At 67.5% G+C, this 56100-nt stretch carries 53 protein-coding genes (2 of these 53 cut by a window edge); 24 read left to right on the forward strand and 29 right to left on the reverse strand.

From position 1 onward, the window contains the following. The 4 genes from ACM0PY_RS09200 to ACM0PY_RS09215 form a co-directional block, all read right to left on the reverse strand. A protein-coding gene (locus ACM0PY_RS09200; protein ID WP_065186317.1) for a DNA alkylation repair protein crosses the window boundary here: on the reverse strand, positions 1–162 show its 5' portion. It extends 579 nt beyond the left edge of the window; only the first 162 of its 741 coding nucleotides appear in the window; it begins with the start codon at positions 160–162; its stop codon lies off the left edge, out of view. Further along, the gene (locus ACM0PY_RS09205; RefSeq protein WP_065178810.1) at positions 159–659 is read right to left on the reverse strand and encodes a MarR family winged helix-turn-helix transcriptional regulator; all 501 of its coding nucleotides are present in this window, start codon (positions 657–659) and stop codon (positions 159–161) included. Before ACM0PY_RS09205 ends, ACM0PY_RS09200 begins: the two co-directional genes overlap by 4 nt. A gap of 71 nt (positions 660–730) precedes the next feature. After that, positions 731–2029 (reverse strand): sensor histidine kinase, encoded by a 1299-nt coding sequence (locus ACM0PY_RS09210; RefSeq protein WP_111200437.1) that lies wholly within the window; start codon positions 2027–2029, stop codon positions 731–733. Between the two features lie 32 nt (positions 2030–2061). Further along, the gene (locus ACM0PY_RS09215; RefSeq protein ID WP_061478145.1) at positions 2062–2769 is read right to left on the reverse strand and encodes a response regulator; all 708 of its coding nucleotides are present in this window, start codon (positions 2767–2769) and stop codon (positions 2062–2064) included. Between the two features lie 121 nt (positions 2770–2890). On the opposite strand from ACM0PY_RS09215, the gene ACM0PY_RS09220 reads away from it, so the two are divergent. Continuing rightward, positions 2891–3799, forward strand: coding sequence for an aspartyl protease family protein (locus ACM0PY_RS09220; RefSeq protein ID WP_414609380.1), 909 nt, complete (start codon positions 2891–2893; stop codon positions 3797–3799). Between the two features lie 68 nt (positions 3800–3867). Further along, positions 3868–5028 (forward strand): serine hydrolase domain-containing protein, encoded by a 1161-nt coding sequence (locus tag ACM0PY_RS09225; protein ID WP_111200439.1) that lies wholly within the window; start codon positions 3868–3870, stop codon positions 5026–5028. Positions 5029–5098: 70 nt separating this feature from the next. On the opposite strand, the gene ACM0PY_RS09230 is transcribed toward ACM0PY_RS09225, so the two are convergent. The 3 genes from ACM0PY_RS09230 to ACM0PY_RS09240 all read right to left on the reverse strand — a co-directional run bounded on the left by ACM0PY_RS09230 (position 5099) and on the right by ACM0PY_RS09240 (position 7866). Continuing rightward, positions 5099–5710, reverse strand: coding sequence for a DUF6445 family protein (locus tag ACM0PY_RS09230; protein ID WP_180885456.1), 612 nt, complete (start codon positions 5708–5710; stop codon positions 5099–5101). A gap of 137 nt (positions 5711–5847) precedes the next feature. Further along, positions 5848–7497, reverse strand: coding sequence for a chaperonin GroEL (gene groL / locus ACM0PY_RS09235; protein WP_005411226.1), 1650 nt, complete (start codon positions 7495–7497; stop codon positions 5848–5850). Between the two features lie 81 nt (positions 7498–7578). Beyond that, positions 7579–7866: a co-chaperone GroES gene (locus tag ACM0PY_RS09240; protein WP_005411227.1), complete on the reverse strand. Its 288-nt coding sequence runs from the start codon at positions 7864–7866 to the stop codon at positions 7579–7581. A 312-nt stretch (positions 7867–8178) separates the two neighbouring features. Between ACM0PY_RS09240 and ACM0PY_RS09245 the strand changes: the two genes are divergently transcribed. The 4 genes from ACM0PY_RS09245 (at position 8179) to ACM0PY_RS09260 (ending at position 13317) form a co-directional block, all read left to right on the forward strand. Continuing rightward, on the forward strand, positions 8179–9969 hold the full coding sequence (locus tag ACM0PY_RS09245; RefSeq protein WP_235646746.1) for an endonuclease: 1791 nt from the start codon (positions 8179–8181) through the stop codon (positions 9967–9969). Between the two features lie 68 nt (positions 9970–10037). After that, entirely contained in the window at positions 10038–10376 is a 339-nt protein-coding gene (gene cutA, locus ACM0PY_RS09250) for a divalent-cation tolerance protein CutA (RefSeq protein ID WP_180885460.1), read from the forward strand. Beyond that, the gene (locus ACM0PY_RS09255; protein ID WP_180885462.1) at positions 10373–12754 is read left to right on the forward strand and encodes a protein-disulfide reductase DsbD family protein; all 2382 of its coding nucleotides are present in this window, start codon (positions 10373–10375) and stop codon (positions 12752–12754) included. Before cutA ends, ACM0PY_RS09255 begins: the two co-directional genes overlap by 4 nt. Then, the gene (locus ACM0PY_RS09260; protein ID WP_111200442.1) at positions 12751–13317 is read left to right on the forward strand and encodes a TlpA family protein disulfide reductase; all 567 of its coding nucleotides are present in this window, start codon (positions 12751–12753) and stop codon (positions 13315–13317) included. The genes ACM0PY_RS09255 and ACM0PY_RS09260 overlap by 4 nt, the downstream gene beginning before the upstream one ends. Before the next feature lie 99 nt (positions 13318–13416). Here the strand turns inward: ACM0PY_RS09260 and ACM0PY_RS09265 are convergent, their stop codons facing one another. Continuing rightward, positions 13417–14337, reverse strand: a complete 921-nt coding sequence (locus ACM0PY_RS09265) for a bifunctional helix-turn-helix transcriptional regulator/GNAT family N-acetyltransferase (protein WP_134972272.1) — start codon at positions 14335–14337, stop codon at positions 13417–13419. Positions 14338–14616: 279 nt separating this feature from the next. Between ACM0PY_RS09265 and ACM0PY_RS09270 the strand changes: the two genes are divergently transcribed. Together ACM0PY_RS09270 and ACM0PY_RS09275 are read left to right on the forward strand one after the other, a co-directional pair. After that, the gene (locus tag ACM0PY_RS09270) at positions 14617–17175 is read left to right on the forward strand and encodes a TonB-dependent receptor plug domain-containing protein (RefSeq protein WP_258013359.1); all 2559 of its coding nucleotides are present in this window, start codon (positions 14617–14619) and stop codon (positions 17173–17175) included. Positions 17176–17380: 205 nt separating this feature from the next. Continuing rightward, the gene (locus tag ACM0PY_RS09275; RefSeq protein WP_180885466.1) at positions 17381–19903 is read left to right on the forward strand and encodes a PepSY domain-containing protein; all 2523 of its coding nucleotides are present in this window, start codon (positions 17381–17383) and stop codon (positions 19901–19903) included. Positions 19904–19947: 44 nt separating this feature from the next. Here the strand turns inward: ACM0PY_RS09275 and ACM0PY_RS09280 are convergent, their stop codons facing one another. Then, positions 19948–22536 (reverse strand): methyl-accepting chemotaxis protein, encoded by a 2589-nt coding sequence (locus ACM0PY_RS09280; RefSeq protein WP_414609378.1) that lies wholly within the window; start codon positions 22534–22536, stop codon positions 19948–19950. Positions 22537–22738: 202 nt separating this feature from the next. Here ACM0PY_RS09280 and ACM0PY_RS09285 point away from each other — a divergent pair, with 202 nt between their 5' ends. Together ACM0PY_RS09285 and ACM0PY_RS09290 are read left to right on the forward strand one after the other, a co-directional pair. After that, positions 22739–23578: an arylamine N-acetyltransferase family protein gene (locus tag ACM0PY_RS09285; protein ID WP_134972730.1), complete on the forward strand. Its 840-nt coding sequence runs from the start codon at positions 22739–22741 to the stop codon at positions 23576–23578. 210 nt (positions 23579–23788) lie between these two features. Continuing rightward, positions 23789–24505 (forward strand): ABC transporter substrate-binding protein, encoded by a 717-nt coding sequence (locus ACM0PY_RS09290; protein WP_061478210.1) that lies wholly within the window; start codon positions 23789–23791, stop codon positions 24503–24505. On the opposite strand, the gene ACM0PY_RS09295 is transcribed toward ACM0PY_RS09290, so the two are convergent. Beyond that, positions 24489–25400, reverse strand: a complete 912-nt coding sequence (locus ACM0PY_RS09295; protein ID WP_032954576.1) for a LysR substrate-binding domain-containing protein — start codon at positions 25398–25400, stop codon at positions 24489–24491. The two genes, ACM0PY_RS09290 and ACM0PY_RS09295, sit on opposite strands and share 17 nt — an antisense overlap. Before the next feature lie 98 nt (positions 25401–25498). Between ACM0PY_RS09295 and ACM0PY_RS09300 the strand changes: the two genes are divergently transcribed. Next, a complete protein-coding gene (locus ACM0PY_RS09300; RefSeq protein ID WP_176698770.1) occupies positions 25499–25642 on the forward strand; it encodes a hypothetical protein in 144 nt (47 codons plus the stop codon). Between the two features lie 7 nt (positions 25643–25649). Here the strand turns inward: ACM0PY_RS09300 and ACM0PY_RS09305 are convergent, their stop codons facing one another. Continuing rightward, the gene (locus tag ACM0PY_RS09305) at positions 25650–26216 is read right to left on the reverse strand and encodes a GIY-YIG nuclease family protein (protein WP_072167283.1); all 567 of its coding nucleotides are present in this window, start codon (positions 26214–26216) and stop codon (positions 25650–25652) included. 133 nt (positions 26217–26349) lie between these two features. On the opposite strand from ACM0PY_RS09305, the gene ACM0PY_RS09310 reads away from it, so the two are divergent. Continuing rightward, positions 26350–27132, forward strand: a complete 783-nt coding sequence (locus ACM0PY_RS09310) for a serine hydrolase (protein WP_180885470.1) — start codon at positions 26350–26352, stop codon at positions 27130–27132. 13 nt (positions 27133–27145) lie between these two features. On the opposite strand, the gene ACM0PY_RS09315 is transcribed toward ACM0PY_RS09310, so the two are convergent. Both ACM0PY_RS09315 and ACM0PY_RS09320 read right to left on the reverse strand, forming a co-directional pair. After that, positions 27146–27739, reverse strand: coding sequence for a TetR/AcrR family transcriptional regulator (locus ACM0PY_RS09315; protein WP_065178823.1), 594 nt, complete (start codon positions 27737–27739; stop codon positions 27146–27148). 16 nt (positions 27740–27755) lie between these two features. Then, entirely contained in the window at positions 27756–28352 is a 597-nt protein-coding gene (locus ACM0PY_RS09320; RefSeq protein ID WP_072167285.1) for an NAD(P)H-dependent oxidoreductase, read from the reverse strand. Between the two features lie 125 nt (positions 28353–28477). Between ACM0PY_RS09320 and ACM0PY_RS09325 the strand changes: the two genes are divergently transcribed. Then, positions 28478–29011 carry a hypothetical protein gene (locus ACM0PY_RS09325; protein ID WP_134972854.1) on the forward strand — a complete coding sequence of 178 codons (534 nt, stop codon included), beginning with the start codon at positions 28478–28480 and terminating at the stop codon, positions 29009–29011. Between the two features lie 33 nt (positions 29012–29044). Here ACM0PY_RS09325 and ACM0PY_RS09330 read toward each other — a convergent pair whose 3' ends face one another. Beyond that, positions 29045–29872, reverse strand: a complete 828-nt coding sequence (locus ACM0PY_RS09330; protein ID WP_005419692.1) for an isocitrate lyase/PEP mutase family protein — start codon at positions 29870–29872, stop codon at positions 29045–29047. A 165-nt stretch (positions 29873–30037) separates the two neighbouring features. On the opposite strand from ACM0PY_RS09330, the gene ACM0PY_RS09335 reads away from it, so the two are divergent. The 4 genes from ACM0PY_RS09335 (at position 30038) to accC (ending at position 33418) form a co-directional block, all read left to right on the forward strand. After that, positions 30038–30766 carry a DOPA 4,5-dioxygenase family protein gene (locus tag ACM0PY_RS09335; protein ID WP_180895489.1) on the forward strand — a complete coding sequence of 243 codons (729 nt, stop codon included), beginning with the start codon at positions 30038–30040 and terminating at the stop codon, positions 30764–30766. A gap of 291 nt (positions 30767–31057) precedes the next feature. Further along, the gene (aroQ, locus tag ACM0PY_RS09340) at positions 31058–31501 is read left to right on the forward strand and encodes a type II 3-dehydroquinate dehydratase (protein WP_065186305.1); all 444 of its coding nucleotides are present in this window, start codon (positions 31058–31060) and stop codon (positions 31499–31501) included. Between the two features lie 59 nt (positions 31502–31560). Continuing rightward, complete coding sequence (accB, locus tag ACM0PY_RS09345; RefSeq protein WP_005419696.1) at positions 31561–32040, forward strand: acetyl-CoA carboxylase biotin carboxyl carrier protein; 480 nt, start codon at positions 31561–31563, stop codon at positions 32038–32040. A 10-nt stretch (positions 32041–32050) separates the two neighbouring features. Further along, positions 32051–33418, forward strand: a complete 1368-nt coding sequence (gene accC, locus ACM0PY_RS09350) for an acetyl-CoA carboxylase biotin carboxylase subunit (RefSeq protein ID WP_065178826.1) — start codon at positions 32051–32053, stop codon at positions 33416–33418. Positions 33419–33551: 133 nt separating this feature from the next. On the opposite strand, the gene ACM0PY_RS09355 is transcribed toward accC, so the two are convergent. Further along, on the reverse strand, positions 33552–33926 hold the full coding sequence (locus tag ACM0PY_RS09355) for a hypothetical protein (RefSeq protein ID WP_005419699.1): 375 nt from the start codon (positions 33924–33926) through the stop codon (positions 33552–33554). Next, entirely contained in the window at positions 33923–34888 is a 966-nt protein-coding gene (locus ACM0PY_RS09360; RefSeq protein ID WP_065178827.1) for a hypothetical protein, read from the reverse strand. Before ACM0PY_RS09360 ends, ACM0PY_RS09355 begins: the two co-directional genes overlap by 4 nt. A gap of 164 nt (positions 34889–35052) precedes the next feature. Between ACM0PY_RS09360 and prmA the strand changes: the two genes are divergently transcribed. From prmA to fis, 3 genes are all read left to right on the forward strand, one after another. Beyond that, positions 35053–35973 (forward strand): 50S ribosomal protein L11 methyltransferase, encoded by a 921-nt coding sequence (gene prmA, locus ACM0PY_RS09365; RefSeq protein ID WP_072167303.1) that lies wholly within the window; start codon positions 35053–35055, stop codon positions 35971–35973. A 42-nt stretch (positions 35974–36015) separates the two neighbouring features. Further along, a complete protein-coding gene (locus ACM0PY_RS09370) occupies positions 36016–36783 on the forward strand; it encodes a DUF3426 domain-containing protein (RefSeq protein WP_180885473.1) in 768 nt (255 codons plus the stop codon). Positions 36784–36898: 115 nt separating this feature from the next. Further along, complete coding sequence (gene fis, locus ACM0PY_RS09375) at positions 36899–37174, forward strand: DNA-binding transcriptional regulator Fis (protein ID WP_005419706.1); 276 nt, start codon at positions 36899–36901, stop codon at positions 37172–37174. 126 nt (positions 37175–37300) lie between these two features. Here the strand turns inward: fis and ACM0PY_RS09380 are convergent, their stop codons facing one another. Genes ACM0PY_RS09380 through ACM0PY_RS09405 form a run of 6 tightly spaced genes read right to left on the reverse strand, consistent with a single transcriptional unit; the run spans position 37301 to position 43101 of the window. Next, positions 37301–38296, reverse strand: a complete 996-nt coding sequence (locus ACM0PY_RS09380) for a phosphatidate cytidylyltransferase (RefSeq protein ID WP_061478167.1) — start codon at positions 38294–38296, stop codon at positions 37301–37303. After that, positions 38293–38922, reverse strand: a complete 630-nt coding sequence (locus ACM0PY_RS09385; RefSeq protein WP_005419712.1) for a lysophospholipid acyltransferase family protein — start codon at positions 38920–38922, stop codon at positions 38293–38295. The genes ACM0PY_RS09380 and ACM0PY_RS09385 overlap by 4 nt, the downstream gene beginning before the upstream one ends. Before the next feature lie 13 nt (positions 38923–38935). Next, positions 38936–39373 carry a hypothetical protein gene (locus ACM0PY_RS09390; RefSeq protein ID WP_164230129.1) on the reverse strand — a complete coding sequence of 146 codons (438 nt, stop codon included), beginning with the start codon at positions 39371–39373 and terminating at the stop codon, positions 38936–38938. Then, positions 39370–40698 (reverse strand): phosphatase PAP2/dual specificity phosphatase family protein, encoded by a 1329-nt coding sequence (locus tag ACM0PY_RS09395; RefSeq protein ID WP_180885477.1) that lies wholly within the window; start codon positions 40696–40698, stop codon positions 39370–39372. Before ACM0PY_RS09395 ends, ACM0PY_RS09390 begins: the two co-directional genes overlap by 4 nt. Continuing rightward, on the reverse strand, positions 40698–42449 hold the full coding sequence (locus tag ACM0PY_RS09400) for a bifunctional alpha/beta hydrolase/class I SAM-dependent methyltransferase (RefSeq protein ID WP_072167295.1): 1752 nt from the start codon (positions 42447–42449) through the stop codon (positions 40698–40700). Before ACM0PY_RS09400 ends, ACM0PY_RS09395 begins: the two co-directional genes overlap by 1 nt. A 34-nt stretch (positions 42450–42483) precedes the next feature. Continuing rightward, positions 42484–43101 (reverse strand): CDP-alcohol phosphatidyltransferase family protein, encoded by a 618-nt coding sequence (locus tag ACM0PY_RS09405; protein ID WP_180885479.1) that lies wholly within the window; start codon positions 43099–43101, stop codon positions 42484–42486. Positions 43102–43309: 208 nt separating this feature from the next. On the opposite strand from ACM0PY_RS09405, the gene purH reads away from it, so the two are divergent. After that, positions 43310–44893 carry a bifunctional phosphoribosylaminoimidazolecarboxamide formyltransferase/IMP cyclohydrolase gene (purH, locus tag ACM0PY_RS09410; protein WP_134972282.1) on the forward strand — a complete coding sequence of 528 codons (1584 nt, stop codon included), beginning with the start codon at positions 43310–43312 and terminating at the stop codon, positions 44891–44893. A 61-nt stretch (positions 44894–44954) separates the two neighbouring features. Beyond that, positions 44955–46238, forward strand: coding sequence for a phosphoribosylamine--glycine ligase (gene purD, locus ACM0PY_RS09415; protein WP_088497435.1), 1284 nt, complete (start codon positions 44955–44957; stop codon positions 46236–46238). Between the two features lie 134 nt (positions 46239–46372). Here the strand turns inward: purD and rpoH are convergent, their stop codons facing one another. From rpoH to rhlB, 6 genes are all read right to left on the reverse strand, one after another. Next, positions 46373–47248 carry an RNA polymerase sigma factor RpoH gene (gene rpoH / locus ACM0PY_RS09420; protein WP_005411269.1) on the reverse strand — a complete coding sequence of 292 codons (876 nt, stop codon included), beginning with the start codon at positions 47246–47248 and terminating at the stop codon, positions 46373–46375. Between the two features lie 278 nt (positions 47249–47526). Then, on the reverse strand, positions 47527–48240 hold the full coding sequence (ung, locus tag ACM0PY_RS09425; RefSeq protein WP_088497438.1) for a uracil-DNA glycosylase: 714 nt from the start codon (positions 48238–48240) through the stop codon (positions 47527–47529). Further along, positions 48237–49079 (reverse strand): response regulator, encoded by an 843-nt coding sequence (locus ACM0PY_RS09430; RefSeq protein ID WP_134972284.1) that lies wholly within the window; start codon positions 49077–49079, stop codon positions 48237–48239. Before ACM0PY_RS09430 ends, ung begins: the two co-directional genes overlap by 4 nt. A 7-nt stretch (positions 49080–49086) precedes the next feature. Then, positions 49087–50034, reverse strand: a complete 948-nt coding sequence (ftsX, locus tag ACM0PY_RS09435) for a permease-like cell division protein FtsX (protein ID WP_005419726.1) — start codon at positions 50032–50034, stop codon at positions 49087–49089. Between the two features lie 3 nt (positions 50035–50037). Beyond that, positions 50038–50724, reverse strand: coding sequence for a cell division ATP-binding protein FtsE (ftsE, locus tag ACM0PY_RS09440; protein ID WP_005419728.1), 687 nt, complete (start codon positions 50722–50724; stop codon positions 50038–50040). Between the two features lie 115 nt (positions 50725–50839). Then, the gene (gene rhlB / locus ACM0PY_RS09445; protein WP_072167299.1) at positions 50840–52564 is read right to left on the reverse strand and encodes an ATP-dependent RNA helicase RhlB; all 1725 of its coding nucleotides are present in this window, start codon (positions 52562–52564) and stop codon (positions 50840–50842) included. A gap of 509 nt (positions 52565–53073) precedes the next feature. Between rhlB and trxA the strand changes: the two genes are divergently transcribed. Together trxA and rho are read left to right on the forward strand one after the other, a co-directional pair. Beyond that, the gene (gene trxA / locus ACM0PY_RS09450) at positions 53074–53403 is read left to right on the forward strand and encodes a thioredoxin (protein ID WP_005411275.1); all 330 of its coding nucleotides are present in this window, start codon (positions 53074–53076) and stop codon (positions 53401–53403) included. Positions 53404–53631: 228 nt separating this feature from the next. Then, positions 53632–55380: a transcription termination factor Rho gene (gene rho, locus ACM0PY_RS09455; protein ID WP_180868798.1), complete on the forward strand. Its 1749-nt coding sequence runs from the start codon at positions 53632–53634 to the stop codon at positions 55378–55380. A gap of 87 nt (positions 55381–55467) precedes the next feature. On the opposite strand, the gene ACM0PY_RS09460 is transcribed toward rho, so the two are convergent. Beyond that, a protein-coding gene (locus ACM0PY_RS09460) for a hypothetical protein (RefSeq protein WP_414609379.1) crosses the window boundary here: on the reverse strand, positions 55468–56100 show its 3' portion. The gene runs 435 nt beyond the window's last position; 633 of the gene's 1068 nt are visible here — the last part of the coding sequence; its start codon lies beyond the right edge, outside the window — the gene reads right to left on this strand; the stop codon is at positions 55468–55470.

The following is a 56100-nucleotide window of genomic DNA, read 5'->3' on the forward strand; positions in this document are numbered from 1 at the left end:
GGAGGCGTCGCGCATACATTGCAGCGCTTCCGGCTCGAGCACAGGTGCCACCCCCTGCAACAGCGCGGCGAAATCCACTGCCAGGCATTCGGCCAGATGCGTGGCAGCGGCACCACCGCTGTTGAGTGCACGCAGCCGTTCCGCGGGAATGGGCGTGCTCATGCGGAGGCTTCCCGCCCGGTGTCCGTGTGCTGCCACACCTTGTGCAGCAGTTGTGACAGCTGCTGCCGTTCATCAGCATCCAGGCCGTTGAACAGGCCGCTGATCCATTGTGTGTGCCGCTCGAACAGCGACTCGGCCAAACGCTTGCCCGGTGCGGTCAACACGATCTGCAGACGACGGCCATCCTCGTCATCGCTGCGACGCTGCAGCAGGCCTTCGCGCTGCAGGCCATCGAGCAGGCCGCTGATGGTGGCCCGGGTCACGCCAGCGCGCTCGGCCAGCGCGTGCGGCGCCAATGCGCCGCCGGCCCCGTGCAGCAGGAACAGCACGATGAAGCGACCCTCGCTGAGCCCGTGCGGTGCCAACCGTGCAGCGCAGTCGCGATCGATCGACGAGGACAACGAGAGCAGCTGGAAGCACAGGCGCAGCTGCGCGATGTTGGCGTGGCCGCGCCGCTGCGCTTCCTCCAGCAACGCCTGATGCTTGGCTTCGATCATCCTTTCCTCACTGAATGATTAGGCACCTAATCATATCGAGGAATGGCCAGTGGAAGCAAATCGGAGTTGACTCAGGAAGTGCGTCCCAGCAGCAGCCGCGCGATCAGCCCCCCGCCCTCGCGGTGCAACAGCTGAAGTTCGCCCGCGTGGCGCTTCGCCACGTTTGCAGCCACGGCCAGTCCAAGTCCGGCGCCCCCGGTGGCGCGGCTACGCGAGCCCTCGCTGCGCTGGAACGGTTGCAGCAGGCGTGCGCGATCGATCTCGGCGATGCCAGGGCCGCGGTCCATCACGTCCAGCTGCACTCCATCCCCCGCCATGGCGACCCACAGCTCCACGGCGCCCGCGTAGCGCTCGGCGTTGTCGATGAGATTGTCGACCGCGCGCCGGAGCAGCAGCGCATCGCCATGCCACGGCAACGTATCCGGGCCCTGAAGGGAAATGTCGACCCCGCGCAGCAGCGCCGCCTGCACGCAGTCCTCCAGCAGCGCTGAAAGATCCAGCATCCGCATCTGCAACGGCTGCAGCTCACCGCGTGCGTAGTCGAGCACCTGCTCGATCATCGTATCCATGCGCTCGATGTCTGCCACCATCCTGGCGGCCTGTGGCGCGGGAGCGAACTCCGCGCGCAGGCGCAGGCCGGTCAAGGGCGTGCGCAGGTCATGCGCCACGGCCGCCAGCATATGCGTCATGTCCCGTGCCTGGGCGCGCAGACGTTCGCGACCAGTGCTGATCGCTGTGGCCAGTACCTGCACTTCGCGTGGACCGTCATCAGGCAATGGCGTTTCGGCCTGCAGGTCGACCCGTGCGCTGGCTTCAGCCAGGCGTCGCAGCGGGCGGCCCAACCGGATCGCCGCCCACGCCGCCAGAGGGGCCAGCAGGATCGCACCGCCCAGCAGGGCGAGCATCACCTGGCGGCGCCAGGCCGCCAGGTCACTGTGGTCGCTGCCGACCACCCGCCATCGGCCATCGGCTTGCCGCATCCCCAGTTCGAACGGCGGCCACTGCATGGCGGTCAGCAACGCGGCCTGCGATTTCAGCACGCCAGCACGAGCGGAGGCGTCCAGTACCGCGCCACCCTCGATGACCTGCACATCGGGCGCCCTGCCCTGCCCCGTCCACACCAGGCGTACATTCCCGGCCGGCAGGTCCATCTGCAGCGCCGCCAACTGGGTGAGCCAGTCACTGGCGCTGCCCCGGGGTGGCGCGTCCTGCGTTGACATATGCAATCCCAGTGGCGCCGGCGCCTGTTCCCCACGCAGCACCTGCATCGCATGGTCCAGCCGCATCGGTGGCGGCGCGGGCCGGGGCATCCACCCCACTACCGCCACGCTGACCAGGGTTGCCAGCAGCAGGCTGGCCAAGGCCAGCATCGCGATCCAGCGGGTGGTTGACCACCGGCTGCTCACAACACCCCTACCTCCGCGTTGAAGCGGTACCCTTCGCCACGCAGTGTCTGCACAAGGGCTTCAGCGCCGGACGCGGCCTGCCCGAGCTTGCGGCGCAGGCGGCTGATCGCAAGGTCGACGGCACGGTCCACGCTGTCGCTGGCTTCTCCGCGACTCAACTGCAGCAGCTGTTCGCGCGCCAGCACCCGCCCGGGACGTTCAGCCAGTGCCAGCAGCAGGGAGAATTCACCGCGGCTCAGCACCAGTTCGGCGCCATCCGGCGCGAACAGGCGACGCTGGTCAGGCAGCAATCGCCAGCCATCAAACCGCAGCTCGCTGGCCACCTGTGCGCGCAGCTTGTCCTGCCTGCGCAGCAGCGCGCGAACCCGCGCCAACAGCTCGCGCGGGTCAAACGGCTTGGCCAGGTAGTCGTCCGCGCCCATCTCCAGGCCGATCACGCGATCCGGCGCGGCCCCCATCGCCGACAGCATCAGGATCGGGATCGCCCGCGCCTGCAGCCGGCGGCAAACCGACAGGCCATCCTCACCGGGCATCATCCAGTCGAGGATGATCAGGTCAGGACGTTCAACCTGCAGCAACACGTCCAGCGCTGTTGCATCCGCCGCCACACGCACCTGGTAGCCGTGCAGCAGCAGGTGGTCGGCGATGGCGTCGCGAATGCTGGCATCGTCATCGACGACGATGACGCGGATGGGAGTGTTCATTGCCTCAGTATCCCGCACCTGTGTATCAGGACGGTATCAATGCCGATATCGCGGTGATACGCCGCTGCGCGCCAATGGTCGCCCACGATCACTGCGGAGTCTCCCCTTGCGCCTGTTCCTGATGCCCCTGTTCGCCATCCCCTTGCCGGCGCTCGCCTCCGATGCCGCCGAGCACGTCCTGCCGATGTGGATGCAGGGCGGTCATCCGGCAGTGGCCGTCTCGCTGGACGGGCGTTCAGAGCCGCTGCGCTTCGTGGTCGACAGTGCCGCCGGGGCAACCCTGGTCGATGCACGCGTAGTGCGGCGCTATGGTTTGCAGAATGCGGAAGCGGCAATGTCGCAGGCCCAGGGCGCGAGCGCGAAGGCGGCGCGGTTGCAGCGCATGCGCAGCACAGCGTGGCAGCTGGGCAGTTGGCAATTGAAGGCCAGCGGCATGCAGGTCGACCTGTCATCGCTGGCGAAGGGCGATGATCCGGCCATTGACGGCTTGATCGGCAACGACCTGACCGGGCGCTGGGACACCCGTTGGGACTTCGGCCGCAATCAACTGGCGCTGTGGACACCCGGCGGCTTGGACCTGGAAGGGCCGGGTTGCCAACCCAATGCGCTGCCCGGCCGCGATGACGGCCTGCGCCAGTTCGGCTTCATCACGCTTGCCTTGGGTACGCCCGGCGTGGACGCCATCGCCGTGGTCGACACCGGTGCCGCGCAGACCGTCCTCAACGCCGAAGCAGCCCGCGCACTGGGCCTGCGCACCGACGGCAGCGATGCTCGGGTGCGTGCACGTGAAGAGGGCACCGAGGGGCTGGGTGGCGGTGCACAGGCAACCTGGCTGTACACCCTGCCCGGCATGACCGGCGGCAACTGGCAGCACCCGCCGATGGAGGTCCGGATCAGCGAACTGCCGGTGTTCAGGGCGATCGGCCTGGAGGCGCGACCGGCCTTGATCCTCGGTGCCGACGCGATGCGCGGTGGCCAGGTGGACATCGGTGCGGGTGCCGCGCGGATCTGCCTGCGCCGACCCGGCTGACGTCCGGCGCATGACGGCGGGAGCTGGCAGGCGTAGCATCGCGCCACGTCCCGCCAGGAGTTCCACGCATGCGCCGTGCTGTCCTGCTGTTGCTGACGCTGCTCCCGCCGGCCGTGCTGGCCGGGCCGCCGCTACCCTCGCCCGCGCGCATCGATGCCGAAGCACAGCGGCTGATGCAGGCGGCGCATGCGCGCGGGATGGCGCTGGCGGTGATCGATGGCGGCAAGGTGGTACACGTGGCCGCCTACGGCGAACGCAACGCCGCAGGCGAGCCGCTGCGCACCGATACCGTGATGTACGCCGCCTCGCTGACCAAGATGGCGTTCGGCCACCTGGTCGCACAGCTTGCCCAGGATGCGCGGATCGAGCTGGACGCCAGCATCGCCACGGCGCTGGACAAGCCGCTGCCGGACTACCCGCCGGAGCCGAAGAAGTACGCCGACTACAGCGTACTGGCCGATGATGCGCGCTGGCGCCAGCTCACCCCGCGCCTGCTGCTCAACCATTCCAGTGGCTTCGCCAACTTCGGCTTTCTCGAACCGGATGGCCGGCTGAGGTTCCACTTCGATCCCGGCAGCCGCTACGGCTATTCCGGCGAAGGGCTGATCCTGTTGCAGTTCGTGATCGAGCGTGGACGGCTTGGCCAGGACGTGGGTGCATTGATGCAGCGGCAGGTATTCGACCGCTTCGGCATGGTCCGCACCAGCATGATGTGGCGTGAGGATTTCGCCGCCAACCTGGCCGATGGCTGGACAGCGGAAGGCACGGCCGAGCCGCACGATGAACGCAGCCGCGTGCGTGCGGCCGGTTCGATGGATACCACCATCGCCGACATGGCGCGCTTCGCCGCCGGCTATGTCCGCGGCGATGGGCTGTCGCCTGCAATGCGCAGGGAACTGGTGCGGCCGCAGCTGCCGATCACCACCGCCAGCCAGTTCCCCACGCTGCAGCCGGAGCTGCCCGTGGCGCAGCAACGCAAGGATCTGGCCGCGGGCCTGGGCGTGGTGACGTTCCGCGGCCCGCAGGGCGCAGGCTTCTACAAGGGCGGCCACGACGATGCGGTCGGCAACACGCTGGTGTGCATCGAACGGCACAAACGCTGCGTGGTGATTCTGGGCAACGATGTACGGGCGGAAGCTGCGTTCCCGGCACTGGTGGCATTCGTACTGGGCGATACCGGCGTGCCGTGGCAGTGGGAGTATGGTGCGGCGAAGGCATTCGTCGAATGAGGGTGCGATCACGCCTGCATGGCGAACGCGGCCAGGGGGGAGCATCCACGCCATGCGTGGATGGCACTCCTCAGCGCGCCTGCTCGAAGAACATCAGGTATACCAGCCGGCCATTCTCCGGTCGATCACCGAACGCTGGCCCGGCGGTGTGCCAGAACCAGGGCCGCAGCAGCACCAGCCGGTTGAAGCGCATCGGAATGCGCATGGTCATTTCCCACTGGCTGTCGTCGTTGCTGTCGCGCTCGATGATGTCGCGATGCATGTCGCCGCCGTTGGCGTAGCCCAATGCGGCCAGCTCCGCCGCGTCCAGGGCCATGCGCTCGGTGCCGGTACGGCGATGGCGGAAGAACTCGGTGCCGCCCTCGCAGTGCTCCGGTGCACTCAGGTAGAGAATGCCCGACCAGTGCGAGTGGTCGGCGTGCACCTTGGCGCGGCCGATGTCGCCGGCGAGGGTAAGGCGGAACTTGCCGTGCGACTGCAGCGGGTTGACCGGCCGCAGCGATTCGTTGACCAGTCGCGAGACCGCACCGGACAGTCCCTCCAACTCCAGCCGCTGCTGTGAATTGCGGCCGGGGAATGCGCCCTCCTGGACGGGATAGTCCAGGCCCAGTGCCGCCTGGCGCAACCCCTGCGCATCGGCGGGAGAAAGGAAGTCGTCAACGACGATGAACGAAGTAGGCATGGTCACCGAGCGTAGCGATGCACTGCGGCGACGGCAACCGGGCAACGAAAAACCCCGCCTTGCGGCGGGGTTCTTCTTTACATCACATCGGGAAGGCGTGCCGACCGAGGCCGGCAACGACCGCCGGAGGCGTGGACTTAGAAGTCCATGCCACCCATGCCGCCCATGCCGCCCATGCCACCAGCGCCGCCCATGGCCGGCTCGTCCTTCTTCGGAGCTTCGGCAACCATGGCTTCGGTGGTGATCATCAGGCCGGCGATCGAGGCCGCGTTCTGCAGGGCCGAACGGGTCACCTTGGTCGGGTCCAGGATGCCGAACTGCAGCATGTCGCCGAACTCGCCGGTGGCCGCGTTGTAGCCGAAGCTGCCGGTGCCTTCCTTGACCTTGTTGATGATGACCGACGGCTCGTCGCCGGCGTTGGCCACGATCTCGCGCAGCGGGGCTTCCATCGCACGCAGGGCAATCTGGATGCCGTGGTTCTGGTCTTCGTTGGCACCCTTCAGGCCGGCCAGCGCGGTGATCGCGCGGACCAGGGCAACGCCACCGCCCGGGACCACGCCTTCTTCAACGGCTGCACGGGTGGCGTGCAGGGCGTCGTCGACGCGATCCTTCTTTTCCTTCATTTCGATTTCGGTCGAGGCGCCGACCTTGATCACGGCAACGCCGCCGGCCAGCTTGGCAACGCGTTCCTGCAGCTTCTCGCGATCGTAATCCGAGGAGGTGTCCTGGATCTGGGTCTTGATCTGCGCCACGCGTGCATCAACGTTGGCCTTGTCGCCGACGCCGTCGATGATGGTGGTGTTCTCCTTGGAGACCTGCACCTTCTTGGCGCGGCCCAGGTCCTTGATGGTGGCCTTTTCCAGCGACAGGCCGACTTCTTCGGAGATCACGGTGCCGCCGGTCAGCACGGCCATGTCTTCCAGCATCGCCTTGCGACGGTCGCCGAAGCCCGGGGCCTTGACGGCCACGACCTTGACGATGCCACGGATGGTGTTGACCACCAGGGTCGCCAGCGCTTCGCCTTCGACTTCTTCAGCGACGATCAGCAGCGGCTTGCCGGCCTTGGCGACGCCTTCCAGCACCGGCAGCAGGTCACGGACGTTGGAGATCTTCTTGTCGTGCAGCAGGATGAACGGATCATCCAGGTCAGCGGTCTGCGACTGCTGGTTGTTGATGAAGTACGGCGACAGGTAGCCGCGGTCGAACTGCATGCCCTTGACCACGTCCAGCTCGTTGTCCAGGCCCGAGCCTTCTTCAACGGTGATGACGCCTTCCTTGCCGACTTCCTTCATCGCGTCAGCAATGATCTGGCCGATCGACTCATCCGAGTTGGCCGAGATGGTACCGACCTGGGCAATCGCCTTGTCGTCGGCGGTCGGCTTGGAGATGTTCTTCAGCTCGGCGACGGCAGCCGAAACGGCCTTGTCGATACCGCGCTTGAGGTCCATCGGGTTCATGCCGGCGGCAACGGCCTTGGCGCCTTCGCGGATCAGGGCCTGGGCCAGCACGGTGGCGGTGGTGGTGCCGTCGCCGGCATCGTCGTTGGTGCGCGACGCAACTTCCTTCACCATCTGCGCGCCCATGTTCTCGAACTTGTCAGCCAGTTCGATTTCCTTGGCGACGGAGACGCCGTCCTTGGTGATGGTCGGGGCGCCGAAGCTCTTTTCCAGCACGACGTTGCGGCCCTTCGGGCCCAGGGTGGCCTTGACGGCATTGGCGAGAACATTGACGCCGCGCACCATGCGCGAACGGGCGTCTTCACCGAAACGAATATCCTTGGCAGCCATTGCATTTACCTCATTGGTAGCGCCGGACGATGCCCGGCGGCTGGGAGTTTGGGATCAGGTTGAAACAGGTCGCGCCGAGGCTCAGCCGATGACGGCGAGCACGTCGTCTTCGCGCAGGACCTTGTATTCGACGCCTTCGCTCTTGTACGAGCTGCCGGCGTACTGGCCGTAGATGACCTTGTCGCCGACCTTCAGCGACGGCGCGCGCACGTTGCCGTTGTCCAGCGGCTTGCCCGGGCCGACGGCCACGACCTCACCCTTGGTGGACTTTTCCTTGGCCGAGTCGGGGATGACGATGCCACCGGCGGAGATTTCGTCGGCTTCGATCGGCTTGACCACAACGCGGTCGTGCAGCGGCTTGATGCTCATAGGAGACCTCTTAAGTGATTGATTGGTCTAAAAAAGTCCGGCGATGTTAGCACTCACCCCGGGCGAGTGCCAGAACCGCACGTGAAGAAACCCGACAACGTCGGGAGCAGGGCAGAGATGGAGCCCCGCCGTCCCCTTTCAAGGGCGGAATGAAAAAAATTTTTCCGCCCGCGCGCGTCGGCCAAGGCGTCGGTCCTGGACAATTTCGGTGACAAGCGTCGCACTGTCAGATATCTGACGTTCATTTACGACAAAGTGTCACTGGATCGGCCTTAGGCTCGGTCAGGCATTCCCAATCACAAGGAGTAGTCGATGCGATTGCTGTCCCCGCTTGCCGCCGCCTGCCTGCTGGCGCTGGCCGCCGCGCCGGCCCAGGCCGAGGTCTTCATCAATGAACTGCACTACGACGACAGCACCGCCGCCGGTGACGTCGGCGAAGCGATCGAGGTCGTAGCCACTGCCGGTGAGGACCTGTCCGGCTACCGCCTGTACCTCTACAACGGCAGCAATCCGTCGGCCGCCACCGTCTATGCCAACACCCCGGTCCCGGCCGGCACCGCCGCCGGCTGCGGCAGCGCCAGTATCGCTGTGGTCAACTATCCGACCAACGGCCTCCAGAATGGTCCGAACGACGGCATCGCGCTGGTCGATGCCAGCGGCAAGGTGGTCCAGTTCCTCAGCTACGAGGGTGCCATCACCGCCTCCGGTGGCCCTGCTGCCGGCATGACCAGCCAGAACATCCCGGTGGCCGAAAGCAACAGCACCGCGCCGGGCACCTCGCTGCAGCTGACCGGCAGCGGCAGCCAGTACGCCCACTTCACCTGGGCCGAATCTGCCGGCCAGACGTTCGGCAGCTGCAACAACGGCCAGACCTTCAGCGGCGGTGGCACGCCAGGCGCCAACACGCCGCCGTCAGTCTCCACCACCACCCCGGCGCAGGGCAGCAGTACCTTCCCCGCTGCCGCCGACCTGGAAGTGGTGTTCAGCGAGACGGTGAACCTGGCCAGTGGCGCCTTCGCCCTGAGCTGCGGCACCTCCGGCAGCGTGCCGCTGACCTTCCCGGCCAGCGGCCGCAGCGTGAAGCTGTCCACCAATACCGCGCTGGTGGCCGGTGAAGCCTGCCGCTTCGACATCCGCGCCGCGCGCATCACCGACCTGCAGGGCGCGCATCCGGCCGCCGACAGCCGCATCGCCTTCACCGTGGCCAGCACCGGCGGCAATCCGGACCCGGGCAACCCGGGCGTGCCGGCCGGCTACTACTCCAGGGTCAACACCAGCAGCCCCAGCCAGCTGCGCTGCTCGCTGCACGCCACCATCAAGGGCCACACCGCCTACCCGTACAGCGGCTCGGGCACCAGCACCTGGACCATCCTGGAAATCGCCGACGAGGATCCGAACAACCCGAACCGCATCCTCGATGCCTACCGCAACCGCAGCTACGCCAAGGTCAGTGATCGTGCGGGCACCGGCAGCGGCCTGACCTACAACCGCGAGCACACCTGGCCGAACTCGCTGGGCTTTGCCACCACCACCGGTGACAAGGGCCTGCCCTACGCGCCGTACACCGACACCCACATGCTGTACCTGACCGACGCGCAGTGGAACGCCGACCGTGGCAACAAGCCGTTCGCCAAGTGCGATGCCAGCTGCGGCGAGCGTGCCACCGAAGCCAACAATGGGCAGGGCGGCGGCAGCGGTGGCTACCCGGGCAATTCCAACTGGGTGCGCACGCCGGACGGCAACACCGGCACCTTCGAGGTGTGGGGCAAGCGCAAGGGCGACATGGCGCGTGCGGTGATGTACATGGCGATCCGCTATGAGGGTGGCAAGGATGCGGCCACCGGTCAGTCCGAGCCGGACCTGGAGCTGACCGACGACCGCAGCAAGATCGTCAAGACCAGCAGTTCGCCGGCCTACATGGGCCTGCTGTCGACGCTGATCGACTGGCACCTGTCCGATCCGCCGGATGATGCCGAGCGTGCCCGCAATGACGTGGTCTACAGCTTCCAGGGCAATCGCAACCCGTTCATCGATCACCCCGAGTGGGCCACCCCGGCCCTGTTCACCTCGGCCAAGCCAGCCACCTGCCAGCTGGCCAACTGACCGCGCAACGCTGCGGTCCACTGCCGCCGCCGGGTCAGGGCCCGGCGGCGGCCCTATACTCGACGGTCATGCCGACCGTCGATCCCGTGCTGCTGCTGTTGACCACCTGCCCGGACCGGGCCAGTGCCGAGCGCATCGCGCACGCGCTGGTCGGCGAGCGCCTGGCCGCGTGCGTGACCCGCCTTGATGGCGTGCAGTCCACCTACCGCTGGCAGGACGAGGTGACCACCGATGCCGAGCTGCAGCTGCTGGTAAAGACCACCGCGAGCCGCGTCGATGACGCAATCGCCCGGATCGTCGAACTGCATCCGTATGAACTCCCGGAGTGCATCGCGGTCGAAACCCGGGCCGGCCTGCCGGCGTATCTGGACTGGATCCGGGCACAGACCCGGGAGGACACTGATTGAAGACTCTGTTTGCGCGTGGCGCTGCCTTGTGCGCCCTGTTGTGGCTCTCGCTGCCCGCCTTGGCCCTGGATGAGAAGGACCTGCTGCCGGTGGACCAGGCGTTCGCGCTGACCGCCACGGCCCCCGAACGGGGCCAGGTGCAACTGCAGTTCAAGATCGCACCGGGCTACTACCTGTATCGCCACCGCACCAGCGTCAAGGCGGATCCGGCCTTCAATGCCGGCACGCTGCAGATGCCCAAGGGTGACAGGCACCACGATGATTTCTTCGGCGAGGTCGAAACCTATCGCGAGCGCCTGCAGGCCACCCTGCCCGGCACGCCGACGGACGCTGCCGGCACCATCAGCCTGGAAGTACGCTACCAGGGCTGCGCCGATGCCGGCGTCTGCTACCCGCCGCAGAAGCGCGTGGTGCAGGTCACCCTGCCGGGTGCCGGTGCGGCGGCCGCGGTGCCGGCCGCGCGTACCGGTGCCGCCAGTCCGTTCAACAACCCGCTGGCCGGTGCCGGCAACAGCGGTGGCCTGCGCCTGCCGGGCGCGGCCAACAACAGCCAGGCGCTGCCGCTGCCGTCGGAACAGGCGTTCGGCTTCGATGCCATCGCCAGCGACGGCAACACCCTGCTGCTGCGCTTCAGCCCGGCACCCGGCTACTACCTGTACCGCGACCGCACTTCGCTGAAGCTGGAAGGCAGCGCCGGCGTGCTCGCCGACAAGCCGCGCTGGCCGGCCGCGCAGTCGCATCGCGACGAGCACTTCGGCGATGTCTCGGTGTACTTCAACCAGGTGGAAGTGCCGCTGCCGCTGCGCCGCACCGTTACTGATGCGGTCGACAGCACCCTGGTGGTGACCTTCCAGGGCTGCCAGACCGATGGTATCTGCTACCCGCCGATGACCCGTCGGGTGAAGCTGTCGATTCCGGCCGGCAAGCTCAACGCCGGCACCGGCCAGGCGCCAGTGCGCGAGGAAGCCGTCAATGCGCTGCGCGCTGCCGGTGCGCCGCGTGAATCCGCCAATGGCGTACCGCTGCGCCTGCTGCCGACCGTACCCAACGACGGCAACGCCACTCCCGCCGCCACGGGCGGCCAGGGCGCAGGCAACGCGTTCGCCACCGACGCGCGTGGTGACAATGCGCTGCGCACGCGTCCGCCGGCGACCACCCCAAACCCGGACCGTTCGTTCGTCTGGGTGCTGCTGCTGGCGCTGGCCGGTGGACTGGTGCTGAACCTGATGCCCTGCGTGCTGCCGATCCTGTCGCTGAAGGTGCTGAGCCTGGCGCAGAGCGGCGAAAGCCCGCAGCGCGCCCGCAGCCACGCGCTCTGGTACACGTTGGGCGTGCTGGTCGCGTTCGCCGTGATCGGCGCATTGATGGTCAGCCTGCGCGCGATCGGCAACGCCGTCGGCATCGGCTTCCAGTTGCAGCACCCGGGCGTGGTGGCGGCACTGGCCTACATCATGTTCGCGGTGGGCCTGAGCCTGTCCGGCGTGTTCACCCTCGGCGGCGGCATCGGCAACCTTGGCCAGTCGCTGGCCAGCCGCAGCGGCCCGGCCGGTGACTTCTTCACCGGTGCGCTGGCCTGCGTGGTCGGCAGTGCCTGCGTCGGCCCGTTCATGGGCGGTGCGATCGCCTACGCCTTCATTGCCCCGCCGCTGAAGGCGATGACCGTGTTCCTGTTCCTCGGCCTGGGCCTGGCGCTGCCGTTCCTGCTGATCGGCTTCGTGCCAGCGCTGGCACGCCGCCTGCCCAAGCCCGGCCCGTGGATGGAAACGCTCAAGCACGTGCTGGCCTTCCCGATGTACGCCACTGCGCTGTGGCTGCTGTGGGTGCTGGGCAAGCAGCGCGGCGTGGACGGCATGGCGCTGGTGCTGGGTGGCCTGCTGCTGTTCGCGTTCGGCCTGTGGCTGTTTGAACGCAACCGCTGGACCGGCTCGCGTGCGGGGACCCTGCTCGGCGTGCTGCTGGCGATCGGTGCGCTGGTTCCGGCCTGGGGCGTGACCCAGCTGGCACCGCCGGCGAGGGCCGCACAGGCCGCCAGCGACAACGTGGTCGAGTATTCGCCGCAGCTGCTGGACCGCCTGCGCGCCGACAACCGCGTGGTGTTCGTCAACATGACCGCCGACTGGTGCGTGAGCTGCAAGGCCAACGAACGTGCGGTGCTGTCACGGCCGGAGTTCAAGGAACTGCTCAAGCGCACCAATGCGGTGTACATGCGCGGTGACTACACCAACGTCGACCCGCAGATCACCACGTTCCTGGAAGAGCACAAGGCGGTGGGCGTACCGCTGTACGTGGTGTACGGCCCCGGCGCGCCGCCGACCGTGCTGCCGACCCTGCTGACCCAGGCGGTGGTCGAGGAAGCGCTGCTGCGCACCGCACGATGAAGTGGCAACGGCCAGCGCTGCTGTGGACAGCGGTGCTGGCCGCCGGCCTGGGCCTGTGGGCCGGGCATCGATTGGCACCCGACCCATCATCACCTGCCGCGCCAGCGACGGCTTCCAGGGCGACGGCCATGAAGCCCACGCTGCAGGTGGGCGATCAGTTGCCCGCGCTGACACTGCCGGACCTGGCGGGACAGCCATTGGTCCTGCGCGATCGCTTTGCCGGCCGACCGCTGCTGATCAACGTCTGGGCCAGCTGGTGTGCGCCCTGCGTGGAAGAGATGCCCGAACTGGCGCGCTTCGCCGATGCCCAGGGCGACAACGGTGTGCAGGTGCTGGGTCTGGCGCTGGACACCACGGACGACGTGCGCGGTTTCCTGCAGCAGGTGCCGGTGGACTACCCGATCGTGATCGAGACACCGGGCCCGCGCGATGCCAGCGTGCAGCTCGGCAACGCGCAAGGCTTGCTGCCTTACAGCGTGTTGTTCGATGCGCAGGGGCGAATGGTAAAAGCGAAGCTGGGACCGTTCGCCCACGGCGAGATCGAGGCATGGGCCGCCCCATAGGCCTGCGTCGGCGGTGCAGGTGCCACTCAACAACCTGCTGGAGAACGTCCTGCGCCGGCAGCATGCGGGTCCAGGCAGCATGCGCTGCGGCCGATCGCATCAGACCAGCGGGCGCGCCCACAGCTGGGACACCTGCGGCTGGCCGAACAGCTGTTCGTTCTGCTCTGCTATCAACTCGAAACCGGCCCGTTCGTACAGGCCGCGCGCGTCGGTGAGCGCGGCATTGGTCCACAGCACCATGCGCTTGTAGCCCACCGCGCGCGCGAAACTCATCGCCTCCTCCACCAGCCGCTGCCCGATGCCCCGCCTGCGCGCACTGGCATCGACGTGCAGCAGCCGCAGCTTGGCATTGTGCGCGTCGTGCCGGACCACGAACACCGAGCCCACCGCGGTGCCATCCAGTTCGGCGATCCAGCAGCGCTCGGTCTGCGGGTCATGCTCGCGCAGGTAGCGGGTGACGATGTCGGCCACCAGCGCTTCAAACTCGGCGTTCCACCCGAATTCGCGTGCATACAGCGCGCCGTGCTTCTGGATCACCCAGCCCATGTCGCCGGGGCGGGGATCGCGTAGCACGCAACCCGACGATGTACCTCCCAGCAGCGCCTGGATCTGTCCCATCGCCTCCAGAAGGCGCTGGCATCCCGCTTCACTGATGCCTCCCAGCATGGCACCGATGCTTTCGCTGGACGCTGCATCCAGCTGTGCGAAGGCGGCGCGGCCCGCCTCGGTCAACACCAGCCGGTTCGCGCGCGCGTCCATCACCGATGGCTCGCGTTGAACAAGGCCGCGCGCCTGCAGCCCGCTCAACAGCCGGCTGAGGTAGCCCGCGTTGAGGTCCAGCTGATGGCCCAGCTGCGCAGCTGTGATGCCCTGGCCCGTCGCCAGTTCGAACAGCACCCGCGCTTCGGTGAGGGTGAAGTCGCTGTGCAGCAACCGCTCCTCGAGCACGGCGATCCTGCGGGTGTAGAAGCGGTTGAAGGCGCGGACCTGTGCAACGGGATCGGCAATGAGCGTAGACACGGGACATCCTGATGGTTGCCTGAAGCACATACTACGTGCTTTCAGCATACATATGAGACTGTTCTGCGATCCATTCCGCGACTTTGCACCTTAAATCGAAAGATCCGTTGCGGTACGGTTTACGTTCTGTTAATTCTACGTTTAGCGACCAGGGCCCTGGCTGCAAGGAGAACCAACAGGATGAACCACTGACCGACAAACCACTCAAATCGACTGCAGGGTGCATGCATGAAACACGGAATTCGCAGAAGTGTTCGGGCTCCAGACGCAATCACGCCCTTGGCATCCGCAGTAATGGTGGCCCTCGCCACCGCGCTGCTGTCCACCAGCCCCGCTGCATGGGCGCAGGACAGCAGCACATCGACGACGCCCGACGCGGCCACCACCCTGGATACCGTTTCGGTGCTGGGCAGCCGCACCAAACCGCGCACGGTGTCGTCGTCGGCGGTGCCGATCGACATCATCAGCGGTGAAGAGTTCCGCAACCAGGGCGCGACCGACGCCCTCGACCAGCTCAAGGTGCTGGTGCCTTCCTTCAACGTCAGCACGATTCCCATCGACGATGCGGCCAGCCTGGTGCGTCCGGCCAACCTGCGTGGCCTGCCGCCGGACAACACCCTGCTGCTGGTCAACGGCAAGCGTTTCCACCGCTCGGCGGTGATCACCTTCCTCGGCCATGGCCTCTCCGATGGTGCGCAGGGCCCTGACCTTTCGGTGTTCCCGTCACTGGCACTGGAGCAGGTCGACGTACTGCGCGACGGTGCCGCCGCGCAATATGGATCGGACGCCATCGCCGGCGTGCTCAACTTCGGCCTGAAGAAGCTGCGCGAAGGCGGTACTGCCGAGGTCTTCGCCGGGCAGTACTACAAGGGCGACGGGCTTACCACCCAGTACTCGGCGCAGATCGGCCTTCCGCTGACCGAGCACGGTTTCGCCACCCTGACGGCTGAGTGGCGCAAGGCCGACGACACTTCGCGCAGCGTGCAGCGCGATGATGCCGCCGCGGTGGCGGCGGCCGGCTACCCCGGGGTGAACGACCCGGCGCAGATCTGGGGATCGCCGAAGGTGGACGACGACCTCAAGCTGGTCGCCAACCTCGGCTACAACACCGAAAACGTGGAGTTCTACCTGTTCGGCAACTATGCCAAGCGCGAGGTGGACGGCGGGTTCTACTACCGCGACCCCACCGCGCGTTCGGGCGTGTACTCCAATGATGGGGGTGAGACGCTGCTGGTGGGCAACCTGACCGGCGTGGGCAGTTGCCCTTCCATCGCCCTGCGCGACGGCGCCGGCAGCCTGCTGCCCTACAGCACCGTAAGTGGCGCCGTGGGTGCACTGCCGGCCAACTGCTTCACCTTCCTCTCCAGTCTGCCCGGTGGCTTCACCCCACGCTTCGGCGGCGAACTGGAGGACGCTTCGGTGTTCGCTGGCGCCAAGGGCACGTGGGGCCAGTGGTACTGGGACGTAAGCGGCTCCTGGGGCCGCAACGATATTGAATTCACCATCTACAACACCGTCAACGCGTCGCTCGGGCCTGACCAGCCGGCCGGGTTGCTGTTCCGACCCGGCGGTAACACCCAGACCGAAAAGAACCTCAACGTGGACGTAAGCCGGGACATACCGGCCAGCTTCAGCAGCCAGCCGCTGCGCCTGGCGATGGGCGCCGAATGGCGCGAGGAGAGCTTCAGGATCAGCCCCGGTGATGGCCCATCCACCGCCATCGGCCCGCTGACCGAACAGGGCTTCGCGCTTGGCTCCAACGGTTTCAATGGTTTCAGCACGCGCACCGCCGGCACCTTTGATCGCCGCAACTGGGCGGCCTATGCCGACCTGGAAGCCCAGCTCACCGACAAGCTGCTGCTGGCCGGTGCGCTGCGCTACGAGGACTACGATTCGTTCGGCAGCACCACTACCGGCAAGTTCACCGCGCGTTTCGACTTCAACGAGCACTTCGCCCTGCGCGGTGCCTACAACACCGGCTTCCGCGCACCGACTCCCGGCCAAGCCAACGTCAGCCAGATCAGCACCGTGTTCGGCGGCACCGCGCTGGAGGACATTGCCACGCTTCCGCCCACCAACCCGATCGCGCAACTGAAGGGCGCCCAGCCGCTCAGTCCGGAAGAGTCCAGGAATGTGTCACTGGGAGCGGTGTGGACCGCGGGCGACTGGCTGATCACCCTGGACGGCTACCAGATCAAGGTGGAAGACCGCATCGCGTTGAGCACCAGCTTTGCGGTCACCCCGGAAGAGCGCGCGGCGCTGGTGGCCGGCGGCAATGCGGAGGCCGCCTCCATCTCGCAGGTGACCTACTTCGGCAACGCCTTCGATACCACCACGACCGGCGTGGATCTGGTGACCAGCTTCAAGAGCGATCACTTCGGCGGGGTAACCACCTACTCGCTTGCCGCCAACTGGAACCGCACCAAGGTGGATCGCTACGACACCGACTTCATCGACGAAGCCCGCGTCTACAAGCTGGAGAAATCGCTGCCCAGGACCAAGGGCTACTTCAGCATCCACCACCAGCGGCAGATCTTCCATGCCAACCTGCGCTTCAATTACTACAGCAGCTGGTACGAAGACCATCTGGACAGCGGCGTGATCTCCGCCGAGGACGGGGGCCTGCCGATCTATGGCGGCAGCGCGCTGATCGTGGATGCAGAGGTGGGCTGGAAGTTCGATTCGGGCCTGTATTTCAGCCTCGGCGCGCAGAACCTGTTCGACCGCACGCCGGCCGACAACCCCTGGAGCGGGGTGGCCGGTGCGCAGTACCCCGTGCACTCGCCCTATGGATTCAACGGCGGCTTCTATTACGCGCGGGTAGGCTGGAAGTTCTGAGCCCTGCGTGAAGACCCGGGACGACAGCCAGGGAAGGCTGCGTCCCTGCGTCCAAGTACACCGCGACGGGGGCAGAGGCCAGGCACAGCCCGGCCTCTGTCCAACGGCTTGACCGCAGCCAACGCGCCACGGAGAATTCCGCGACTAATTCTCATTTGCTGTTGCGCAGGATGCGGGCGGCAGCCTCCCGGGCCCTCCTTCTTCGATGTTCAAGAACGTCCTGTTCCAACTGCACTGGCTGCTGGGCATCACCGCAGGTGCCGTCCTGGCCGTGATGGGCCTCAGCGGCGCCGTGCTGTCCTTCGAGGACGAGCTGCTGCGCGCTGCCAATCCCGGCTTTGCCGAGATCGCCGAGCACCATGCCGACGGACAGCATCCCCTTGCACTCAGTGAACTGGTGCCGCTGCTCCAGGCCGGCAGCGAACGCCCCCTGCAACGCCTGCGTATCGATGCCACCGGACAGCGGCCGTCGGTCGCGCGCTTTGCCGGCGGCAAGGACCACTGGGTGTACTTCGACCCGTACAGCGGTGAGCGCTTCAGCGCCCTGCGCGGCCAGGCGTTCTTCGACTTCGTCGAGGACCTGCATCGCCACCTTGCCGCGGGCGAACGCGGCAAGTGGATCACCGGCAGCTGTGCCATCGCCCTGCTGTTCTTCACCCTGTCCGGCCTCTACCTGCGCTGGCCACGACGCTGGTGGCACTGGCGCAGCTGGCTGGCAGTGGAGTGGAAACGCAGCGGGCGCGGCTTCCTGTGGAGCCTGCACTCGGTAGTCGGCACCTGGGTGCTGCTGATCTACCTGATGAGTGCGCTGACCGGCCTGTGGTGGTCGTTCGACGGGTATCGCAGCGCGGCCAGCACGCTGCTGGGCGTCCCACCGGCGGCCAAGCGCCAGGTTGCCACCGATGCATCGCTGGACCTGCACCGCATTGAAGCCACGCTGTACGCGCTGCCGGGCGTGCGCGCCGGCTTCATTGACCTGCGCCTGCCGGAGAAGCCCGGGCAGGCGCTGAACGTGCGGGTGATGGCCGGTGATCCGTCGCAGCGCGGCGGCCACCACGATCGTGCGCATGACCTGCTGCAGCTCGATCCGGCCAGCGGTGCGGTTCTCGATGCCCGCCCGTACGCACGCCAGGGCGCGGGCGGACAGCTGGCCACCAGCGTGTTCGCGCTGCATTCGGGCAGCTACTTCGGTGTACCCGGGCGCGTGGTGGTGATGCTCAGCAGCCTGGGCATGAGCCTGTTCTTCATCACCGGCTGGATGCTGTACCTGGACCGCCGCCGCAGCCAGCGTGCCGCGCGCGGGCTGCGCCAGGCGCTACCGATGCCGGCCAGCGACGCCGGCAACGCAGCGTGGCTGGTGGTGCATGCCAGCCAGAGCGGACTGGGCGAACAGCTGGCGTGGCGCGCGGCGGCACAGCTGCAGGCGGCCGGCCATGCGGTGCGGGTGCTGCCGCTGGCGCGCATCGATGCCGCGCTCCTGCTGCGCGCATCGAGCGCGCTGTTCGTGCTGAGCACCTTCGGCGACGGCGAGCCGCCCGATGCCGCCCGGCGCGCAGCGCGGCAGTTGCTGGCACAAGCGCTGGACCTTTCGGGCCTGCAGTTCGGCCTGCTCGCGCTGGGTGACCGCCAGTACCCGCACTACTGCGGCTTCGGCCGCCGGGTCGATGGCTGGTTGATCGGAAACGGCGCGCGTGCACTGTTCGAGCGCGTCGACGTCGATGCCGCCTCGGTCCCGGCGCTGCGCCGGTGGCAGCAGGAGCTGGGTGCGCTCACCGGCATCGTCACCGATGACAGCGTGCTGCCTGCGGCTACGCAGATGCATGAGTGGCGCCTGCTCGGCCGCGACCGCCTCAACCCTGGCAGCGTCGGCGGAGCCATCTGGCGTATCCGTCTTGCCGCACCGGCCGACGTGCAGTGGCAGGCGGGTGACATCCTGCACATCGCGCCCCGCCACAATGCGCAGCATGCCGGTGCCGTGTTGAAGGCGCATGGGCTGGATCCGCTGCAGCCACTGCTGGTCGATGGCCATCCGCGCACGCTGCTGGCGCTGGCCAGTGAACGCGAGCTGCCCGAAGCCGATGCTGCGCTGGCGGTGCAGGATGCCTGCCTGTGGCTGGCCGGGCTGCCGCTGCTGCCCAGTCGCGAGTATTCGATCGCCTCCTGCACGGCTGATGGCGTGGTGGAGCTGGTGGTGCGGCTGGTGCATGACGCCTCCGGTCGAGTCGGGTTGGGCTCGGGCTGGCTGTCGTTGCATGCGCCGATCGATGCCGGCATCGTCGCCCGCGTGCATCGCAACCCCGGTTTCCATCGCGTCATTGGCGCGCCGATGGTGCTGATCGGCAACGGCACCGGCATCGCCGGGCTGCGCAGCCTGTTGCGCGAAGCCGCCCGTGCAGGCGAACACGGGCACTGGCTGTTGTTCGGCGAACGCCAGCGTGCGCACGATTTCCTGTTCGCCGACGAGATCGAAGCGTGGCAGGCCGATGGCCATCTCGCCCGGTTGGACCTGGCGTTCTCGCGCGATGGCGACGGCGGTTATGTGCAGGATCGCCTGCAGGCGGCCACCGGAACGCTGCGCGACTGGATACAGCGCGGTGCGGTGATCCATGTCTGCGGGTCGTTGCAGGGCATGGCCGAAGGCGTGGACCAGGTGCTGCGAACCGCGCTGGGTGATGAAGTGGTGGAAACGCTGCTGGAAAACGGGCGCTACCGCCGCGACGTGTATTGATTCCTGCCGCCGAACGCTGGTGTGAGCCGAGCATGGGCTCGGCTCTACAGTGTTCCTGCAGCCGATGTAGCGCCGAGCCTACGCTCGGCTGACCAGGCCGCCGCGGCGCGCGCCTGCGGCATCGACTGCAAACGGAATGCGCCCACCGCTTCGGCCAGGGCACGCACCTGGACCTGCATCTGCGCCGTGGAGGTACCGGCCTCTTCCACCAGGCTGGCGTTACGTTGGGTGCTGGCTTCCATCTGCACGATGGTCTGGTTCACCTGTGCGATGCCGGCATGCTGGTCCTGCGACGCACTGCGGATACCCGCCAGCAGCTCGGCCAGCTGCTGCACGCTGCCGACGATCTCGCCCATCGTGGTGCCGGCCTGTTCGGCCTGCTGGTTGCCCTGTCCCACACGCGCCACCGAATCCTCGATCAGGCCCTTGATCTGCTTGGCCGCCTCTGCGCTGCGTTGTGCAAGCAGGCGCACTTCCGCGGCCACCACGGCGAAACTGCGGCCCTGCTCACCGGCACGCGCCGCTTCCACCGCCGCATTCAGCGCCAGGATGTTGGTCTGGAAGGCGATGCCGTCGATCAGCTGGGTAATGTCGCCGATCCGCCGCGATGCCTCGCTGATACCCTGCATGGTCGCCACCACCTGGCCGACAGCCTCGCCGCCGCGCTGCGCCACCGCAGCCGCACCCTTGACCAGCGCGTCGGCACGGCCTGCGGCATCAGCATTGCGACCGACCGTCTCGGTCAGTTCGTGCATGGAAGCGGCGGTCTCTTCCAGGTTGGCGGCCTGCTGCTCGGTGCGCTGTGACAGATCTTGATGACCGGCAACGATCTCGCCAACGCCGGTATCGATACTGGAGGTGGCGTGCTGGATGCGGGTGACGATGCGGCCCAGCTGCGCGACGGTCGCGTTGGCATCATCGCGCATGCGCGCGAACACGCCCTGCAGCTCACCCTCCATGCGCACGCTGAGGTCACCACGGGCCAGCGCGGCCAGCAATGCCTGCAGGTCGCCGAGGTTGGTTTCAAACGTCGCCAGCAGGCGGTTGATGCTGGTCGACAACGTGCGCACGAAGCCCTGCTTGCCCTCCAGCGCGATGCGACCGTGCAGGTCGCCGTGTGCTGCAGCATCGACCAGGGCAGCGACCTCGGTTTCCAGCAGGGCCTCCAGCGCTCGACTGCGCCATTCCACCGCTACGCCGAGGAATTGCCCGTCATCGATGACGGGGTTGGCAATCAGCTGGTAACGCGTGCCGGCATGACCGATCTCGCGCTCTTCGCGCTGGCGCACGCCGGCCAGGCTGACCAACGCCGGATGCAGGCGTACCGCGTCGCTGCCCACCAGCGCTTCGTTCCGCAGGTCAAGCAGCTGCAGCAGTGCCGGGTTGGCGTAGGCGACCTGCCCTTCCGCATCGATCACCATCAAACCGGTCTGGGCACTGTCCAATGCCTGGCGCACCCGGGTGTTGCCGCGCGCCACGGCACGCTCGGTCTCGATACGCGCGCGCAGGCGCTGCTGCATGTCGACCAGGCGCTGGGCCAGCTGGCCGATCTCGTCGTTGGCGTTGTAGACGCGCAGGGTGGTGTCCAGGCGGTCGTCGGCGATGTCGCTGGCGAAGCGCAGGGTGTCACGGATCGGCTGGCGCACTGCACGCAGCACCAGCACGAGGCTGGTGATCAGCACACCGGCGACCAGCAGCACGGTCAATGCAAACAGCACGCTCATCGTGCGCGCACCAGCCTGCTGGCGGGCCTGGGCACGGGCCAGTGCCGCGGCTTGTGCCTGCTGGAATGCGGCCAGCGCAGGCGCTACGCCCGCAGCGGTATCCAGCAGCGACTGCGCTTCCACATCCAGGCCGACACGGGCAGCGGTATACCCCAGCAATGCGGCCTGATACGCCTCCATTCCGGTGCGCAGGGTGTCCTGCGCATACGCGGGCAGGCCCGCCAGCGCGAGATCGAACGGCAGCTTTTCTTCGCTGGCGCGGTCGGCGTGGGTGGAATCACCGTCGAGCAGCAGCAGTGCCTCCTGCCGCCGCATCTTCTGCAGGGACAACGCCAGCGCATCCCGCTGCTGCGCATCCACCTGCCCCTGCAGCGCGTCTGCAGCCTGTTGCAGCTGCGCGGCGAGGCCGGCCTCACCACGGCCCATCTCGTCGACCCGTTCGAACAGGGCGGCAACACCCTGCGAGAACGCGCCTGCAGCTTCGGTCAGCGCCTGCAGGGCCTTGCGCCGGCCTGCATCCATCGGCATCGTGCGCAGCGCCCGCAGATCGTCCTGCAGCGCCTTTTGCGTGGCCAGCAGCTGCGCGCGGTCGGCATCATCGAAACTGCGTGCATACTGGATCTGCAGGCGGCGCGCTTCGGCCACCCGCGTGGCCAGGCGCGCGGCCAGATCACTGCCGCGCTGGTAGCTGGCCTGGCTGCGCGCAGCCTGCGTGCTGGCATGCCCGGTCCAGGCATAGACGGCGGCGATTGCGACCAGTCCCAGGCCACAGACCCACAAGGTCGCCTTGAGCTTGTTGGCTACGCTCAGCCGATGCGGTTGCAGCCACAGCAGCAGGCCGGAAGACGCCGGGCGCAGCGCCGCAAGCCGCGTGCGCAGGGACCGGAGGTGGGGGACAACGGCCGACATGACAGACTCCAGGCAAAAGGACGCACCTGTATCGGCCGGATTCAAGGCAACTTTAGAACTTTCGTCGTCCTGGCCCAGCGGTGACGGGCGGACGCGGCCTTTGTACCGGGTGCAGGCGACGCTGGCGTGACACGACCAGCGCCCTTGACCTCAACCCCGGTTGGGGGAGCACAGTGGACCTCCCCTCCCGCCCGGTGCCGCCATGACGACGCTCGATGTCCCCCGCTACCTGCAGCGCCTGCAGCTGGATGCCCCGCCACCGCTGACGCTGGCCGGCCTGACCCTGCTGCAGCAGCGCCACAACGCAGTGCTGCCGTTCGAGACCCTCAGCTGCCTGCTGCGCGATGCAGTACCGATCGACCTGGACAGCGTGCAGCGCAAGCTGCTCGACGACCGTCGTGGCGGCTACTGCTTCGAACTCAACGGCGGCCTGCTGGCGCTGCTGCAGGCGCTGGGCTTCGATGCGCAGCCATTGAGCGCGCGCGTGCTGCTGGCTGCCCAGGACGGCGAACTGACCGCACGGACCCACCTGCTGCTGCGCGTGCAGGTGGACGGCGATGACTGGCTGGTGGATGCCGGTTTCGGCAGCCTGACCCCGACCGTGCCGCTGCGGCTGCATGATCCGCAACCGCAGGCCACGCCGCACGAACGCTATCTGCTGCAGCGGCTGCCCGGCGAGGGGGATTTCGTGCTGTCCGCCGAATCCGGTGACGGCTGGCGGGCGATGTACCGTTTCGACCTGCACGTGCCCGCACCGATCGACAACGTGGTGGGCAACTGGTACGTGTGCACCCATCCCGACTCCAGCTTCCCTGGCCAACTGCGCGCGTCGCTGACCGGGCCGGACTGGCGACGCACCATCGGCAGCGGCAACTACACCGAGTATCGCCCCGGGCAGGCACCGGACAAGCGTCCGCTACACGATGTTGCCGACGTGCGCGAGGTACTGCAGCAACGATTCGGCATGCAGTTGCCCGACGACCCGCGGCTTGACCCGGCGATCAATGACTGGCTGCAGCGCTCGCACGCCGCAACCTTGTAGAACCGAGCCCATGCCCGGCTGAGCTTGGGCGGCTGGGTCAACAGCAGCCGAGCATGGGCTCGGCTCTACGGAACCGTGCGCGCCTGCAACGCAATCTCCTGCGGCCTCGTCGGCAAACGGAAGGTAGGCCATCCTGCAGTCGTGCAGCATGACACCCCCTTGCAGGGCAGCGCTGGCATGCTGGGTGCCCCTTTCCTCGCGGAGTCCTGCATGTCCCTGGCCGATCACCAAAGTGCGCTGGCACCGCAGGGCTTCCTGCGCGTGGCGATCAACCTGGGCAACCCGGTGCTGGCGCAGGGCGATGCGCACTCGCCGCGTGGACCGTCGGTGGAGCTGGCCGCGATATTGGCGCAGCGCCTGGGTGTGCAGGCACGCTTCACCTGTCACGATGCCGCAGCCTCGGTGGTCGCTGCGGCAGGTGAAGACGGCTGGGATCTGGCCTTCCTGGCCATCGATCCGGCACGCGCCGACCGCATCGCCTTCAGTGCTCCGTACGTGGAGATCGAAGGCACCTATCTGGTGCGCGAGGACAGTCCCGCGCAGCAGGTGACCGACCTCGACCGCGAGGGGCTGCGCATCGCGGTGGGCCGCGGTGCAGCCTACGATCTGTTTCTCAGCCGCGAACTGCGCCACGCCACGATCGAACGGGCCGAGACGTCGGCGGCTGCGATCACCCTGTTCGATCTGCAGCGCCTGGATGCCGCCGCCGGCGTGCGCCAGCCGCTGCAAGCATGGGCGCGGGCGCATCCCGGCCACCGCGTGCTGGCCGACCGTTTCACCGCGATCCAGCAGGCGGTGGCGGCGCCGGCATCGCGCCCCGCCGACGCGCTGCAGGCGCTGTTCGAGGAAGTGGAGGCGATCAAGGCCGGCTCGCTGCTGGAGGAGGCATTCGCGCGCGCCGGGCAGGCGGTCACGCTGGTGCGATGAGTGTAGCGTCCGCCATGTGCCGCACGTGTTCGGCAGCCTGCGCGTGCAGCCAGTCGCGGAAGGCAAGAAAGCCGCGGTGGCGGGCCGAACGCTGCGGGTAGACCAGCCAATGCGGCCAGGCGGTTTTCAGGCGCAGGTTGGACAGCGCAACCAGTTGGCCGGAATCCAGCAACAAGCGCGCCCGCGTCACCCGCCCCAGCGCCACGCCCACCCCGTCCAGCGCCGCACGGTGGTGTGCCTCCGAATCATCCAGCACCGCTACGAAGCGCGACGGCGGGGTCTGCCCGCTCAACGCGAACCAGGCCCCCCACGCGCCATCGGGGTCCCCCAGCAGTGGCCACTGGTTCAGTGGCACCCGGTCGATCCCTCCCATGCGTTCGATCAGCGCCGGGCTCGCCATCGGCAGCAGCCACTCGTCGAACAGCGGCTCAACCACCAGGCCCGGCCACTGCCCGCTGCCCAGCCGCAGCGCGGCGTCGAACTGGCGCTGCCGCTCGAAATCAATCAGGCGCTCACTCGACTGCAGGTTGATCTCGATCTGTGGGTGCTCAGCCACGAAATGACCCAGGCGCGGCACCAGCCACGCCGACGCCATCGACGGCACCGCACTGATCGTCAGCACGTGCTCGGCGCGGGCCGCATAGGGCTGGAAGGCTTCGTTGATCGCATCCAGATGCGGGCCGACCTGGTCGAGCAGGCGCTGCCCCTCCAGGGTGAGGGCGACGCCACGCGGTTGGCGGACCAGCAGTGGCTGCCCGAGCCGCTCTTCCAACTGGCGCATCTGATGGCTGAGCGCACTGACGGTCAGGTTCATCGACGCCGCTGCCCGTGACAGGTTGCCCAGCCGCGCGGCGGCCACGAAACCCTGCAGGGCATGAAGGGGCGGACGAGACATCAGGCTTGAATTCCTCTCAAGGCATGCTTGCGGAAATGTCGCTTTTTGCCCGCCCATGCTGCCCGTATCGTGCAATCCACTCAAGTGGAGGCACGCTCATGAACATCTTCGGCAGCCTGTTGTTCCTGCACGGCCATGTGGCCAACGCCGAGCTGGCACGCCAGCTGGCCAGCCCGTCCACCGACTCCCCTGCGTGCGCGGCGCAACCGGCCGCGCCGGTTCAGCAGCCGGGGACCCGTTGAACGCGGCTCAACCTGTGTACCAGCGTTGGACGTATTCAGGCAGCCAGGGCATTGGATCGATATCCAGTGCCCGGCAACCGTCGAGCGTGTCACGCAGCACGCCCTCACCGGGGCCACCGGAAATCCGCAGTCCTTCCTCTTCCGGAAGCTGCACCACAGCCCAGTCGTGCAGCCGGTCCATGCGCAGGCGCATCGCCACCTGCAGCCACGCCTTCAGCGGGTAACAGCGATAGCCTTGTTCACCCAACGCAGCAATTGCGAGCGACAAGGCCTGGTTGGCACCACGTACCCATTCAGTACGACCCCCGGCCTTGTGCTGGATCGTCATCGGTGCCGGTGCGCGGTGCGCCTTGAACGGCGAACGCAGCTGCAGCTCCAGATCACGTGCATCACGCTCGCCCTCCGCTTCCACCAGCGCACCGGCATCGAGGTCGAAGAACTCGAACCAGCGCCGATGCAATGCGCTGATGCGTCCGAGCGGATCACGTGAAAAGCCGATCTTCGCGTAGTCCTCCCACGCACACGGGAAGACGTAGGTAAAGACACGACCATCGATGCGGATATCCGATTGCATGTGCGCAGGCTGCCTCCACCTCAGCCCGGGCGCAACCGGGCGCTACCGTGCACGCTGCAGCGCACCGGCAGTGCGGCTTCGTGCAGCCGGCACGAACTATTCTTGCTGACTGTCGCTGCCATCTCCGCCCGCCGTGCCGTCTGCTGCGCCCGCCCCCCTACCGATTTCATCCATCACCCTGGAAGCGGCAACCTCTGCGGTGATTCACCAGCACAACGCTGAAACCGCGCGGCAACCGGCATCGCTGACCAAGCTGATGACCGCCTACGCCACCTATGCGTGCGTCGAAGAGAACGGACGCTCGTGGGACGACCCGGTCACCATCGCCGCCGACGATGTGCATGCCGTGGCCGATGATGAAACGCGCATGGGCCTGGTGCCCGGCGAGACAATCACCCTGGCGCGCCTGCTGGAAGGGTTGATGGTGGTGTCCGGCAATGACGCTGCATTGTCGATCGCGCGCCACCTGGACGGATCGCAGGCCGCATTCCTGGAACGCATGAACCGGCACGCACGCCAGCTCGGGCTGCGCAGCACCTGGTTTGCCAGCGTGTCCGGCATCACCACACCGCACCATGTCTCCAGCGCGCGCGACATGGCGGTGCTGGCCGCCCGCCTGTTGAACGATCATCCGCAGATCCTGGCGATCACCGCGCAGCGCGCGTTCGCCCATGGCAGCTTCAATCGCAGCAACCAGAACGCCCTGCTCGGCGAAGACGGCGTGGACGGCTTGAAGACCGGCTACACCCAGGCCGCAGGCTTCTGCCTGGCCGCCACCGCGTGCCGGCCAGTACCCGGGCGGGACCAGCCGGTACGGCTGATCACCGTGGTGTTGGGCTCTGCAAGCCGCGACGCGCGCGACGCACTGGTGCGCGACCAGATGGCCGCGGGATTCGCCGCCCTGGCCGGCGGCTGACCGCGCGTGCGGCTCAGCGCCGCTTGACCGTCGCCACGATCAGCCGCTGCAGCTCGGCCACGGCACCGGCCTTGTCCAGCGCGCCGGCAGCCACACCCTCTGAAAGGGCTTCAGCCGCACCGAGGATGGCCCAGCGCCCCGCCAGCGACACCGTGCCGTCGGCCGCGAACGGGCCCAGCCAGACCTGGCAGTTGTCGATGAAATCCTGCTGGTAGCGCCGCCGCACCTCATGCAGTTCCGGCGCCCCCACCAGCGCGGCGAGGATGCCTTGCACTTCACTGCCCTGGCTGAGGACGCAGTCGATGTAGCCGGAGGCGATGGCCGCCGCCCGATCGACCAGTTGCGCCCGGGCGCGACCGATGCGCTCGTGGAAGACCACGGTCTGGCGTCCGTCATAGTCATCGTAGAGCGCCGCCAGCAAGCCATTGCGGGTCACGAAGTGATCATAGGCCACAGGCTTGGTCACGCCCGCCGCTTCGGCCAGCCGCCCCAGCGTCAACGCTCCGGTACCTTCTTCGCGGACCAGTGCCCAGGCCACATCCAGCAACTGGCGGGTGCGTTGCTCCCGGGTCATTCGGCGGCGCGTGGGGGTGGCGTTGGCGGGCATCGGCGGAGCACGGCGATCAGCGCATTGGAACACCGATTTTACGGCCGATCGCCAGCGCGGTCTGTAGATGCGCTTCAGCGGCACCGGTATCGGCGTCCAACAGCAGGTGGGACGACAGCACGCGTGCGCCGCAATAGTCGAAGATGCCCATGTCGATCTGCGTCCTCATTGCCGCGTCGTAGCCACGACGTTCGACCATGGCTGCGTCGGCGCCGCCCAAGCCGACCAGATGCACATTCAGGCGCTGCAGCTTCTTCACCAGCCTGCCCTGCGCATCCTGTGCGTAGGCCCAGTCGTTGGTGAACACACGGTCGATCCAGCCTTTCAGCAGCGCCGGGAACGACCACCAGTACAACGGGAACACCAGCACCAGCGTATCGGTGGCATCCAGCCGCGCGTGCTCGGCAGCGACATCGGCCGGTACCGCGCCGGTGCTGCGGAACAACGCCTGGTCCTGCGGGTTGAAGCGCGGATCGAAGCCTTCGGCCATCAGGTCGGCATAGGCCACGGTGTTGCCGGTGTCGGCCGCGGCAATGGCATCACCGATGCGACGCGCCATCGCGTGGGTCAGCGAACCGGGCTCAGGGTGGGCGATGACAATGAGGCTGTGCATGGGGATCTCCAGGAATCGATACCTACCAATGGTAAGTAGCGATTCCGGGGAAACCAGCGCCACCGGTGGGACGCTGTTTTCGCGTCCAACGTATAGTGCAGCGATGCCCTGTGGGACACCCGGAGATGGATCGACGCCTGCCCCTGACGATACTGACGCTGCTGCTGTCGCTGTTGCTGCCATCCGCCTTCGCGGGTGAACTCAGTCCCAGTGACGCGAAGGCCCTGCGCGAAGATGTGCGCGCCCTGATGACTGCCTACGCCCGCGGGGATGCGGACTTCCTCATCGAGCGCACGCATCCCAGCCTCAAGCGGCTGGCCGGCGGCGATGAGGCCTTCCAGGCGATCACCCGCGATGCGTTGAAGAAGCAGCACAGCGGCGGCGTGGTGGTCATCAGCGAAGACGTCGGTGTGCCGACCCGGACCTATGCGGCCGGGGAGGAAGAAGTCTGCTTCGTGCCACGCCAATCCCTGGTACGGGTGCGTGAAACCCCGATGCGCAGCATCACGTTCATGGTGGCCGTGCGCCGCATTGGCGGTTCCGGCTGGACGTATCTGGACGGCACGGGGCTGCAGGACAATCCGCGCCTGCTTCGCCAACTGCTGCCAGCGCTGGAACCCGGCGTGATCCTGCCCAAGCGGGAGATCGAGGCGTTGTAGTCGCCGGCCCTTCCCGCCATGCAGGGCGCGGGGCTACTGGAACAACGCGTTCAAGGCAGCCCCGGACGCCGCCTGCTGCAAGCCATCGAAGCGTCCGTCCTGCACGATCGGCTGGGTCGCCTGCATCAGTCCACCCCACGCGGCACGCGCCAGCGCACCGCCCAGGCTGACCCGGCGAACGCCAAGTGCGGCGATGTCCTGCAGGCTCAGTGCTGTGGGGCCAGCGACCAGCAGGTTCACCGGCTTGGAGCCCGCGGCGGCGACCACCGCACTGATCTGCTCGCGCGTACTGATGCCCGGTGCGTACAGCACATCGGCTCCGGCCTCGGCGTAGGCACGCAGGCGCCGCAGGGTATCCTGCAGATCCGGTACGCCCACGAAGAAGTTCTCCGCTCGCCCGACCAGCAGCACGTCGCCGCCCGCGCGGTCGATGGCCGCACGCGCCGCGCGCAGTCGCTCGACCGCCTGCTCGATGGGTCTCAGTGGTGCATCGGCCAGGCCGCTGGCGTCCTCGATCGACAACGCCGCAATGCCGGTATCGAGCGCCGCGGCCACCGCCTCCTCCACCGCCTGTGGCGTAGCGCCGAAACCATCACCGAAGTCGGCATTCAACGGCAACGGGGTCGCCGCCGCCATCAGTCGCAGGTGCTCCAGCGTGGCCTGCAGCGATACCGCGCCGTCCGGCCGCCCCTCACTCCAGGCGCAGCCGGCACTGGTCGTGGCCAAGGCCTGGAAGCCCTGCCGTTGCAGATAGCGCGCACTGCCCACGTCCCACGGGTTGGGCAGCACGAAGCATCCTGCTGCATGCAACTGGCGGAAGCTGGCGCGCTTGCGCAGGGTGTCGGCATCAGGCGAGGCCATGGCGGGCTCCGGGGCGGCAGACCTGCACCCTAGCCCGCCGTTCGGTCGCGCTCAAGGCGACGAAGGCAGCCGTGCATGAAGTGATGCCGGCTGCTTATTGGACGCCACCGGCAGCCCTGCCCGAGCGTGGACGCCTGCCCCCACAATGCCGCCACGGAGCCCCTCATGCACCCGGACCCGCAGCCCTTCATCGACGCAGGCGACGATGACGCCCACTGGGCCGACCTGCTCTCGCCCGCCCGCCGGCACCTGATCACGTCGGCCGGCCTGGCCGCCGGCGGCCTGGCCAGCGCGTCCACCGCCACCGCCGCCGCGCGCGTCGGCAGCGCCGTGAACACCACCGAACCCGGGCGACCTGGCTTCCGCGCCATCGTTCCGCCAGCGCCCAAGGGCCGCAGCCCCTGGGGCCAGGCCACGGCCAGCGAACCGACCCCGCGCCCGGCCAGCGTGCGCCCCGGCGAGGCCACGTTGCCCACCGCCCCGCGCGCCTACACCGACATCAAGAGCTACCACGCCCATATCTATTTCGATGAGGACAGCTTCGAGAAGGCAGCCCTGCTGCGGCGCTGGGCCGCCGAGCGCTTCCCGGTGGAGCTGGGCAACTGGAACCTGGAGCCGCGTGGCCCGCACGTCACGCCCTCTTTCTACTTCGGCTTCACCAACGACCTGTTGCCGGTGCTGGTGCCGTGGCTGCAGCTCAATAGCCTGGGCCTGACCATCCTGATCCACCCCAACACCGGCGATGGCCGCGCCGATCACCTGTACTACGCGTTGTGGGTGAACCGCGCGCAGCCGGTGAACGCCTACAACTGGCCGGCGCCGCAACCGGGGGAACAGGAGCCGTTGGAGGAGGTATTCCCGAACGTGGTGCCGACGGTATCGTTGGAGACCTGAGCGATCAGCAGAAAGGCAACTCCCAGGTAAGGGCACAGCGGCTGCGCCCTACGCCTCCTCATCCACACAGGTGTGGCTCTGCCGATGAGCGGCCCGGGCGTGATCGTCGGCCTACGTGCTCGCATCCACCGCAAGCATGCCGTTCAGCGCGCCTTGATCCAGCGCCCGCCATACGGCGACAAGCCCTGCGGCGAATTTCAAACGGACGATTGAAACGCTGCAAACTTCGCCGAACTGGACAGCATCCGCCGGTTCCGCCAGACTGCCGCCCTTTCCCGTCTTCCGGATCCCATGGCGAAGCTGCTGGTCCTGCACGGCCCCAACCTCAACCTGCTCGGCACCCGCGAGCCGGAGGTGTACGGCCACACCACGCTGGCCGACATCGACCAGGCCCTGGCCGCGCAGGCATCCGCTGCCGGGCACGCCGTGGAGAGCCTGCAGTCCAACGCCGAGCATGTGCTGGTCGACCGCGTGCAGGCTGCGCGCAACGACGGAACCGCTTTCATCCTGATCAACCCCGCCGCCTTCACCCACACCTCGGTGGCCCTGCGCGATGCGCTGGCAGCGGTGGCGGTGCCGTTCATCGAGATCCACCTGTCCAACCCGCATACCCGCGAACCCTTCCGCCAGCACAGCTACTTCAGTGACAAGGCGGTGGGCGTGGTGTGCGGCTTCGGTGCCGACAGCTACCGCTACGCGATGGACGCGGCGCTGCTGCGCGTATCCGCCACCTGATTGTCGACCCGGGCGCCCACGGCGCTCTCCTCACCTAGATAGAAACCAAAGAGGCCCTCATGGATCTGCGCAAAATCAAGAAGCTGATCGACCTGCTGGAAGAGTCGAACCTGGCTGAAATCGAAATCAAGGAAGGCGAAGAGTCGGTGCGCCTGTCGCGCGCCCCGGTGGCCGGCTATGCCGCCCCGGTCGCCGCGCCGGTGTATGCCGCTCCGGCCGCCCCGGCGCCGCAGGCGATGCCGATGCAGTCGCCGACCGAAGCCTCCACCGGCGGCAGCGCCAAGCCGGGCCCGGCACTGCCGGAAGGCCATGTGCTGCGCTCGCCGATGGTCGGCACGTTCTATGCCTCGTCCGCCCCGGACAAGCCGGCCTTCGTCACCGTGGGCCAGCAGGTCAAGGAAGGCGAAACCCTGGCCATCATCGAAGCGATGAAGATGTTCAACCCGATCGAAGCCGACACGTCCGGCACCATCGTCGCCATCCTCGGCGAGAACGGCCAGCCGGTGGAGTTCGACCAGCCGCTGTTCGTGATCGGCTGAGGGGCGCGCCATGCTCGACAAAGTCGTCATCGCCAACCGAGGGGAGATCGCGCTGCGCATCCTGCGCGCGTGCCACACCCTCGGCATCCGAACGGTGGCCGTGCATTCCACGGTCGACCGCAACCTCAAGCACGTGGCCATGGCCGACGAGTCGGTCTGCATCGGTCCGGCGCCGTCGCCGCAGAGCTACCTCAACATCCCGGCACTGATCGCCGCCGCTGAAGTCACCGACGCCCAGGCCATCCACCCGGGTTACGGCTTCCTGTCGGAGAACGCCGACTTTGCCGAGCGCGTGGAAGAGTCGGGCTTCATCTTCATCGGCCCCAAGGCTGACACCATCCGCATGATGGGTGACAAGGTCGAAGCCATCCGCGCGATGAAGGCCGCTGGCGTGCCGTGCGTGCCCGGCTCGGGCGGCCCGCTGGGCGACGACATCGTCGCCAACACCAAGATCGCCCGTGAGATCGGTTATCCGGTCATCATCAAGGCGGCCGGCGGCGGTGGTGGCCGTGGCATGCGCGTCGTGCACGCCGAAGCCTCGCTGAAGACCTCGATCGAAACCACCAAGAGCGAGGCCAAGGCCGCGTTCGGCAATGGCGAGGTCTACATGGAGAAGTTCCTGGAGAACCCGCGCCACGTGGAGATCCAGGTGCTGGCCGACGGCCAGGGCAACGCCATCCACCTCGGCGAACGCGACTGCTCGATGCAGCGCCGCCACCAGAAGGTGGTGGAAGAAGCACCGGCACCGGGCATCACCGCCGAACAGCGCGAGCAGATCGGCAAGGTGTGCGTGGAAGCCTGCATCCGCATCGGTTATCGCGGCGCCGGCACCTTCGAGTTCCTGTACGAGGACGGCCGCTTCTACTTCATCGAAATGAACACCCGCATCCAGGTGGAGCATCCGGTCACCGAAATGGTCACCGGCATCGACTTGGTGGCCGAGCAGCTGAAGATCGCCGCTGGCCAGAAGCTGTCGATCAAGCAGAGCGACGTGGTGCTGACCGGCCATGCCATCGAATGCCGCATCAACGCCGAAGACGCTGAGACCTTCGTGCCGAGCCCGGGCACCATCACCGGCTTCCATCCGCCGGGGGGTCCCGGCGTGCGCGTGGATACCCACATCTACAGTGGCTATCGCGTGCCGTCCAACTACGACTCGATGATCGGCAAGCTGATCGTGCACGGCCCGGACCGCGAAACCGCCATCGCCCGCATGCGGGTGGCGCTGAGCGAGATGGTGGTCGATGGCATCAAGACCAACATCGCCCTGCAGCAGCGGATCATGCGCGACAAGGGCTTCCAGGCCGGTGGACAGAACATCCACTATCTGGAAAAGCGCCTTGCCGAGCGCAAGAACAAGCCGATCGCGCTGACCTGATCGTCACCCGATGCTGGACAAGGAAAGGGCGGGGATATTCCCGCCCTTTTCTGTTTTCCTTCCGGCAGCGCCGAGCCGTTCCCGGCTTGCGGGCGAGTGCAGCCGAGCATGGCTCGGCTCTACTGATGCGGCCTCAGCGCGCGTCCGCCGCCGTCGCCGGAATCTGCGAATTGGCCAGCGGCCGCACGCCATTGGGCGAGGTCGGATCGACGATCACCATGGTCTCGGTCGAGCCATCCGGCCACACTACCTGGAAGGTGCTGCCAGCCGGCAGTGAAGCGAACGGCATGCCCGTCTGCGCGCGATAGACCGCAGCGACCTGGCTGGCGCCGGCGCGGCGCACGTCTTCCTGCGCCTTCACCGTGGTCAGTTCCACCTTCGACAGATGCCGGTACCGATCCTCGTAGGTATCGATCATCAGCAGGCCGACCGCACCGGCAGAGTAGGCCACGAACAGCGCCACCCAGAACCAGAACTTGGCCCCATGCAGGAATCGACGGTAATTCATCGCCCGTCCCTCTTTCCAATCAATCGCTTGATCCATTCCTTCATTTTCCCAGCACCTTGCCGCGATACCGCAGCGTCATACACGAAATCCCGGAAATCCTGCGCTCCATCCTGCGAACAGATCCCTCCGTTCGCACAAAAACTGTTGACCAGCACGCTGTCCGCTCCACACGGTAGACCGAGTTCGCAGGCCGCAAGCCGCCATGCAAGCTCACTGAGCTGTTCGCCCGCCACCAGGCCGTCGAGTGCGCTGTCACCGGCGGCACGCACGCCCATGCCCGGCGCGATCGCCATATAGGCCTCCGGGTCACGCGAAGTGCGCACGCGCTCGACCAGGTCGCGGCGGTACTCGGCACTGTCATGCAACGGCTCACCCTCGGCGAACAACGATGCTTCTGCGGCGAGGTTGCCCTGCGCGGCCGCCTTGCGGCGTTCGGCCAGCACCAGCGCAGCGCCCAGCTTGTCGCCCGGAACGAAGCCGCCACACCGCTGCGCCACGCGCTCGCGGGCCTCGATCATCGCCGGCGCCGCGGTCAGGCCCAACCCGCTCAACACGTTGTTGTCCAAGCGGTAGCCACCCGGATCGAGTGCGTACTGCGCGCAATAGTCATACACGCGGCTGAGCATCCAGCGCGCTTCATGGTTACCTGTATCGGCCTGCACGCGCAGGCGCTGGGCGTAGGCGTACAGATCGCTGGCGTCTTCGATGTCGGCGCGGAGGTCCAGCGGCAGGCCCGACGGCAGCGTGTTGCCGCGCTCGACGGTGGCCAGCCGGCGCGCCAGGGCCTCCGGCACCACCGGCAACGCCGCTCCGCTGTCGCGGCTGGCCACGACGGTCGGCAGGTCCGGCGACGGTGATGCCACGCCCGCCGCATGGCCGCTGGCCCGGTACCCGGCCACGCCCAGCACGGCCACCGCCGGCAGCACGAGCAACCAGGTTTTCAGGGTCGGGGCGAAGGCCATCGGCGGCGGTGAGCGTTCACGGCGCACAGGAAAGTGTCGAGTTTAGCAAGGCCCGGCAGGCCTGTCTGAACTGCCCCCGTTCATCTCAAGATGGCATCTCACGCGATACGGAGACGCTCCGATGGTCTAGCATGGCCCCCTTTCCCGTGATTGCCCCCACCGCCATGCCGTTCCTGGAACTGACCCTGCGCTGCACCGAAGCCACCCAGCCCCGCTATGAAAATGCGCTGGAGGACGTCGGCGCACTGGCTGTGACCCTGCTCGATGCCGAAGCCGACACCAGCAACGAACAGGCCATCCTCGAACCCGGCGTGGGTGAAACGCCGCTGTGGGACACCCTGGTGCTGAGCGCACTGTTCCCCGCCGACAGCAATGCGCTTTTGCTGCTGGCCGCGCTGGAATCGTTCGATCCGGAACTGGACTGGAGCAACGGCAGCTTCCGCGCCGTCGAGGATGAAGACTGGGAGCGCGCCTGGCTGGACCAGTTCCAGCCGATGGATTTCGGCAGCCGTACCTGGATCGTGCCGTGGAACCATGAACTGCCGGACGCCGCGCAGGCCGCCGATGCCGCCGTGGTGCGGCTGGACCCGGGCCTGGCCTTCGGCTCGGGCACCCACCCGACCACCGCCCTGTGCCTGCGCTGGCTGGACCAGCTGGCCGTGGACGGCCAGTTGCAGGGCCAGCGCGTGCTCGACTTCGGCTGCGGCTCGGGCATCCTCGCCCTGGCCGCGCTGAAGCTGGGTGCCGCCGAAGCGGTCGGCGTGGACAACGATCCACAGGCGCTGGTCGCCACCGCCGACAATGCCGAGCGCAACGGCGAGCAGGCGCGCATGCACGTGTACCTGCCGCAGGACGAACCGGTCGCCACCTACCCGATCGTGGTCGCCAACATCCTTGCCTCGGCACTGGACGCGTTGGCCGAGCTGCTGGCCGCGCGCGTCGCTGCCGGCGGCCGCATCGCCCTGTCCGGCATCCTGCATGGCCAGGAAGGCGAACTGCTGCAGCGCTACGCCGCGTGGTTCGACGACCTGCAGGCGACCCAGGATGGCGACTGGATGCGCATCACCGGCATACGCCGCGCCTGATCGTGATTGAATGACCGCTGGATCCGAGCCCGCACCCTGAGCATGTCCGAGCCGAACCCGCCGCGCCGCCCTTTGGCCACCTTCCTGCGCCCCGCGTCGGAAGGCGAGGCTGCACCTGCGACCGATTCACGCACGCCCGACCCGGCGATGCAGGACATCCCGCCAGCCCAAGCCCGCGCCCCCCTCGAAGCGGCGCTGCCACCGATGGCGGAAACGCGACCGAGCGATGACATCGTCAACCCCGACGAAGCGGCCGTGATCGAACCCGTCCTTGCCGCTCCGGCCCCGCAGGCCGTGGCTGGGGATGCACCCAGTTTCCTGGGCACCTCGCGGCCACGCGCACTGCCGACGCCACGCTGGCACTGGGGGCTGGTCGCCGGACTGGCACTGCTGCTGGTCCTGCAGAGCGTGCTGGCCGATCGAGCGCGACTGGCCGCCGACGCCGGCAACCGCGCCTGGCTGGGCGCACTGTGCGGCGTATTGCGCTGCAGCCTGCCGGCCTGGCATGAACCCACCGCGTTCACCATGACCAGCCGCGAGATCCGCCCCCTGCCAGGCCAGGCGGGCGTACTGCAGGTGCAGGCCAGCATCCGCAACGATGCGCGCTGGGCACAGGCCTGGCCGGATCTGCGCCTGTCGCTGTCTGACGCCGATGGCCGGGTGATCGGCAGCGGCGTGTTCGCGCCGGCGCAGTACCTCGGCGAGAACCCCGGCGCGGCCGTGCTGGAACCGGGCCAGAGTGCACGCATTGCGTTCCGCGTGCAGGAACCCGCCGCATCCACCGTCGCATTCACCTTCGACTTCCTCTGAGCAGGATAGAGGCGACCAGCCGTGGCAGGTCGGGCACGCTCGCGCTAGACTGGCCGCCACCACCTCGTCCGGCCGCGCGCTCCGCGCGCACGGGCCAACCGAATCGGGAACCCCCTTGAACGCTGTCCTCTCTCGTCCTGACAACAGTCGTGGCGCTCCCCGGCCACCGCTGCGTGAACACGTCGCCCAGTCCGTGCGCCGCTACCTGCGTGACCTTGATGGCTGCGACGCGGACGATGTCTACGAGATCGTGCTGCGCGAGATGGAAATCCCGCTGTTCGTGGAAGTGCTCAACCACTGCGAAGGCAACCAGAGCCGTGCCGCGGCGATGCTGGGCATCCACCGCGCCACCCTGCGCAAGAAGCTGAAGGAATACGGCATCAGCGCGTAAGCGCGCGTGGGTCGTGCCGGCCGCTGGCCGGCAACCCCATGAACGATGGCAGGGAGTTGCAGTTGCCGGTCAGCGGCCGGCACTACCGGTGGATCCACGCCATGCGTGGATGGAAGCCCGGCAGAATCATCCGCCTCCGCCCGCCTTCCAGTAGTACCTCACTACATGGAAGAACACGGGCGCGGCGAAGCACACCGAATCCAGCCGGTCGAGCATGCCGCCATGGCCCTCGATCATGTGGCCCCAGTCCTTGATGCCACGGTCGCGCTTGATCGCCGACATCACCAGGCCGCCCCAGAACCCCATCAGGTTGATCAGCAGCGACAGGCCGAACGCCTGCAGCGGCGTGAACGGGGTGATCCACCACAGCGCCGCTCCCAGCGCGCTGGCACTCAGCACGCCGCCCACGAAGCCCTCCACCGTCTTCGACGGCGACAGCTTCGGGGCGATCAGGTGCCGGCCCAGCAGCTTGCCCCAGATGTACTGCAGCACATCCGAGGACTGCACCACGATCACCAGGAAGGCAAACAGCAGCACGTTGCGCGCCGGATCATGCCCGGGCACATGCAGGTTGAGCAGCAGCGGCACATGCGAGATGCAGAACACGCAGATCATCAGCCCCCATTGCACCTTCGCCGTCCGCTCCAGGTAGTGCGTGGTATCGCCACCGATGGTGGACAGGATCGGCAGGAACAGGAACGCATAGACCGGGATCAGCAGCGTGTACATGCCGTACCAGTCGATCCACACCAGGTAGTACTGCCACGGCAGCACGATGTAGAACGCGGCCAGCAGCGCGTAGTAGTCGCCCGAGCGGGTCGGTGCCAGAGTGATGAACTCGCGCAGCGCGAACAGCGAGATGATCGCAAACAGTACGATCACCCCGGCACGACCGAAGAACAGCGCCAGCCCGACCACGATCGCCATCACCCACCAGGCGCGGATGCGCGACACCAGGTTGGCGATCACTGCACTGGGCTGCCCACGCTGCCGCCAGCGCAGGGTCTCGGCCACCAGCGTGGCCAGCACCAGCACCGCGCCGACGCCGGCAAACAGCAGGCCGGTCTGCTGGCCCACGCTGCGCGCGGCCAGGTCACCGGACACGTCCATCAGATAGCTCATGCGCGCCCTCCATTCGGCGCCAGGTCCAGCAGCGCCTGCCGGCTGCGGGCCAGGAATGCGGCCTTGTCCTCGTCGGCCTGCAGCCGCAGCGGCGTGCCGAACGTAGCCGTGCACAGCAGCGGCAGCGGCAGGAACCGGCCCTTCGGCATCACCCGCTTCAGGTTGTCGATCCACACCGGCACGAACTCCAGCTCCGGCCGTTGCCGCGCCAGGTGGTAGATGCCGCTCTTGAACGGCAGCAGCGGCTCATCGCCCACATTGCGCGTGCCTTCCGGGAACAGGATCAGCGAGCACTCTTCGTCGACCGCATCGCGCAGCACCTGCAACGGGTCCTGCTGGCGATGCCCGGCCTCACGCTCTACCAGTACACCGTTGAATACCGCATCGATCAGGTAGCGGCGCAGGCCGTCGCGCTGCCAGTATTCGGCGGCGGCCACCGGGCGTACCTGTCGCCGCAGCGCGGGCGGCATCGACGACCAGATCAACACGAAGTCACCATGGCTGGCGTGGTTGCCGTAGTACACGCGGCGCTCGCTGGACGGCGCACAGCCGATCCACAGCGCACGGGCGCCCGTCACCACGTGGATCGCGCCACTGCAGGCGCGTGCAATCAGTTCGGCGAACATCGGTCCCTCCCGTTCACGTCTGCGGCCACACTACGGCCAGCACCAGTAGTGCGGCCTGCACTGCCGTCAGCAGGTACTGGCGCAGCAGCAGCCGGCGCATGCCGGCCCAACGCACGTCCCAGTCGCGCAGCGGCGCATCGGCCGGTGTGCGGCGCAGGCCACTGTCCTGAAGCAGCTGGTCGGTACGGCGTGCAGCGGCTTCGCCATCCAGGCCTTCATCGCGCAACAGCTGCAGCAGGCTCGCGTCCAGCCCGACCCGCCATGCATGGTAGGCCTGCATGAGCCCAGCGCCCACACTGAGCAGCAACAGCCCGGCGGCGATCATCGCCAGCCCCGGTTCGATGCCCAGCAGCAGCAGCGCCACCAGCAGCAGCCCCAGTGACAGCAGCGCGGGCCAGCGTCCCTGGCGCAGCAGCAGCTGCATGGTCGCCAGATCGGGAACGGCACTCATGCGCGCCCTCCAGCCGCTGCGGTGATGGCTTGCAGATGCTCCGGGCCCAGCACGATGCCGGGGCGTGCCGCACGCACGATGGCGACCGCCGCCTCGACTTCCGCGGCACGGCCCGTGCGCAGCAGCCACGTCGCCACGCTGGCGGCACTGCGTGAGTAACCCAATGCGCAGCACACCAGCAGCGGCCCCTGTACCCGCAGCCGTTCGATGGCCTCGGCCGCCTCGCGCAACTGGTGCGGCGTGGGCACCACCAGATCCAGCATCGGCACGCTGGCATACGCCGCGCCCGGCGCGCGGCAGGACAGCTCGGCGCAGGCATCGACCACGCCCACCAAAGGTGCCGGCAATACCGTGCAGGGAATCCGGCCCAGCCACACGCCGTCCAGCACCGGCACCGGCTGCGGCGCACGCCGTGTCCACAGCCGCGAGTTGATCCAGGCGGCGCCCAGGTACGGTGCCAGCAGCCAGCGTGCCGCCATGCTCAAGCGACCATCGGCGCGCTTCTGGAACACCGCCGTACCCAGACCGGCATAGGCCAGCGCCACCAGCAGCAGCGACACCACCGGCCACAGCAACCACAACGCCGTACCCCGCAGCAGGACCATCGGCACCAGCAGCACAGCGGCCCCCAGCAGGTACAGCGCAGCCAATCGCCACCGCTTGGCATGCCGCGCGATGCGCCAGGCCCGCAGCGGTGGCGTGCCCTGCTCCGGCCACAACCACACGCACAGCCAGCCGGCCAGCAGGCCGGTGGGGATGTCAATGAAATGATGCTGGAACGTGGTCAGCACCGAGACACCGATCAGCAGCGCCCACACATGCAGTACCCAGCGCCAGGCACCGTGCAGGTACTGCGCGAACTTCACCCACAGCACGATCAGCAGCACGATGTGCAGCGATGGCGCCTGGTTGAACGGCTTGTCGAAACCCAGCAGCACATCGAACAGCCAGCCGAACACGCCGCCGATCTCCGGCCGCTCGAAACTGAAGCGCAGCGGCCACAGCAGGAAACAGGTCACCGCGATCAGCTGTGCACTGAACAGCCGCAATGCGTGCCGGTCCAGTTCGAGGCGCTGCCGGCACAGGAAGAACGAGATTGCGTAGAACAGGTCGATCGACCAGTACGGCACGATCGTCCATGGCACGAACGGAATCTGCGTTTCCCAGCCGAACGCCATCACCGGCAGTTCGGCGTGGCGGCCGGCCATCCAGTTGGCGAAGCCGTAGCTGGCAAAGAAGAACGGGCCCAGCAGGGCCAGCCACAGCAGCGCGCGCCGCCAGGGGCGCCCCGCCGTGGCAAGCGGAGTTGCAGCCAGCGTCGCCATCACGCGGTCCGGCGTGCCAGCGACACAGTGAAGATGCCGAAGTCATCGATGCGCTGCGTCACTTTCTCGAACCCGGCCAGGCGCACCAGTTCATCCATTTCCTGCTGGGTGCGGCGGCGCATCACCCAAGCAGCGCCACCACGATGACTGGTCAGCGCGCGGGCGATGAACTCCAGCTGCGGGTGCCAGGGCTGGCCGGTGTAGGCCAGGTAGCCACCCATCGGCACCGTTGCGGCGATGCCCTGCAGCGAGCGCAGCACGGCGTCGTTGTCGGGGAACAGTTCGTACAGGCCCGATACCACCGCCAGCGTCGGCGCCGGGTCGACCTGCGCCAGCTGCACCGGATCGAACGCATCGCCCTGTTCGAAACGGGCGATGTCGGACGCACCGAGGCGCTCGATCAACGCTTGGCCCTGGGTCACGTTCAGACCGCTGAAGTCGCGCAGCACGATGCGCTCGGCGCGTTGCTCGCCCTGGCCCAGCGCTTCCAGTACATAACGGCCATGGCCAGCGGCCACGTCCAGCACGCGCACCGGCATGCCCTGCCCGCGCAGGCGCTGGGCGGCATCGCGCAGCAGTTCCTGCAGGTGCCGACCGCGAATGCGGATGCCGCGCCAGCCGATCGCATCCAGGTAGTTGCGGTCGACCAGGCGCCCCAACGGGCCTTTGCCACGTGCTTCGTCGCGATAGATGTAGTCCAGCGTGCTGCCCGAATCGAAACCGGTCTGCAGGCCCAGTGCAATGCCTTCGGACAGTCTGCCGCCAAAGCGCAGGCCACCGCGCACCACGCGCCAGCGCAGATCGGCCAGGCTGTTGCGCTCGGGCGGCCAGGCCAGGATTTCAGACTCTTCAAATGTCGGCCCATGGCGGTGCGCATCGCGACGCGACAGCTCGCGCAACGGCTCGGCGAAACGCGCCTGGATGAAGCTGCGGATGCGCGCCAGTGCCGGTGCCCGATCACGCTCGCCCAGCGTGTCGTGGAAGAAGCCCGGCAGATGCACGCGCTCCTTGATCGGGCTGGACAGGCGCTCGTAGAAGCGGTCCTGCGGGCCACGGTGCACGACGAAGTCCGAGCCGGACACCAGCAACTGCACCGGCACGCTGATGGCCTGCGCATCGGCGACGATGCGATCGGCCGCCTCATACAGGCCCAGCAACACGCGCACCGAGATCGGCCGGGTGATCAGTGGATCGGTGCGGTAGCTTTCCACCCGCGCCGGATCGTGGGTCAGCCATTGCGGCTTGACGTAACTGTTGACGAAGAAATTGCCGCGCAGCTTCTGCATCAAGGCCAGGCCCGGGCGTGCGAACGGCACGTACAGCTTCACCTTGAACGCCGGGGAGGCCATGACCAGCGCGCGCAGGCGTGGCGCGTAGTCGTGCACCCAGGTGGCGGCGACCACGGCACCCACGCTCTGCGCGATCACCACGATGTCTTCCACCGCGATCCCATGCTCGGCGCCGATGTGGGCGATGAAGCTGTCCAGGTCGCGCACCAGCGCCGGAAAGCCCGGTGCATCGCCACGCGCGCCCGGCGAACGGCCATTGCCGCGCGCATCCCAGGCGAAGAAGGCGGTGTCAGGCAGGTCCAGCTCATCGACCAGATGGGTAACACGCCCCGAGTGCTCGTGCCCGCGGTGCAGCAGCACGATGGCCCGGGTGGCCGGGGTGGCGGTGGTGCCGGCCCAGTACCGGTAGAACAGCGGTACCTGGTCGAAGCTGTGGAATTCCCGTTCCTGCGCCTGACGCATGCAATCTCCTGATTGTCTTTTTCTATCTGCTTGATTAATTTGGCGAAACTGCGATTTCCCGCAGTCCCCGACGGACCCGGTTGAGCATCGTCAGCACGCACAGCACCGCCATGGCCGCGGCCACGCCCGTGACCGTCAACGCGCCAACCCACTCAAACGCCAGCAGCAGGCCCAGCGCACCGATCACGAAGGCGCGGTCGCTCTTGCCCATCGGGCCGTCATAGCGGCGGCTGGCGCCGACCATCAGCCCCAGCACGCCGGCGTATTCGCTCAGCGCCGCGGTCCAGGCCAGCAGCCACAGCGCCTCCGGGCGCACGCCCGGCACGCTGAGCAGGCTCAGGTACAGCGCCGCATCGGCGATCACATCGCATAATTCGTTCAGATAGGCACCCAGCCGCGACTGCTGGCCGAATTCGCGGGCCAGCATGCCGTCCACGGCGTTGAGCGCCATGCGCAGCAGCATCCACAGCGGCAGCAACAGGTACAGCCATGGCTGGGCCGGCGCGCAGCACCAGACGGCGCCGGCCACCAGCAGCGAGACCACGGCAGCGGCCACGGTCACCGCATTGGCGGTGATCCCCATGCGGTACAGGCCGCGTACGGCCGGACGCAGGAGGTCCTGAAAACGTCCTTTCAACACATAGATCGACACGATCCGAACCCGCTGATCCTTGGCAGTTCCCGCACAGCCTACCCGATTGGGGCAGCCCGCCCCATTGAATTGATTGCGGACCGCCCCCGGCCAGACGGTGCTGAAGGCGACCACAGGCCATCGGTGCAGGTTGATTGCCACCACCGGCGCCCGCCACCGGCCCCCACCGCCTACAATATCGGCCCCGCTCCGCTGCCGATTCCGTCCCATGACTGCTGATCTGTTGCCCGTCCGCCGGGCCCTCCTCTCCGTTTCCGACAAGACCGGTCTGGTCGAGCTGGCCACTGCGCTGGCGGCACGCGGCGTGGAGCTGCTGTCCACCGGCGGCACCGCCAAGGCGATCCGCGAGGCGGGCCTGGCCGTGAAGGACGTGGCCGAGGTCACCGGTTTCCCGGAAATGATGGACGGCCGGGTCAAGACCCTGCACCCGATGGTGCACGGCGGCCTGCTGGGCCGCTCCGGCCTGGATGACGCGGTGATGGCCGAGCACGGCATCGGCGCCATCGACCTGCTGGTGCTGAACCTGTACCCGTTCGAATCGGTCACCGCCAAGGCCGACTGCACCCTGGCCGACGCGGTCGAGAACATCGACATCGGCGGCCCGGCCATGCTGCGTTCGGCGGCCAAGAACTTCGCCCGCGTGGCAGTGGCCACCGACCCGTCGCAGTACCCCGAGCTGCTGGCCTCGCTGGAGGCCAACAACGGCCAGCTGACGGCTGCCACCCGCTTCGCGTTCTCGGTGGCCGCGTTCAACCGCGTCGCCCAGTACGATGCGGCGATCAGCAACTACCTGTCGGCGGTCACCGCCACCGACGCCGCCGTGCCGGCCCGTGCCGAATACCCGGCGCAGATGAACTCCACCTTCGTGAAGGTGATGGACCTGCGCTACGGCGAGAACCCGCACCAGAGCGGCGCGTTCTACCGCGACCTGTACCCGGTCCCGGGCACGCTGGCCACCTTCCAGCAGCTGCAGGGCAAGGAGCTGAGCTACAACAACCTGGCCGATGCCGATGCGGCGTGGGAATGCGTGCGCCAGTTCGATGCGCCGGCCTGCGTCATCGTCAAGCACGCCAACCCGTGCGGCGTGGCCGTCGGCGCCGGCAACGGCGATGCCTACGAGCTGGCCTACGCCACCGACCCGACCAGCGCCTTCGGCGGCATCATCGCCTTCAACAAGCCGCTGGACGCCGCCACCGCCAAGGTGATCCTGGACCGCCAGTTCGTGGAAGTGCTGATTGCCCCGGACTACGAGCCGGCCGCGCTGGAATACGCGCAGAAGAAGGCCAACGTACGCGTGCTGCGCATCCCGCATGGCGACGGCCTGAACAACTTCGACAGCAAGCGCGTCGGCTCGGGCCTGCTGCTGCAGTCGTCGGACAACCGCGGCATGACCCGCGACGAGCTGAAGGTGGTCAGCAAGCTGGCGCCGACCGACAAGCAGTTCACCGACCTGCTGTTTGCCTGGAAGGTGGCCAAGTTCGTGAAGTCCAACGCGATCGTCTACGCCAAGGACAATCGCACCATCGGCGTGGGCGCCGGCCAGATGAGCCGCGTGTACTCGGCGCGCATCGCCGGCATCAAGGCCGCCGACGCGAACCTGGTGGTCGAGGGCTCGGTGATGGCCTCCGATGCGTTCTTCCCGTTCCGCGACGGCATCGATGCCGCCGCTGCCGCCGGCATCAAGGCGGTCATCCAGCCGGGCGGTTCGATGCGCGATGCCGAAGTGATCGCCGCCGCCGACGAACACGGCCTGGCCATGGTGTTCACCGGCGTGCGCCACTTCCGCCACTGATCCGCATCACCAAGCCGGGCCCTGCCCGGCTTTTCTTTTCCGTATCCGAGAACCCTGTCCCATGAAGATCCTCGTCATCGGCTCCGGCGGCCGCGAACACGCCCTGGCATGGAAGCTGGCCCAGTCCTCCCGTGTCACCGACGTGATCGTGGCGCCCGGCAACGCCGGTACCGCCAGCGAAGACAAGTGCCGCAACGTGGCGGTGAAGGTGACCGATATCGACGGCCTGCTGGCGCTGGCCCAGGCTGAAGGCGTGGCGTTGACCGTGGTCGGCCCGGAAGTACCGCTGGTGGCCGGCGTGGTCGACCGCTTCCGCGCCGCCGGCCTGCGCATCTTCGGGCCGACCGCCGCCGCCGCGCAGCTGGAAGGCAGCAAGGCCTACGCCAAGGACTTCCTGGCCCGCCACAACATCCCCACCGCGTTCTATGCCGTGCACACCGACGTGGACGCTGCCCTGGCCTACATCCGCGAGAAGGGTGCACCGATCGTGGTCAAGGCCGATGGCCTGGCCGCCGGCAAGGGCGTGATCGTCGCAATGACCCTGGCCGAAGCCGAGGACGCGGTGCGTGACATGCTCTCCGGCAACGCGTTCGGCGATGCCGGCGCCCGCGTGGTGATCGAGGAATTCCTCGATGGCGAGGAAGCCAGCTTCATTTCGATGGTGGACGGCGTGCATGCGCTGCCGATGGCCACCTCGCAGGACCACAAGCGCGTCGGCGACGGCGACACCGGCCCCAACACGGGTGGCATGGGCGCGTACTCGCCGGCGCCGGTAGTGACGCCGGAGGTGCATGCACGCGTGATGCGCGAAGTGGTGAACCCGACCGTGCAGGGCATGATCGCCGACGGCATCCCGTTCACCGGTTTCCTCTACGCCGGCCTGATGATCGATGCCAGCGGCGCGCCGAAGGTAATTGAATTCAACGTGCGCTTCGGCGATCCGGAAACCCAGCCGGTGATGCTGCGCCTGCAGTCGGACCTGGTCGAGCTGGTGGAAGCGGCGATTGATGGCCGCCTGGACCAGGTAGAAGCGCAGTGGGATGCGCGCCCGTCACTGGGCGTGGTGCTGGCCGCGAAGCCCTACCCGGAAGCGCCGATCACCGGTGACGTGATTTCCGGCCTGGGCGACGTGCCGGCCAGCGCCAAGGTGTTCCATGCCGGTACGGCATTGGATGCGCAGGGCCAGGTGGTCAGTGCCGGTGGCCGCGTGCTGTGCGTGGCCGCACTGGGCGACAGCGTGCGCGACGCACAGGCCAATGCCTATGCCGGCGTGGCCAAGGTGACCTGGGCCAACGCGTTCCACCGCACCGACATCGGCTGGCGCGCGATCGCACGCGAGGGCTGAGGCCGCGCCGCAGCCACGCATGGCGTGGCTCTACTGACACTGGGTAGATCCACGCCATGCGTGGATGAGAACGCCACCAAAAAGAAAAGGCCCGGCAATGCCGGGCCTTTTCCTGGCTTCAACGCCATCCCGCCTTACGCGGTGAACAGCGCCTTCATCTTCTTCAGCGCGTTCGCCTCGACCTGGCGGATGCGCTCGGCGGACACGCCGTACTCGTCGGCCAGCTCCTGCAGCGTCACCTTGCTGTCGGCATCCAGCCAGCGACGACGGATGATGTCGCGCGAACGCGCATCCAGTTCGGCCAGGCCTTCGCGCAGCAGCTGCATCTGGTTGTCTTCGCTGTCCTCGCGCTCGTAGGCCATCGACGGGTCTTCGTCATCGGCAACCAGGAACGCAGCCGGCGACGGCGGGGCGTGCTCGTTGTCCTCGTCGGTCGGCGCATCGAAACCGATATCGCGACCGGACAGGCGCGATTCCATTTCCATGACCTCGCGCTCGGACACGTTCAGGTCCTTGGCCACCGCGCTGACTTCCGCCGCGTTCATCCAGCCCAGGCGCGTCTTCGACTTGCGCAGGTTGAAGAACAGCTTGCGCTGCGCCTTGGTGGTGGCGACCTTCACGATGCGCCAGTTCTTCAGGATGAACTCGTGCATTTCGGCACGGATCCAGTGCACGGCGAAGGAGACCAGGCGCACGCCCATGTCCGGGTCGAAGCGCTTGACCGCCTTCATCAGGCCGATGTTGCCTTCCTGGATCAGGTCACCCAGGGCAAGGCCGTAGCCGTTGTAGCCGCGGGCCACGTGCACCACGAAGCGCAGGTGCGAATGCACCAGCTCGCGGGCGGCGTCCAGATCGTTGCCGTCGCGGAAGCGACGGGCCAGGTCCTGTTCGTCATCGACCGACAGCACCGGGATCTGGTGCACGGCACCGATATAGGCGTCCAGCGAACCGAGCGCACTGGGAATCGGGAGATTGTTTGCCACAAGGGCAGTAGAGGTGTTCTGGCTCATAGGCACCCATCTTAGCAGTCCGGGATTTGGACTGCTAAAGGAGGAAAAAGTTCCAGCATCCTATTGATGCAACACTGGTCCCAAACAGAGCCCTACCGTAGCGCGATTTGATGACAGTGGCGAGCACGCTTTTCGGGATTCACAATCCCTTGGAATTCAAGCAATTACCCGGCGGAAACCGGCCGATTTCAGTCAAGCGGAGCTGAACGGGCCGTTCTGAAGGCCCATTCAGCGCCGAAGACGTTGCCCGGTGTTCAGGCCCGGCAGCCCGCCGGTGCTCAAAGCGCCGAACGCGGCGGCAGCGACCAGTCGATCGGGGCCTGGCCGCGACGCTGCAGGTACTCGTTGGCCATCGAGAAATGCCGGCAGCCGAGGAAGCCACGATGGGCCGACAGCGGCGACGGGTGCGGCGACTTCAGCACGCGATGGCGTCGGGTGTCGATGACCTTGCCCTTCTGCTGCGCATAGGCGCCCCACAGCAGGAACACCAGGCCTTCGCGTTCGCGGTTGAGCACGTCCACCACGTGATCGGTGAAGCCCTCCCAGCCACGCCCCTGGTGGGCACCAGCCTTGCCCTCTTCCACCGTCAGCACGGCATTGAGCAGCAGCACCCCACGTTGCGCCCACGGAATCAGGCAGCCGTGGTCCGGGCGCGGGATGCCGAGATCGCTCTCGATCTCCTTGTAGATGTTCAGCAGCGACGGCGGCACCGGCACGCCCGGCGGCACCGAGAAACTCAGGCCATGCGCCTGGCCGCGGCCGTGGTACGGGTCCTGCCCGAGGATCACCACCTTCACCTGCTCGAACGGCGTGGCGTCGAACGCGGCGAAGATCTGCGGGCCGGGCGGGAACACCGCCGCGCCACTGGCCTTGCGCTGGCGCAGGAAGCTGGACAGCTCGCGCATCTGCGGCTGCAGCAGGTAATCGCCGACATGCTGCTTCCAGCTCGGTTCCAGCTGGATCGTCGGGGTGTCGGCTACTTCATCCATCATCGGATCAGGGGTCCATCGTTCAATCGGGCCAGGCGCAGCTGGAACAGCACCTTGGTGACCAGCAGCCGCTCTTCGATCGGCTTGAGCACCAGGTCGTTGGCACCGGACTGCAGCAGCCCGGTCTGGTTGTGCGTGTTGCCGTCACCGGTCATCACCAGCACCGGCAGGCGGCGCTTGCCGTAACCGAAGTCCACGCGCACGCGCTGCACCACGTCGCGCCCGCTCAGTTCGCCCTTCAGGGTGACATCGGTCAGCACCAGGTCGATGCGGTGGCGGCTGCGGCCCAGCGACTCGGCAGTGAGCAGGGTGAATGCCTCTTCGGCGCTGACCACGTGCAGTACGTTCAACTGCTGCCGCTCAAGCATGCGCTTGGTGGCCTCGGCCACCACCCGGCTGTCCTCGATGTAGAGGATGGTGGCACCGGGGATGGTCTGCGGCTGCACATAGCCACGGATGAAGGTCGCCAGTGCCTCATGGCCCAGCGCCTTGTCGAAATAGTCGGTGACGTACTCGGTGAAGCGACGCTGCTCCAGGTGCTGCTGGGCATCGCCGGACACAACGATCACCGGCACATAGGCCTGGCCGGCGGCTTCGCGCACCATCCGCGCCAGCGCCAGGCCGTCGCCATCGCGCAGGGTCAGCGAGGTCGTCACCAGGTCCACCGGGCCCTGCGCCAGCGCCTGCTGCGCATCCTCGATGCTGTCGCAGCCGATCACCTCCACGCCCGGCAGGTCACGCTGCAGGACATCGGCGATCAGTTTGCGGACCAGCTTCGAACCATCGACCACCATCACCCGCGTCGCGGGCCCTTCAAGGTGCTTCAGCGCTTGCGGTTGCATGCCGGTCTCAGGTGTCGGTCGGACGGGTCTGGCGGAGGAAGTGGCCGGTCACCAGCCAGGCGCCCAGCCAGCCCAGCAGCAGCGTGCCGACCAGGACCAGGCCGCCGTGCAGCAGGTCCAGGCCATGCAGCACGAACGGGCTGCCGTAGCTGCGCGAGAGTTCGGCCAGCGGCACGCGCAGGGCGGCACCGGCGGCGCCGATCAGGGCCAGCGCTACCGCGCCGGCGCCCAGCCCGTACCACGCGCCCAGGTACAGGAACGGGCGGCGGATGAAGCCATCGCTCGCGCCAAGCAGCTGCAGCACGCCGATCTCTTCGCGACGGGCCTGGATGTCAAGGCGCACGGTGTTGCCGACCACCAGCGCGGCGCCCACGCCGAGCAGCACCGACAGCACCTGCACCAGGCGTGCACCGAACGCCAGCCAGGCATCCAGGCGCTGGCGCCACAACGCATCGTGCTGCACCAGGTCGGCCTCGGGCAGGCTTTCCAGCGCGCGCGCCAGGCGTGCGTCGTCCTTGCCCTGGCCCGGGGTGATCACCAGCAGCGAGGGCAACGGATTGTCGTTGAGGGCATCGATCGCCTCACCGAGGCCGGCATCGCGCAGTTCCTGCAGGCCCTGCTCGGGTGTGCGCACATTCACTTCGGCCACGTCATCGCGGTCGCGCAGCTGGCCGGCCAGGCGAAGCGCACCGGGACCATCGATGTTGCCCTTCAGGAACACGTTGATGTCGCGCGACTGCTGCACGCTGCCGGCGAACTGCTTGAGGTTGTCCAGCGCGATCGACAGCCCCAGCGGCAACGCCAGGGCCAGCGCCATGACCATCACGGTCAGCAGGGTCGCCCACGGCTTGCGGCAGGCGCGGCCCAGGCTGAACACCACGCTGTGCACGTGGTGCTGGAACCAGACGCCCACGCGCGACGGGGCGGCGGCTTCGCTGTTTTCGTTCTTCGCCATCGGTTACTCCGCCAGGTCCTGCGGCGAGATGTCATCCACCAGCCGGCCGTGGTCGAGGATCAATACGCGCTTGCGCATACGGCGCAGCAGCGGCAGGTCGTGGCTGACCACCAGTACGCTGGTGCCGCGCGAGGGCAGCTCGGCGAACAGGGCCATGATCTCCGCTGCCAGGGTCGGGTCGAGATTGCCGGTCGGCTCATCGGCCACCAGCAGCTTGGGCTCGCCGACGATGGCACGGGCGATGCCGACGCGCTGCTGCTCGCCGGCCGACAACTGCGAGGGCAGTGCCTTCTCACGATGGCCCAGGCCCATGCGCTCGAGCACTGAACGCACGCGCTTGTTGATGTCGCCACGGCGGGTACCACGCAGGATCAGCGGCAGCGCCACGTTCTCGGCAATCGAACGGTCCATCAGCAGGCGGTGGTCCTGGTAGACCGCCCCCACCGCGCGTCGGTGGCGCGGCACGTCGCCGCCGCGCACCTTCAGCAGGTTGCGCTCGTCGAACACCACCGCGCCGCGGCTTGGCCGCTCGTCGAGGTGGATCAACTTGAGCAGCGTACTTTTACCCGCACCGGAATGGCCGGTGACGAACAGCATCTCGCCCGGCGCGACCTCGAAGCTGACATCGGTCAGTGCCTCGTGGCCACCGGCGTACTGTTTGCTGACATTGTCGAAGCGCAGGACACTCATGCCCCGATTATGCAGGACCTGCGCGACGGCGTGGAGATGGTCACGGGATCGGTAGTGCCGGCCGCTGGCCGGCACGCCCATGAAGCCACCCGACCAACGGTCGGGTGCTACAGGATCAGTTGCCCGACAGCATCCGGCGGATCTTGCGGCCGATGCGGGTCAGGAACGAATCGCCGGTATCGGCGGCGGTACGCACCGGCTTGGCCACCACCTGCACCGGGGTCACCGGGCTCGCGCCGTTGCCGGCGTTGGCCTGCACGCCCTCGGCACCCTCGACCGGACGGCCGTGGCGACGACGACGGCGCTTGCGCGGCTTGTGTTCACCATCCACGGCACCTTCCGGTGCGCCTTCGGCGCGCGGCGGGCGCGGCGGACGCGGGGCCTGGGCAGCGGCGCCTTCAGCACCGGCGACCGGGGCCGCAGCCCCCTGCTCGCCTTCCACGCGCGGCTTGCGCGGGCCGCGCGAACGGCGTTCGCCGCTGCGCTCGCCGTCACGGCCACCACGACCACCACCACTGCCGGAACGACCGCCACTGCGGCCACCGCCCCGACGCTCTTCCTCGGCGGCGCGGGCTTCGCGCGCTTCACGGAAGATCTGGCCGACGCTTTCGTTGTCCTCGCCTTCCTCGCCTGCAGCCGGGGCCGGGCGTTCCGGGCGCGGCAGCGGGGTCAGCAGTTCCTTGGTGACCGGCTCGGAGGGAATCTTCTGCTCGATGTAGGCCTCGATGTCCGGCAGGCCCATCGCGTAGCGTTCGCAGGCGAAGCTGATCGCATCACCCTCTTCGCCCAGGCGCGCGGTACGGCCGATGCGGTGCACGTAGTCTTCGGCATCGAACGGCAGGTCGTAGTTGTAGACGTACTTGATGCCGTCGATGTGCAGGCCGCGCGCGGCGACGTCGGTGGCCACCAGGATTTCCAGCTGGCCCTTCTGGAAGCGGTTGAGCAGGCTCTCGCGCTTCTTCTGCGGCACGTCGCCGGACAGCACGCCGACGCGATAGCCGGCCTTTTCCAGCGAGCGGGCAACGCGCTCGACGAACACCTTGGTGTTGACGAACACCATGGTCCGCGCGCCTTCGCTGCGCGACAGCAGGCCCAGCAGCAGCGGGATCTTCTCGTCGTCGGCCGGGAAGTAGATGCGCTGGCGCACGCGGGCAGCGGTGATGGTCTCGGCTTCGACCACCAGTTTCTGCGGCTCGTTCATGTGCTCGTAGGCCAGCTCCAGCACGCGATGGCTGAGGGTGGCGCTGAACAGCAGGGTCTGGCGGATGGTGCGTTCCGGCATGCGGCGCAGCAGGAAGCGGATGTCCTTGATGAAGCCCAGATCGAACATGCGGTCGGCTTCGTCCAGCACGCAGATCTCGCAGGCATGCAGCGAAACCACCTTGTGCTGCTTGACGTAGTCGATCAGGCGGCCCGGGGTGGCGATGATCACGTCCACGCCCTGCTGCAGCAGCTCGCGCTGCTTGTCGTAATCCACGCCACCGTAGACCAGCGCGAAACGCAGGCCCAGGTCGGAACCGAACTTCACCGCATCCTTGTGGATCTGGATGGCCAGTTCGCGGGTCGGGGCGAGGATCAGGGCGCGGGGGTCTTCCGGCTTGCGGTCGGCCAGCGCCGGACGGGTCAGCAGGCGGTTCACGACAGCGACCAGGAAGGCCAGGGTCTTGCCGGTACCGGTCTGGGCCTGGCCGGCAACATCACCACCGGGCAGCGCGACCGGCAGGGTCAGCGCCTGGATCGGGGTGCAGCGGGTGAATCCGGCTCCTTCAAGGCCGGCCTGCAGGGCCGGGTGCAGCTCGAAGGAGGAGAAGGTCAAATCGGTCAGCGGTTTGTCGCTCATGAGTCCGTCTTGGTATGGCCGCCGGCCCTTGGGGCGGCTGGCACTTCAGCGTCTAGGGGAACCGTCGCAAACTGCGGCCCCTGCGGCGGGTTGGCAGGCCGGGACCCCTCGGTCCGTGCGCCGCACAATGCCCCAGTTTAACGCACTCGGGCAGGCAAACCGGAATGCGGCGTCTCATGGCATCCAGAGACGTAACCTTCACCCAGCCACACCGGACTTGAACGGCTTGCACGGAGGCGCTGGTGTCGCCCACTGCCAGCCCCATCTTCAGGAAGACAGTGAAATCCGACACATACCGGCCATCGAAGCGATCACGATACGCTGGGTTCCAGACGGCGCCTGTCCCTGCCCCGCGATAGGGGTACACTGCCGGCCGTGAGCGTCCAGGCATCCCGCCGAACGCACCGCGGCAGTGCGCCGCGAGGCAACGACGAGGGTCGCGCCACCGGGCAAGGCCCAGTTCACCCACCTCCGGCATGGCCGGGTGCAATCCAAGACGAGAAACCAAGATGAGCGACAAGGTTGTACATGTCGGCGACGCCGACTTTGATAGCGCAGTGCTGAATTCCAAGGAACCGGTGCTGGTCGATTTCTGGGCCGAGTGGTGTGGCCCCTGCAAGATGATCGCCCCGGCGCTGGACGAGCTGGCCGATGCCTACCAGGGCCGCGCCAAGATCGCCAAGGTCAACGTTGACCACAACCGTGCGCTGGCCGCGAAGTACCACGTGCGTTCGATTCCCTACCTGGTCGTGTTCAAGGATGGCGAGAAGGTCGGCGAGCAGATCGGTGCGGTGGGCAAGGCCCAGCTGGCCGGCCTGCTGGACAAGGCCCTGGCCTGATCCTGCCGGTCTCCGGCAGCCGCCGAGCGCGGCTGCCGGCGGGCGCACCACGCCCATGATGAATGCTGTTCCCGGCGACCCTTGCATGGCGCCGCAGGCCGATGATAGTGTCGGCATATCCGGCCGCGTTCGCGTGCCGCACCCTCTGGACGCAGTTTCTTCCAGACCCATTCCCAACGTTCGCCGCCCCAGCCGGGCGCTCGCACCTTCAAGCGAGGAATAACGCTCTTGTCCGATAACACTTCCGAAACCGGCAGCGCTGATGCGCCCGCCGAAAAGCGCGTGCGCAAGCCCCGCGTGAGCAAGGCCGCCGCCCCGGCAGCCGCAGAAACCAGCGCCGCTCCGGCGCAGCCGACCTTGCCGCTGGCCGCCGCGCCCGAAGCACCGGCGCCGGCCGCAGCACCTGCGCCGAGCGCGCCCGCCGCCGAGGCCCCCGCCAGCAGTGGCGGTGGCGAGGGTGGCGAGGGCCGAGAATCCGGCCAGCCGCGGCAGCAGAATCACCAGGGGGGTGGCCAGAACCAGGGCCAGAACCCGTACAACCAGAGCGGCCAGCAGGGCCAGGGGCAAGGTCAGGGCAACCGCCGCGACCGCTTCCGCAACCGCCGCGACCGTGACCGCAACAACCGCTTCCGCGACGATGGCATGTCCAATGACGGCGGCGAACAGCAGCCGTTCGTGCCGCGCCCGCACGCCAACGTGCCCGAGGGCTTCCCGGTCTACTCGCTGAGCGACCTCAAGCGCATGCCGGCACAGAAGCTGCTGGAAATCGCCGAGCAGCTGCAGATCTCCGAAGGCGTGGCCCGTGCCCGCAAGCAGGACGTGATCTTCGCCCTGCTGAAGGTGCTGACCCGCCACGGTGACGGCGTCGCCGCCGATGGTGTGCTGGAAATCCTGCCGGATGGCTTCGGTTTCCTGCGCGCGGCCGAAGCCAGCTACCTGGCCGGCCCGGACGATACCTACATCTCGCCCAGCCAGATCCGCCGCTTCAACCTGCGCACCGGCGACCACATCTCCGGCCGCATCCGCTTCCCGAAGGACGGCGAGCGCTACTTCGCGCTGAACATCGTCGACACCATCAACGGCGAGCCGATCGAAGCGTCGAAGAACAAGGTGCTGTTCGAGAACCTGACCGCACTGTTCCCGCGCCGCCGCTTCACCCTTGAGCGTGGCAACGGTTCGTCGGAAGACATCACCGGCCGCATCCTCGACCTGATGGCGCCGCAGGGCAAGGGCCAGCGCTCGCTCATCGTGTCGCAGCCGAAGGCCGGCAAGACGATGATGATGCAGCAGGTCGCCACCGCCATCACCACCAACCATCCGGACGTGCACCTGATCGTGCTGCTGATCGACGAGCGCCCGGAAGAAGTGACCGAAATGCAGCGCACCGTGCGCGGCGAGGTCATCAGCTCGACCTTCGACGAGCCGGCCGCGCGCCACGTGCAGGTGGCCGAAATGGTCATCGAGCGCGCCAAGCGCCTGGTCGAGCACAAGAAGGATGTGGTGATCCTGCTCGACTCGATCACCCGCCTGGCCCGCGCCTACAACAACGTGGTGCCGAGCTCGGGCAAGGTGCTGACCGGTGGTGTGGACGCCAACGCCCTGCACCGCCCGAAGCGCTTCTTCGGTGCCGCGCGCAACGTGGAAGAAGGCGGCAGCCTGACCATCATCGCCACCGCGCTGGTCGACACCGGCTCGAAGATGGACGAGGTGATCTACGAAGAGTTCAAGGGCACCGGCAACAGCGAAGTGCACCTGAGCCGTCGTATCGCTGAAAAGCGCGTGTTCCCGGCCATCGACATCAACCGTTCCGGTACCCGCCGCGAAGACCTGCTGATCGAACCGGAACTGCTGCAGAAGATCTGGATCCTGCGCAAGCTGCTGCATCCGATGGATGAAATGGCCGCGATGGAATTCCTGCTGGACAAGATGAAGAACACCAAGTCCAACGACGAGTTCTTCGGTTCGATGAAGCGCTGATCCGCATCTTTGATGGAACGAGAAAAGGCCCCGCGATGCGGGGCCTTTTCATTGGAACCAGCGCTCCCGTCCATGGGCACCATGGAGCTATCGGCAGATCTGCCGCGGGTCCATCTCCAGATCACGACAGATGCGATCATGCGCCAGGTGCGCCGCCCGATGCCGGAGGCCAACAGCAGCCAGCCAGCCGGGAATGGAGGGCAAGAGCATCTCCCATACATCAGCCTGCAATCGCCCCCTCAATGCGATCAGCAGCTGGCGGGCCTCGTCCTTCGCACCCTCGAAGTACGCCGCAAAAGCAAATGTCTCCATGCAGACCCCGTGATAGCTGTCGCCATGAACGGACGCAATGTCCTGCAGACGACACTCCAGGGTTTCGGGCGTGGCACCGGCCCATTTCAGTATTGCGCGGCGTAGCCACGCAGCGGTTTCCTCGTTTCCGAGATGGCGGGAGATTCCTCGCATCGTGCTGAAGCTTTCTGCCGCGGTCAGGGCGTCATCCAGCACCGCTTGTGCAGCCACGATGTGCGAGCAGCTACCAGCGGGTGCGTTCTCAACCACCCAATCGGCAAATCGAAAGTGATCATCGGGCTTGCCTCCCCAGCGCTGCCATGTCCCTCTCGCATACTGCACGATCGATGGGCAATGGAACGGCTCGGCCGCCATCGCCGCATCGAGCCATTCCTCCCTGTTTCCGTCACCTGCGCCGACCACGACGTT

This window comes from Stenotrophomonas sp. BR163, assembly GCF_047520985.2.
In the GTDB taxonomy this organism is placed as follows: Bacteria; Pseudomonadota; Gammaproteobacteria; order Xanthomonadales; family Xanthomonadaceae; genus Stenotrophomonas; species Stenotrophomonas sepilia.

Coding starts and splice junctions, on each gene's coding strand:
- ACM0PY_RS09205 (WP_065178810.1), bottom strand. CDS start 659: ATGATCGAAGCCAAGCATCAGGCGTTGCTGGAGGAAGCGCAGCGGCGC.
- ACM0PY_RS09210 (WP_111200437.1), bottom strand. CDS start 2,029: ATGCTGGCCTTGGCCAGCCTGCTGCTGGCAACCCTGGTCAGCGTGGCG.
- ACM0PY_RS09215 (WP_061478145.1), bottom strand. CDS start 2,769: ATGAACACTCCCATCCGCGTCATCGTCGTCGATGACGATGCCAGCATT.
- ACM0PY_RS09220 (WP_414609380.1), top strand. CDS start 2,891: ATGCCCCTGTTCGCCATCCCCTTGCCGGCGCTCGCCTCCGATGCCGCC.
- ACM0PY_RS09225 (WP_111200439.1), top strand. CDS start 3,868: ATGCGCCGTGCTGTCCTGCTGTTGCTGACGCTGCTCCCGCCGGCCGTG.
- ACM0PY_RS09230 (WP_180885456.1), bottom strand. CDS start 5,710: ATGCCTACTTCGTTCATCGTCGTTGACGACTTCCTTTCTCCCGCCGAT.
- groL (WP_005411226.1), bottom strand. CDS start 7,497: ATGGCTGCCAAGGATATTCGTTTCGGTGAAGACGCCCGTTCGCGCATG.
- ACM0PY_RS09240 (WP_005411227.1), bottom strand. CDS start 7,866: ATGAGCATCAAGCCGCTGCACGACCGCGTTGTGGTCAAGCCGATCGAA.
- ACM0PY_RS09245 (WP_235646746.1), top strand. CDS start 8,179: ATGCGATTGCTGTCCCCGCTTGCCGCCGCCTGCCTGCTGGCGCTGGCC.
- cutA (WP_180885460.1), top strand. CDS start 10,038: ATGCCGACCGTCGATCCCGTGCTGCTGCTGTTGACCACCTGCCCGGAC.
- ACM0PY_RS09260 (WP_111200442.1), top strand. CDS start 12,751: ATGAAGTGGCAACGGCCAGCGCTGCTGTGGACAGCGGTGCTGGCCGCC.
- ACM0PY_RS09275 (WP_180885466.1), top strand. CDS start 17,381: ATGTTCAAGAACGTCCTGTTCCAACTGCACTGGCTGCTGGGCATCACC.
- ACM0PY_RS09280 (WP_414609378.1), bottom strand. CDS start 22,536: ATGTCGGCCGTTGTCCCCCACCTCCGGTCCCTGCGCACGCGGCTTGCG.
- ACM0PY_RS09285 (WP_134972730.1), top strand. CDS start 22,739: ATGACGACGCTCGATGTCCCCCGCTACCTGCAGCGCCTGCAGCTGGAT.
- ACM0PY_RS09290 (WP_061478210.1), top strand. CDS start 23,789: ATGTCCCTGGCCGATCACCAAAGTGCGCTGGCACCGCAGGGCTTCCTG.
- ACM0PY_RS09295 (WP_032954576.1), bottom strand. CDS start 25,400: ATGTCTCGTCCGCCCCTTCATGCCCTGCAGGGTTTCGTGGCCGCCGCG.
- ACM0PY_RS09300 (WP_176698770.1), top strand. CDS start 25,499: ATGAACATCTTCGGCAGCCTGTTGTTCCTGCACGGCCATGTGGCCAAC.
- ACM0PY_RS09305 (WP_072167283.1), bottom strand. CDS start 26,216: ATGCAATCGGATATCCGCATCGATGGTCGTGTCTTTACCTACGTCTTC.
- ACM0PY_RS09315 (WP_065178823.1), bottom strand. CDS start 27,739: ATGCCCGCCAACGCCACCCCCACGCGCCGCCGAATGACCCGGGAGCAA.
- ACM0PY_RS09320 (WP_072167285.1), bottom strand. CDS start 28,352: ATGCACAGCCTCATTGTCATCGCCCACCCTGAGCCCGGTTCGCTGACC.
- ACM0PY_RS09325 (WP_134972854.1), top strand. CDS start 28,478: ATGGATCGACGCCTGCCCCTGACGATACTGACGCTGCTGCTGTCGCTG.
- ACM0PY_RS09330 (WP_005419692.1), bottom strand. CDS start 29,872: ATGGCCTCGCCTGATGCCGACACCCTGCGCAAGCGCGCCAGCTTCCGC.
- ACM0PY_RS09335 (WP_180895489.1), top strand. CDS start 30,038: ATGCACCCGGACCCGCAGCCCTTCATCGACGCAGGCGACGATGACGCC.
- aroQ (WP_065186305.1), top strand. CDS start 31,058: ATGGCGAAGCTGCTGGTCCTGCACGGCCCCAACCTCAACCTGCTCGGC.
- accB (WP_005419696.1), top strand. CDS start 31,561: ATGGATCTGCGCAAAATCAAGAAGCTGATCGACCTGCTGGAAGAGTCG.
- accC (WP_065178826.1), top strand. CDS start 32,051: ATGCTCGACAAAGTCGTCATCGCCAACCGAGGGGAGATCGCGCTGCGC.
- ACM0PY_RS09355 (WP_005419699.1), bottom strand. CDS start 33,926: ATGAATTACCGTCGATTCCTGCATGGGGCCAAGTTCTGGTTCTGGGTG.
- ACM0PY_RS09360 (WP_065178827.1), bottom strand. CDS start 34,888: ATGGCCTTCGCCCCGACCCTGAAAACCTGGTTGCTCGTGCTGCCGGCG.
- prmA (WP_072167303.1), top strand. CDS start 35,053: ATGCCGTTCCTGGAACTGACCCTGCGCTGCACCGAAGCCACCCAGCCC.
- ACM0PY_RS09370 (WP_180885473.1), top strand. CDS start 36,016: ATGTCCGAGCCGAACCCGCCGCGCCGCCCTTTGGCCACCTTCCTGCGC.
- ACM0PY_RS09380 (WP_061478167.1), bottom strand. CDS start 38,296: ATGAGCTATCTGATGGACGTGTCCGGTGACCTGGCCGCGCGCAGCGTG.
- ACM0PY_RS09385 (WP_005419712.1), bottom strand. CDS start 38,922: ATGTTCGCCGAACTGATTGCACGCGCCTGCAGTGGCGCGATCCACGTG.
- ACM0PY_RS09390 (WP_164230129.1), bottom strand. CDS start 39,373: ATGAGTGCCGTTCCCGATCTGGCGACCATGCAGCTGCTGCTGCGCCAG.
- ACM0PY_RS09395 (WP_180885477.1), bottom strand. CDS start 40,698: ATGGCGACGCTGGCTGCAACTCCGCTTGCCACGGCGGGGCGCCCCTGG.
- ACM0PY_RS09400 (WP_072167295.1), bottom strand. CDS start 42,449: ATGCGTCAGGCGCAGGAACGGGAATTCCACAGCTTCGACCAGGTACCG.
- purH (WP_134972282.1), top strand. CDS start 43,310: ATGACTGCTGATCTGTTGCCCGTCCGCCGGGCCCTCCTCTCCGTTTCC.
- purD (WP_088497435.1), top strand. CDS start 44,955: ATGAAGATCCTCGTCATCGGCTCCGGCGGCCGCGAACACGCCCTGGCA.
- rpoH (WP_005411269.1), bottom strand. CDS start 47,248: ATGAGCCAGAACACCTCTACTGCCCTTGTGGCAAACAATCTCCCGATT.
- ung (WP_088497438.1), bottom strand. CDS start 48,240: ATGATGGATGAAGTAGCCGACACCCCGACGATCCAGCTGGAACCGAGC.
- ACM0PY_RS09430 (WP_134972284.1), bottom strand. CDS start 49,079: ATGCAACCGCAAGCGCTGAAGCACCTTGAAGGGCCCGCGACGCGGGTG.
- ftsX (WP_005419726.1), bottom strand. CDS start 50,034: ATGGCGAAGAACGAAAACAGCGAAGCCGCCGCCCCGTCGCGCGTGGGC.
- ftsE (WP_005419728.1), bottom strand. CDS start 50,724: ATGAGTGTCCTGCGCTTCGACAATGTCAGCAAACAGTACGCCGGTGGC.
- rhlB (WP_072167299.1), bottom strand. CDS start 52,564: ATGAGCGACAAACCGCTGACCGATTTGACCTTCTCCTCCTTCGAGCTG.
- trxA (WP_005411275.1), top strand. CDS start 53,074: ATGAGCGACAAGGTTGTACATGTCGGCGACGCCGACTTTGATAGCGCA.